The 56,176-nt window shown below is 64.5% G+C and carries 54 protein-coding genes and 1 tRNA gene (1 of these 55 only partly in view); 13 read left to right on the top strand and 42 right to left on the bottom strand.

Annotated features, from left to right (window positions below; all coding sequences use genetic code 11):
- On the bottom strand, positions 1–306 hold the beginning of the coding sequence (locus tag ACKVEX_RS12550) for a DUF4194 domain-containing protein (protein ID WP_473216075.1). It extends 402 nt beyond the left edge of the window; the window shows 306 of its 708 coding nt (coding positions 1–306); its start codon is at positions 304–306; its stop codon lies beyond the left edge, outside the window.
- Positions 293–1,753, bottom strand: coding sequence for a DUF3375 domain-containing protein (locus ACKVEX_RS12545; protein WP_473216074.1), 1,461 nt, complete (start codon positions 1,751–1,753; stop codon positions 293–295). The genes ACKVEX_RS12550 and ACKVEX_RS12545 overlap by 14 nt, the downstream gene beginning before the upstream one ends.
- A 157-nt stretch (positions 1,754–1,910) precedes the next feature.
- Between ACKVEX_RS12545 and ACKVEX_RS12540 the strand changes: the two genes are divergently transcribed.
- Positions 1,911–2,810 (top strand): helix-turn-helix transcriptional regulator, encoded by a 900-nt coding sequence (locus ACKVEX_RS12540; protein ID WP_473216073.1) that lies wholly within the window; start codon positions 1,911–1,913, stop codon positions 2,808–2,810.
- Positions 2,811–3,202: 392 nt separating this feature from the next.
- Here ACKVEX_RS12540 and ACKVEX_RS12535 read toward each other — a convergent pair whose 3' ends face one another.
- From ACKVEX_RS12535 to ACKVEX_RS12435, 21 genes are all read right to left on the bottom strand, one after another.
- Complete coding sequence (locus ACKVEX_RS12535; protein WP_473216072.1) at positions 3,203–3,532, bottom strand: type II toxin-antitoxin system RelE/ParE family toxin; 330 nt, start codon at positions 3,530–3,532, stop codon at positions 3,203–3,205.
- The gene (locus ACKVEX_RS12530) at positions 3,529–3,780 is read right to left on the bottom strand and encodes a type II toxin-antitoxin system ParD family antitoxin (RefSeq protein WP_473216071.1); all 252 of its coding nucleotides are present in this window, start codon (positions 3,778–3,780) and stop codon (positions 3,529–3,531) included. The genes ACKVEX_RS12535 and ACKVEX_RS12530 overlap by 4 nt, the downstream gene beginning before the upstream one ends.
- Before the next feature lie 186 nt (positions 3,781–3,966).
- Entirely contained in the window at positions 3,967–4,536 is a 570-nt protein-coding gene (locus ACKVEX_RS12525) for a Fic family protein (protein WP_473216070.1), read from the bottom strand.
- Positions 4,537–4,615: 79 nt separating this feature from the next.
- A complete protein-coding gene (locus tag ACKVEX_RS12520) occupies positions 4,616–5,116 on the bottom strand; it encodes a hypothetical protein (protein ID WP_473216069.1) in 501 nt (166 codons plus the stop codon).
- Complete coding sequence (locus ACKVEX_RS12515; RefSeq protein WP_473216068.1) at positions 5,113–5,397, bottom strand: hypothetical protein; 285 nt, start codon at positions 5,395–5,397, stop codon at positions 5,113–5,115. Before ACKVEX_RS12515 ends, ACKVEX_RS12520 begins: the two co-directional genes overlap by 4 nt.
- A 329-nt stretch (positions 5,398–5,726) precedes the next feature.
- The gene (locus ACKVEX_RS12510) at positions 5,727–7,817 is read right to left on the bottom strand and encodes a DUF927 domain-containing protein (RefSeq protein ID WP_473216067.1); all 2,091 of its coding nucleotides are present in this window, start codon (positions 7,815–7,817) and stop codon (positions 5,727–5,729) included.
- On the bottom strand, positions 7,807–8,658 hold the full coding sequence (locus tag ACKVEX_RS12505; RefSeq protein ID WP_473216066.1) for a toprim domain-containing protein: 852 nt from the start codon (positions 8,656–8,658) through the stop codon (positions 7,807–7,809). Before ACKVEX_RS12505 ends, ACKVEX_RS12510 begins: the two co-directional genes overlap by 11 nt.
- A 131-nt stretch (positions 8,659–8,789) precedes the next feature.
- Positions 8,790–9,002, bottom strand: a complete 213-nt coding sequence (locus ACKVEX_RS12500) for a helix-turn-helix transcriptional regulator (RefSeq protein WP_473216065.1) — start codon at positions 9,000–9,002, stop codon at positions 8,790–8,792.
- A gap of 79 nt (positions 9,003–9,081) precedes the next feature.
- The gene (locus ACKVEX_RS12495) at positions 9,082–9,486 is read right to left on the bottom strand and encodes a hypothetical protein (RefSeq protein ID WP_473216064.1); all 405 of its coding nucleotides are present in this window, start codon (positions 9,484–9,486) and stop codon (positions 9,082–9,084) included.
- Between the two features lie 115 nt (positions 9,487–9,601).
- Positions 9,602–9,757 carry a hypothetical protein gene (locus ACKVEX_RS12490; protein ID WP_473216063.1) on the bottom strand — a complete coding sequence of 52 codons (156 nt, stop codon included), beginning with the start codon at positions 9,755–9,757 and terminating at the stop codon, positions 9,602–9,604.
- The gene (locus ACKVEX_RS12485) at positions 9,754–10,983 is read right to left on the bottom strand and encodes a tyrosine-type recombinase/integrase (protein ID WP_473216062.1); all 1,230 of its coding nucleotides are present in this window, start codon (positions 10,981–10,983) and stop codon (positions 9,754–9,756) included. The genes ACKVEX_RS12490 and ACKVEX_RS12485 overlap by 4 nt, the downstream gene beginning before the upstream one ends.
- Positions 10,984–11,158: 175 nt before the next feature.
- Positions 11,159–11,234, bottom strand: a tRNA-Ala gene (locus ACKVEX_RS12480).
- A gap of 64 nt (positions 11,235–11,298) precedes the next feature.
- On the bottom strand, positions 11,299–12,363 hold the full coding sequence (locus ACKVEX_RS12475) for an L-threonylcarbamoyladenylate synthase (RefSeq protein WP_473216061.1): 1,065 nt from the start codon (positions 12,361–12,363) through the stop codon (positions 11,299–11,301).
- A complete protein-coding gene (locus tag ACKVEX_RS12470; RefSeq protein WP_473216060.1) occupies positions 12,360–13,502 on the bottom strand; it encodes a 5-(carboxyamino)imidazole ribonucleotide synthase in 1,143 nt (380 codons plus the stop codon). Before ACKVEX_RS12470 ends, ACKVEX_RS12475 begins: the two co-directional genes overlap by 4 nt.
- 8 nt (positions 13,503–13,510) lie before the next feature.
- Positions 13,511–14,029: a 5-(carboxyamino)imidazole ribonucleotide mutase gene (gene purE / locus ACKVEX_RS12465; RefSeq protein ID WP_473216059.1), complete on the bottom strand. Its 519-nt coding sequence runs from the start codon at positions 14,027–14,029 to the stop codon at positions 13,511–13,513.
- A gap of 1 nt (position 14,030) precedes the next feature.
- A complete protein-coding gene (gene folD, locus ACKVEX_RS12460) occupies positions 14,031–14,906 on the bottom strand; it encodes a bifunctional methylenetetrahydrofolate dehydrogenase/methenyltetrahydrofolate cyclohydrolase FolD (RefSeq protein WP_473216058.1) in 876 nt (291 codons plus the stop codon).
- 60 nt (positions 14,907–14,966) lie between these two features.
- The gene (locus tag ACKVEX_RS12455; protein WP_473216057.1) at positions 14,967–15,563 is read right to left on the bottom strand and encodes an indolepyruvate oxidoreductase subunit beta; all 597 of its coding nucleotides are present in this window, start codon (positions 15,561–15,563) and stop codon (positions 14,967–14,969) included.
- A 4-nt stretch (positions 15,564–15,567) separates the two neighbouring features.
- Positions 15,568–17,448, bottom strand: a complete 1,881-nt coding sequence (locus tag ACKVEX_RS12450; RefSeq protein ID WP_473216056.1) for a thiamine pyrophosphate-dependent enzyme — start codon at positions 17,446–17,448, stop codon at positions 15,568–15,570.
- 171 nt (positions 17,449–17,619) lie between these two features.
- The gene (locus tag ACKVEX_RS12445; protein ID WP_473216055.1) at positions 17,620–19,362 is read right to left on the bottom strand and encodes a potassium/proton antiporter; all 1,743 of its coding nucleotides are present in this window, start codon (positions 19,360–19,362) and stop codon (positions 17,620–17,622) included.
- Positions 19,363–19,437: 75 nt separating this feature from the next.
- Positions 19,438–20,070, bottom strand: a complete 633-nt coding sequence (locus tag ACKVEX_RS12440) for a response regulator transcription factor (RefSeq protein WP_473216054.1) — start codon at positions 20,068–20,070, stop codon at positions 19,438–19,440.
- Entirely contained in the window at positions 20,051–22,762 is a 2,712-nt protein-coding gene (locus ACKVEX_RS12435) for a PAS domain S-box protein (RefSeq protein WP_473216053.1), read from the bottom strand. Before ACKVEX_RS12435 ends, ACKVEX_RS12440 begins: the two co-directional genes overlap by 20 nt.
- Positions 22,763–23,139: 377 nt before the next feature.
- Here ACKVEX_RS12435 and ACKVEX_RS12430 point away from each other — a divergent pair, with 377 nt between their 5' ends.
- The 4 genes from ACKVEX_RS12430 (at position 23,140) to lpdA (ending at position 31,063) form a co-directional block, all read left to right on the top strand.
- Positions 23,140–24,327 (top strand): ABC transporter substrate-binding protein, encoded by a 1,188-nt coding sequence (locus tag ACKVEX_RS12430; RefSeq protein ID WP_473216052.1) that lies wholly within the window; start codon positions 23,140–23,142, stop codon positions 24,325–24,327.
- Positions 24,328–24,800: 473 nt separating this feature from the next.
- Entirely contained in the window at positions 24,801–27,482 is a 2,682-nt protein-coding gene (aceE, locus tag ACKVEX_RS12425; protein ID WP_473216051.1) for a pyruvate dehydrogenase (acetyl-transferring), homodimeric type, read from the top strand.
- Between the two features lie 20 nt (positions 27,483–27,502).
- Positions 27,503–29,218, top strand: coding sequence for a dihydrolipoyllysine-residue acetyltransferase (aceF, locus tag ACKVEX_RS12420; RefSeq protein WP_473216050.1), 1,716 nt, complete (start codon positions 27,503–27,505; stop codon positions 29,216–29,218).
- Positions 29,219–29,230: 12 nt separating this feature from the next.
- Positions 29,231–31,063 (top strand): dihydrolipoyl dehydrogenase, encoded by a 1,833-nt coding sequence (gene lpdA / locus ACKVEX_RS12415; protein ID WP_473216049.1) that lies wholly within the window; start codon positions 29,231–29,233, stop codon positions 31,061–31,063.
- Between the two features lie 64 nt (positions 31,064–31,127).
- Here the strand turns inward: lpdA and ACKVEX_RS12410 are convergent, their stop codons facing one another.
- Together ACKVEX_RS12410 and ACKVEX_RS12405 are read right to left on the bottom strand one after the other, a co-directional pair.
- Positions 31,128–32,555: a DUF3482 domain-containing protein gene (locus tag ACKVEX_RS12410; protein ID WP_473216048.1), complete on the bottom strand. Its 1,428-nt coding sequence runs from the start codon at positions 32,553–32,555 to the stop codon at positions 31,128–31,130.
- The gene (locus tag ACKVEX_RS12405) at positions 32,545–33,978 is read right to left on the bottom strand and encodes a DUF2868 domain-containing protein (RefSeq protein ID WP_473216047.1); all 1,434 of its coding nucleotides are present in this window, start codon (positions 33,976–33,978) and stop codon (positions 32,545–32,547) included. The genes ACKVEX_RS12410 and ACKVEX_RS12405 overlap by 11 nt, the downstream gene beginning before the upstream one ends.
- Before the next feature lie 208 nt (positions 33,979–34,186).
- Here ACKVEX_RS12405 and ACKVEX_RS12400 point away from each other — a divergent pair, with 208 nt between their 5' ends.
- The 5 genes from ACKVEX_RS12400 to ACKVEX_RS12380 all read left to right on the top strand — a co-directional run bounded on the left by ACKVEX_RS12400 (position 34,187) and on the right by ACKVEX_RS12380 (position 39,271).
- On the top strand, positions 34,187–34,519 hold the full coding sequence (locus ACKVEX_RS12400) for a hypothetical protein (protein ID WP_473216046.1): 333 nt from the start codon (positions 34,187–34,189) through the stop codon (positions 34,517–34,519).
- A gap of 132 nt (positions 34,520–34,651) precedes the next feature.
- On the top strand, positions 34,652–36,415 hold the full coding sequence (locus tag ACKVEX_RS12395) for a GGDEF domain-containing protein (RefSeq protein WP_473216045.1): 1,764 nt from the start codon (positions 34,652–34,654) through the stop codon (positions 36,413–36,415).
- Positions 36,416–36,445: 30 nt separating this feature from the next.
- Positions 36,446–36,832, top strand: coding sequence for a GGDEF domain-containing protein (locus ACKVEX_RS12390; protein WP_473216044.1), 387 nt, complete (start codon positions 36,446–36,448; stop codon positions 36,830–36,832).
- Between the two features lie 167 nt (positions 36,833–36,999).
- Positions 37,000–38,025 (top strand): hypothetical protein, encoded by a 1,026-nt coding sequence (locus ACKVEX_RS12385; protein WP_473216043.1) that lies wholly within the window; start codon positions 37,000–37,002, stop codon positions 38,023–38,025.
- Between the two features lie 196 nt (positions 38,026–38,221).
- Complete coding sequence (locus tag ACKVEX_RS12380; RefSeq protein WP_473216042.1) at positions 38,222–39,271, top strand: 2Fe-2S iron-sulfur cluster-binding protein; 1,050 nt, start codon at positions 38,222–38,224, stop codon at positions 39,269–39,271.
- Positions 39,272–39,329: 58 nt separating this feature from the next.
- On the opposite strand, the gene ACKVEX_RS12375 is transcribed toward ACKVEX_RS12380, so the two are convergent.
- From ACKVEX_RS12375 to ACKVEX_RS12350, 6 genes are all read right to left on the bottom strand, one after another.
- Positions 39,330–39,524, bottom strand: a complete 195-nt coding sequence (locus tag ACKVEX_RS12375) for a putative motility protein (RefSeq protein WP_473216041.1) — start codon at positions 39,522–39,524, stop codon at positions 39,330–39,332.
- A 9-nt stretch (positions 39,525–39,533) separates the two neighbouring features.
- Positions 39,534–40,019 (bottom strand): YajQ family cyclic di-GMP-binding protein, encoded by a 486-nt coding sequence (locus ACKVEX_RS12370; protein ID WP_473216040.1) that lies wholly within the window; start codon positions 40,017–40,019, stop codon positions 39,534–39,536.
- A gap of 27 nt (positions 40,020–40,046) precedes the next feature.
- Positions 40,047–40,274 (bottom strand): DUF2788 domain-containing protein, encoded by a 228-nt coding sequence (locus ACKVEX_RS12365; RefSeq protein ID WP_473216039.1) that lies wholly within the window; start codon positions 40,272–40,274, stop codon positions 40,047–40,049.
- Between the two features lie 39 nt (positions 40,275–40,313).
- The gene (locus tag ACKVEX_RS12360) at positions 40,314–41,543 is read right to left on the bottom strand and encodes an argininosuccinate synthase (protein WP_473216038.1); all 1,230 of its coding nucleotides are present in this window, start codon (positions 41,541–41,543) and stop codon (positions 40,314–40,316) included.
- 232 nt (positions 41,544–41,775) lie between these two features.
- Positions 41,776–42,702: an ornithine carbamoyltransferase gene (gene argF, locus ACKVEX_RS12355; RefSeq protein WP_473216037.1), complete on the bottom strand. Its 927-nt coding sequence runs from the start codon at positions 42,700–42,702 to the stop codon at positions 41,776–41,778.
- 10 nt (positions 42,703–42,712) lie between these two features.
- On the bottom strand, positions 42,713–43,885 hold the full coding sequence (locus ACKVEX_RS12350) for an acetylornithine/succinylornithine family transaminase (RefSeq protein ID WP_473216036.1): 1,173 nt from the start codon (positions 43,883–43,885) through the stop codon (positions 42,713–42,715).
- Positions 43,886–44,151: 266 nt separating this feature from the next.
- Here ACKVEX_RS12350 and ACKVEX_RS12345 point away from each other — a divergent pair, with 266 nt between their 5' ends.
- On the top strand, positions 44,152–44,442 hold the full coding sequence (locus ACKVEX_RS12345) for a DUF3579 domain-containing protein (RefSeq protein WP_473216035.1): 291 nt from the start codon (positions 44,152–44,154) through the stop codon (positions 44,440–44,442).
- A 186-nt stretch (positions 44,443–44,628) separates the two neighbouring features.
- Here the strand turns inward: ACKVEX_RS12345 and rpsT are convergent, their stop codons facing one another.
- On the bottom strand, positions 44,629–44,895 hold the full coding sequence (rpsT, locus tag ACKVEX_RS12340; RefSeq protein ID WP_473216080.1) for a 30S ribosomal protein S20: 267 nt from the start codon (positions 44,893–44,895) through the stop codon (positions 44,629–44,631).
- Positions 44,896–45,060: 165 nt separating this feature from the next.
- Between rpsT and murJ the strand changes: the two genes are divergently transcribed.
- Together murJ and ACKVEX_RS12330 are read left to right on the top strand one after the other, a co-directional pair.
- On the top strand, positions 45,061–46,599 hold the full coding sequence (gene murJ, locus ACKVEX_RS12335) for a murein biosynthesis integral membrane protein MurJ (protein WP_473216034.1): 1,539 nt from the start codon (positions 45,061–45,063) through the stop codon (positions 46,597–46,599).
- Between the two features lie 50 nt (positions 46,600–46,649).
- Positions 46,650–47,279, top strand: a complete 630-nt coding sequence (locus tag ACKVEX_RS12330; RefSeq protein WP_473216033.1) for a YbhB/YbcL family Raf kinase inhibitor-like protein — start codon at positions 46,650–46,652, stop codon at positions 47,277–47,279.
- 53 nt (positions 47,280–47,332) lie between these two features.
- Here ACKVEX_RS12330 and ACKVEX_RS12325 read toward each other — a convergent pair whose 3' ends face one another.
- The 10 genes from ACKVEX_RS12325 to ACKVEX_RS12280 form a co-directional block, all read right to left on the bottom strand.
- Positions 47,333–48,580: a 6-phosphofructokinase gene (locus ACKVEX_RS12325; RefSeq protein WP_473216032.1), complete on the bottom strand. Its 1,248-nt coding sequence runs from the start codon at positions 48,578–48,580 to the stop codon at positions 47,333–47,335.
- Positions 48,581–48,666: 86 nt separating this feature from the next.
- Positions 48,667–49,320 carry an adenylate kinase gene (gene adk / locus ACKVEX_RS12320; protein WP_473216031.1) on the bottom strand — a complete coding sequence of 218 codons (654 nt, stop codon included), beginning with the start codon at positions 49,318–49,320 and terminating at the stop codon, positions 48,667–48,669.
- A 62-nt stretch (positions 49,321–49,382) separates the two neighbouring features.
- Positions 49,383–50,159 (bottom strand): 3-deoxy-manno-octulosonate cytidylyltransferase, encoded by a 777-nt coding sequence (gene kdsB / locus ACKVEX_RS12315; RefSeq protein WP_473216030.1) that lies wholly within the window; start codon positions 50,157–50,159, stop codon positions 49,383–49,385.
- Positions 50,156–50,350, bottom strand: a complete 195-nt coding sequence (locus tag ACKVEX_RS12310) for a Trm112 family protein (protein WP_473216029.1) — start codon at positions 50,348–50,350, stop codon at positions 50,156–50,158. The genes kdsB and ACKVEX_RS12310 overlap by 4 nt, the downstream gene beginning before the upstream one ends.
- Positions 50,331–51,344, bottom strand: a complete 1,014-nt coding sequence (lpxK, locus tag ACKVEX_RS12305; RefSeq protein WP_473216028.1) for a tetraacyldisaccharide 4'-kinase — start codon at positions 51,342–51,344, stop codon at positions 50,331–50,333. The genes ACKVEX_RS12310 and lpxK overlap by 20 nt, the downstream gene beginning before the upstream one ends.
- Positions 51,345–51,386: 42 nt before the next feature.
- Positions 51,387–51,809: an ExbD/TolR family protein gene (locus ACKVEX_RS12300; protein WP_473216027.1), complete on the bottom strand. Its 423-nt coding sequence runs from the start codon at positions 51,807–51,809 to the stop codon at positions 51,387–51,389.
- A 9-nt stretch (positions 51,810–51,818) separates the two neighbouring features.
- Complete coding sequence (locus ACKVEX_RS12295; protein ID WP_473216026.1) at positions 51,819–52,427, bottom strand: MotA/TolQ/ExbB proton channel family protein; 609 nt, start codon at positions 52,425–52,427, stop codon at positions 51,819–51,821.
- Between the two features lie 145 nt (positions 52,428–52,572).
- Positions 52,573–54,570, bottom strand: coding sequence for a TRAP transporter permease (locus ACKVEX_RS12290; RefSeq protein ID WP_473216025.1), 1,998 nt, complete (start codon positions 54,568–54,570; stop codon positions 52,573–52,575).
- A complete protein-coding gene (locus ACKVEX_RS12285; RefSeq protein WP_473216024.1) occupies positions 54,567–55,070 on the bottom strand; it encodes a DUF1850 domain-containing protein in 504 nt (167 codons plus the stop codon). Before ACKVEX_RS12285 ends, ACKVEX_RS12290 begins: the two co-directional genes overlap by 4 nt.
- A gap of 12 nt (positions 55,071–55,082) precedes the next feature.
- Positions 55,083–56,045, bottom strand: coding sequence for a TAXI family TRAP transporter solute-binding subunit (locus ACKVEX_RS12280; RefSeq protein ID WP_473216023.1), 963 nt, complete (start codon positions 56,043–56,045; stop codon positions 55,083–55,085).
- Positions 56,046–56,176: the final 131 nt, after the last annotated feature.

Genomic DNA, 56,176 nt, shown 5'->3' with positions numbered 1-56,176 from the left:
GAGGTCGCCGGTATCTGCCTGGCGCGTGAAGGCGACTTGTACATCTCGGTCGATAACCAGTTCGAGAAACAGTTCGGCAAGCCGCCGACGTATCACCGCCTCGTCTCTCACTAATATCGGCCAGAGTTTTCGATGCCGACGTCCATCGAGCGACGGCCCTGCCAGCAGCTGCACCAGGGCGCGCCGGGTATCCAGTGCCAACTCGCCGCTGTCGCCCAGGAACAGGGTGTTGGCAGGTGCCTGAGCAGCATCTGGTTCTTGTGCTTCGACTGGCATTACCGCCTCAATGTTCTCAGACCAGTTCATTAGCCCGTTCCCTCAAAAAGAAGATCTTTGGAATTCGGGCGCGACGACGCTCGTCGTCGCCGCCAACCCAGCCTACGGTTTCACTGTGGTCCGCCTTGAACCCATGCCGACTACCCAACGCAAGCAGCCCGACGACGCTGCCCAGCCCCTGTGCAGCGGGGAACTGCTCCAGAACGTCGGCAATCGATGCCTGGGAGCGTTGCTCCAGGACTGCCAGCACGTTGGCCTTCAGGGTTCGGAAGTCGATCTCGGACTGTGCGACCAGTTCGCTCACAGACTCCAGGTCGATGGGTGGCGTGTCCCCTTCCGCCATCTGCCCGGGCAAAGCTTGCAGGGATGGGTCGTGCAGCACCCATTGGGACAAGGAGCGCAATCGACTGCTCGTGAGCTCAAGCGTGTACTGGAGGGTTTCTGTGGCCCTGACTTCGTCCTTCAGGGCCAGTGCTGCGCGCTGGGCGTCTTTCAGTAGGTGGTTGAGTCGGCGTTGCTCGAGGTATTCACGACTCTGGACGAAGTGCTTCAGGCTGCGCGCGAAGGTCTGGAGCACCTCGTGAACCATGCCGCCCTGCTCAAGAAGGGTGCGCGTTAGCCGCAGAAGGAATCGTCGCTCCTTGGCTTCGAGCTGCCCCACGAACTCCCGCGACATGACGCTATCCAGCGCCTGATCAAGCGTGGCCGCCTGTTCTGGGTCCGTAAGCAAGCGCCAGAAAGCGGAGAAAGTTCTTCCGGCGTCGCTCTCTGAAATCAGGTCGATTCCGGCGAACAGCGAATCCAGCACATCTCCACGATTGCCATCGTTGTCCATGATGCCTTCTCGAAGATCGCGATTGAGCTGGTCGAATTGATCGCGGACACGGCGGAAATCACCGGCCAAATCGTCGGCCAGCGTGATGATCTCCCGCGTTCGCTCAAGCGCCGTTGTATGGGGCAGCACGCGCATCTGCCCCTTCTGGATGGCGTCAATATCCTTGTCGATGCGGGCTTGCTCGGCCATGAGCCGGTCGATGCGACGGAACTTGTCGGTGTCAGTGTCCTCGGCAAGTCGGGCCAAGGCCTCGATGACGAGCGTCAGGCGGCTTTCGGTCGCGGCAGAGTACGGCTGTGCCAGGCCAGAGACAAACCGAATGGCTTCGACGGCCGCCGTGGAGAGTTCATATTCCTCTTCTGAAGCCCCAGCCGGGAAGCGTCGCTCCAGGTACCCATCGGCGAGCCAGCTGGCGACATACGCCTGTGCCGTTTGGGGAAAGTCCTCGCCCTGGGCGCGCAGCTCTTCCAGATCCCTTGCGATGCGTTCGTGAAAAATGGAGGCAGGGAGGCTTCGCTCGCTCTCATACAAGTGAGATTGAAGCAGGCCAATGACGGTAGGCCCGGTAGTCGAGGCAAGCAGACGCCACAGCGGCTGCGCCCGCATGCGCCGGTAGGTCGCGATGGCTTTGTCTGCTTTCACTCCCGTACTCCAAAGTGCGGGCATCGCCCGTCATGTGATAATCACAATGCAACGCATATAAGAATCATAACCATTGCATTGCCCCATTCTAGAGCAGCTTATATACTTCCCGCAATAACCCGCACAAGTATTCGTTAACCCGATAGAGCACTCAGGAATGCCCAAAGTCCAACTTGCAGAACTGACCCAGCCCCAGCGCGATCGGCTCGCGTTCATTGAGCTGCGTGTGCGCTTCGTGGGGGAGATCCGTCGCCAGGACTTGGTTGCGCGGTTTGGCATCCAATCCGCAGCGGCAACCCGGGATTTGGCGCTCTACAAGGAATTGTCTCCGGGCAACATCGACTATGACCCCAAAGGCAAGGCCTACGTCCTGGGGCCGGACTTCCGCCCCATCTTCGACTTTCCTCCGGAGCGGGTGCTGTCTTGGCTGACGCAGGGCTTTGGAGACGGCGAGCCGATGCGGCTCAAGGCTTGGGTAGCCAGCGAAAGCCCCTCACGGCTTACACACCCGGATCTGGATGTGCTGGCTAGCGTGACCCGGGCGATCCATCAGGGGTGTCCGCTTGGCGTTGAGTACTACTCAATATCCAGCGGCTGTACTGAGCGGGAAGTCGTCCCCTTTGCGCTCATCGACAATGGTCTGCGCTGGCATGTCCGCGCCTTCGACCGGAAGTCTCAGGAGTTCCGGGATTTCGTCATCACCCGGATCAAGAACCCTGTCGTGCTCAAGGGGCAACCAGTTGCAGCCCATGAGATGAGCGATCAAGACATCCAGTGGACGCGGATCGTCGAACTGGAGTTGGTGCCGCACCCGGATCAGCCCCGGCCGGAGATCACCGAAATGGATTACGGCATGCGCGACGGCGTGCTGCGGATGAAGCTGCGCGCTGCCACGGCTGGATACATCCTGCGCAAATGGAGTGTCGACTGCTCGCCCGATCATTGCCTGCGCGGACCGGAGTACCGGTTATGGCTAAACGATCATCTTGCGATTTACGGCGTGAAAAATGCCGTACTGGCACCAGGCTATAGCGCCACTGCGAAGGCGGACTCTTGATGGAACTGAACGACAACATCAACCGCCTGCTCGGCGACGACCTTAAGCAGACGCTCAAACCCGGTGTTCGCCTGAAGATCGCGGCCTTGGCCGGCGACAATTAGCCTGACCGGTCGTGTTGCCTCACGGAAGGATGCTACTCCGGCGTAATCGTCGCCTTGAGATTGTTTCGAGGTGGAATTCGTATTGCCCGAGTTCGTCTGGTGGCTCGGTGACGATGTTGTGCTGATGGTCGCTCATGGCTTGCTCCTGACGGCGGGCCCCGAGTCCCTTGACGGTGACGCTCGCTTTGGTGATGCCGTTCGCCCTCTGTGACAGTGGTGAGGGTCGTGACGGTCGCCGCTTCTTGTTTGCACCGGCGCGCACGCAGATATACCCTGGTGACCCGACCGTCACACGGCGACAGGCTCCTGCATCCAAGCTGGGATGTCCTGCTGGCCGTGCAACACACGCCAGACGTCAATGTACTCCGGATGCTCGATGTAGAACACGAGGTGCGGGTAGCGCGTCAGCGGCCAGGCGCGCAGGCCCGGCAGGTTCAGTTCGTGGGCGTAGCGTGGGGAGCCTGTGGCCGGGTGGCGACCGATGTGCCCGTAGGCCTTCTCCAGTGCGTCGATGAAGCCGACCGCGACGGCTTCGCTCACCTTACTCAGGTAGTAGGCGATAGCCTCGTCCACATCTCGGTTGGCCTGCTCGCGCGGGATGACTGGCTTGGCCTTCACGCCTTGGCAGCGGGTTTGACGGCCTTCCGCACCCGATCCCGCAGGCCATCGAAGTAGCGGGCATTGGCGGGTGCCGCCGGGGCCGAGGCTGCTCCGGCCAGCAGCAGGTTGCGCACTTGCAGGCGGTCTTGATCCTTTCGGATCAATTCGCGCACGTACTCGCTGCTGGTGCCGTAGCCGCGCTGGCTGACCTGTTCGTCCACGAAGGACTTCAGGGAGTCGGGCAGAGAGATGTTCATCGTGCTCATGTCTCAAGCGTAGGTTCTTTGGCAAAATTTGGCAAGACCCGTATTCCACCATGCCGAAAGAAGGCATCCATGCGCAACCCGAACAACGTAGCGGTCACGCCCGATGGCCGACAGTGCGTGGCCACTGCCGAACGAGTCACGATGTGGCTCCCAGCCACTGCCCGAAACGATCACATTAAACATCCATCAATCCCACCACTTGAGTTCATACCAAACACCACGCCCGCTGCCCTGCTGATTCAAATGACCGTGCTCGACCAGGTTGCGGAAATGTTGCTTCAGCGTGTTTCGGCTGACACCGGTCAATTTGATCGCATCGCCGATCGTGACGCGCCCGTGCGCGCGGGCAAATTCAACGATCTGCAGTGACAGCTCGGGCAAGACAGCCAGTACGATCTTCTCGCGCTGCACCTTCTTTTCCAGCCGCCGTACCTGCTCGGCCAGTGACCGCAGGAAGAACACCCGCCACGGTTGCCAGTTGGGAGCATCTGTCCGGATAGACCCCTGCGTCTGCCGCAAGGGAAGGTAGTACGCTTCTTTATTGAGCTCAATCACGCGCTCCAGTGAGCTGTGCGGCACGTAAGCGTAGCCTGCCTGAATGAGCAACAAAGTGGTCAAAACACGACTGAGGCGGCCATTGCCATCCTGGAACGGGCGAGGACCGGCACCATCGGGCAAGAAAAAACCCCAACCGAGAACGGTTGGGGTTTTGGTATTGGTGGCCGAATGGCTATCGACCTGTTGCTTTAACCCCACACCTGGCGGACCTTTCTAAACTTCGCCTTCCAGAGTTGCCCCCAAAGTTGCCCCCAGCCGTGCAATGTGCCCGGTGCGGTCAGCCCTTGGTCGGCAGCAGAGAAAGATACTCTGCCGCCAACTGTTGTCCGGCTGTTCCGATAGCTGTTGTGCCCTCGGTGCCAGACTCGATCCCGTAAAACCGCCGCACATCGTCCGCCCCGATCCCGACCGCGCTGCACACAGCTTCGAGCGCATCATCAAGCGCCGCCAGCCGGTCACGCAGCATGTACCACTCACACGCGAGAATTTCCGCATGGTCGCCACCTTGAGTATCCGGGCTCACTATCAGCACTTCCCGGTAGCGTGCCCGCGTCTGCCAGTAGTCGAGCGCCCAGGTTGAGAGCGTTTCCCGGATCATGGTGACAGGTTCCCAAAACTCAGGGTCGCGCCCCACCATGCCGACGTGAGAGACATTCGCCAGAATGCGCCGTGCCTCGTCATACTCCGCTCGCAGCATCGCACCTACGAGCAGCGCCGCGCGAACGGGTGCCGGTGACTTGGTTTGGAGTTGTTCGAGTCGGGTTCTCGGGTTTGTCATCGCTTCAGTTCTCCATGATGCGCTCGAAGTGCCGCTTCGAGCATTTCGATTCGCTTTTCGGTGTCGGCCGCCTCGCGAGCCTTCAGCAGCCGGTCGAGCACATAGGCTAGTCTGGTGCCGTCTTGCGTTTCAATCATGCCGCGCCGCATGTCCCGATACACCCGCGCCATCTCGGCCCGGATTTCATCGGCGCTGCAAAGCGGAATTTTTTGCGCGGACACGGTAGGGATAGGGTTGAGCAGTTCCGCAGACCCAGCAGCCACTTCACGAGAGTCCGTCATTCCGTACCTCAGCAGCTCGCCGAAGAAAGTAGGCGAGCGCGTCGCCGTCCCGCCTGCACGCGCCGAGTGTGCCCGCGATCAGATCAGGGTCGGTTTCCTCAATCCGCGCAAGCCAACTCCGAATCGCAGCCTCAGACTCAGCCGGTACGGGTGGCCCAGGTTCATCGGCAAGGGATACATCCACGTAAGCCCCAACGTTGTTCGTTTCTCCCGTTCCAGCCGTTCCAGCCGTTCTGCCCAGTGTTTGCAAGGGATTCGCCGGAACGTCTGCCAGAACGTCTGCCGTTCCAGCCGTTCCAGCGGCCCGTTCCAGTCTGGCGAGCAGGTCATCAAGCCCCATTGCTCACCCCATGCAGCACTTCGGCACGGACGGGATAGACGCGCACCTTCCGCCCGCCGACGTTCTCGGTTCTCGATCGTTCGCCCGTCGCGCTCGCTTTGGGGATCACGCCGCAGGATTCCAACACGTCGAGAGCGCGCTTGAAGTCGAAGCCCTTCAGGGCCTCGCGCAGTCCATCGGCGTTGAACAGGTACAGCCGCCCACCCGTCTCATCCGGCTTCCACCACCCCGCCCGGTCACGGATCGTCGCGCCGCCTGCCATCCAGTCGGAGAACCGGCTATCCCCATGCCGTTCGAGGAACCCGGCCAGCTTATCGAGGATTTGCCGCCGCTCGTCGTTGCCGCCGCCGCGCATGGATCGCCACGCCTGGAACCCGATCACCGCAGCGTCGAGCGCCGCACCTTCCGGCCAGTCGGTAATGCCGTACTCGGTCGCCAGCTCGCCCGCCAGCGCCAGCAGCGCAAAGCGGGATGCAGCGCGCTTGTCCTGCCCTTCGGCCTCTGGCGGGTTAAAAGCAGGCAGCGCCTTAAGGCGTTCGAGCCGCCCGGCCATGTCGCGCTCATCGTGCGTCAGCCTTTCGAGGAACGCCCGCCCGGCCCGACCATGATGTTGATTCGCCGCCCGCTTGATCGCGTCGGACAGTGCTGTGCCGGTCGCCATGCCGTGCAGTTCATCGAAGCAGCCGAAGCGCCGCGCAGCGGGAATGTCGAGCAGCCGCACCGCCTGCCCGGCCTTCGTGCGGTGCCCACCGTCCAGCATCGTTGTGCCGATGGTGCGCTCGCCCGTCGACATGATGAACGCCTGCCACCGCGTCACGGATCGCGCCGTGCCGGTGCGGCTCGCCCGCTGCTTTCCGCGCCCGTTGCCCAGGCTGTAGACGATGGCCCCCACCTCGCGGGGATCGCATTCGCTGATCTCGTCCAGCGCCAGCAGGCAGTCATTGAACAGCGCCGCCGCGCCTTCCATTCCGTTCGCCGTCGCCCGCCAGCTCCGCCGATACCCAGGCCCGCCCCACACGGAACACGCGGCCTCCAGAATCGTTGTCTTGCCGGTCGAGGAATCGCCCACGAAATGCAGCCCGCCGCCCTCGGTATTGGTGCGCTTGAGCAGCGGCCCCGCGAATGCTGCCGACAGCGCCAACAGGAACAGGGGATTGCCCACCGCCCGCGCTGCAATCTCGACCTGCCACCCGTCGAGCGTTCCGGCCTGCCCGTGCTCGTCGTGCGAGCGTTCGCCGCTCTGAAAGATCACGCCCGCCGCGCTCGGTCCGATCACGGCATCGGGCAGCACGAACACGTCACCGCACCAGCCGACTTGCAGCGCGCACCGGATGCGCTTCTTCGGCGTGCGCTCTTGCAGGTATCGGGCAAGCGTCTGGCGGGCGAAGGGGTCAAGCTCCAACCCCATCGCCAGCAGCTCGCCGCGCAGGTCGGAGCCATCGCCCTTGAGCAGTTCCATCGGCATCGCCCATGTGCGCCACCGGCCCGCCGAGTTCTTGAAGCGCAGCAGCCGTCCGAAGTTGCTCCCGGTGCCGTCGAAGGTCTGCGCCTCGATGTGCAGCGGCGCACATACCCAGGAATCGACCGGAACCGGATCGCCACCGCCCTTCGGTGCGCTCATGGTGTGATGCCACACGCCCGGCCGCAACTTGCGGCCGGAGTCGAACACGGTCCAGTTGTCATACACGCGGAAGCAGGGTCTTTCCGATGCCCGCACGGACGGAGCCGCCTTTTCCTCGGAGTCGTCGCCGTCGCCAGTGGTCGCGGCCTCGATCAGATCAGCCAGCGCCGGAACGCATGGAACGTCTGCCGTGCCGCCTGCCGTTCCGCTGGAACCATCGCCGTTATTGGGCGGAACGTCTGGAACGTCTGGAACGTCGCGAAACGGATGAGGCGATGCGGAATCAGCCTCAACGCCCCCATGCCCGGAATCATTTTGCAGAGAGCCATCGAGTTCATGTGCGTTCCGTTCCGCCGTTCCGGCGAGTATCGGCGCGGGATTCGCCTCGATCACCGAAGCGTCTGCCACGTCTGCGCAGAAAAGATCGGCGGTCACAGTGTCGAGCAGGTCATTCGCCACGTCGCGCCCCCTTCCGACGGATCGCCGCCAAGTCGTTGAAGTCGGAGCCCGCTCTCCCTTCCGGGAACTCGGGAACGATCAGCCGCGCCCCGGTCGCCTTCGCCGCAGCGGTCGCATACGTCAGGCCCGGATTACCTTCGGTCTGGCGGTCGTTGTCCGCGCAGATCACCAGTTCAGCGCCAACCCAGGCGGAACGCGCCGCCTTCGCCACCGGCAGCAGGTTGCCCGCATTCATCGCGCACAGCACCGCATGGCCGGTTTCCTCATGCAGCGTTGCGCCGGTTGCCCAGCCCTCACAGATCAGGGCCGTTGCCGGGTTGCTGAGGTCGCCAATCGGGCAGAACAGGCCACCGGCCCGCCCCGACTTGAACCGCTTGCCGCCGTCCGGCTGGATGCGCTGCACGTTCCACAACAGCCCGAAGGCATCGAACAGCGGGACGATCAGCAGCCCGCCGCGCTGGCGCAAGTCGTGCGGCTTCACCGCCTTGGCGATCAGGTACGGGTGCGCCGGTGTAGCCGGTGCCGCCGCTTCCCATTCGGTCCGTGCCTCGATAGCCCGCGCCTCATGTTCGGCCCGCCGATCGGCTCGCGCCTTGATGTTCGCCGCCTCGATCAGTTCGGCAAACGTCTTGCGCTCGGTGTCGCTCATGCGCTTACCATCCGCCGCCCAAGTCGAGCGCACGCCGGTCTTCCACGAACCGAAAATGCCAGCGGCCCGCCCGTCGAGGTGCAGTGCATACCAGCCATTGCGGGAACCGGCCTTGTCGCCGTCGATATGGAATCTGTGCAGAAGCCCGTCAGCCTCGATTGTCACTGGTGGCGAAATACCGGCCTCGCGCATGGCCGCTCTGAACTGTTCGGTCGGGCTAGACATTGGTCAGCCCCGTCCGTCGAATCAGCCAGGATGCAAGATTCGCAGGGATCACGCCCCAAACAGCCAGCCGCACAATCACGGTCTTCACGGTCCGCATGTCATTTACCGCTTTGAGCGGCCTCGATCCGCCCGGCAATCCAAGCGTCGATGTCGGCGGAAATCCACCCGACAGCACGTGGACCAAGCTGGATGGGTGCCGGGAAGGTGCCTTGCTTGACACGCTCGTAAATCGTTGAGCGTGCTATGCCGGTACGTGATTCAACTTCGTGACGGCGAATAATGCGAATCGGTGCTTCCGTCTTTGCGTCCATTTTGTTCCCCTAAGAGACTCCCGGAACCGGGCATGGATCGCATCGTGCGGGCGTGCCGCGTGCCGCACCATCCTACAAATCAGCGGTTTTTTCTGTAGGCGTCTCTCTGTAGCTCTGCAAACGTCCGTACATCGGGGTCGTAGTAGGCATCTCGAATCACACTCGATGATGTCGACAGCGTCCCCCCTACACGCTCGAACGCCGACTCCAATGTTTCATCCTTCGGCCTGCTCATCACTTGCATGACGGCATCGATTCCCTCTTGCCGGGACAGCTTTGGTTTCAACCCCCGAGTACTCAACCGGAAGGGGTCGCACTTGCCTTCGAACGCCGCACATATGCCTTCCTCGACCACTTTCAGAACGTCGGAACTGTAGATGGCGCGCAAACGTTCGTCATACTCTCCGTTTTGTAGTCGCATGCGTTGCAAGAAGATTTCCAGCAGCGCCCGTCGTGCATCAACGTAATGGTGTCGGTTGTTCATCTTCGTCACTTCGGCGTTACCCCAGCAGCTCATCGACCCTTCCCAAAACCTTACTGTCTGCCATCAGCTCATCAGCCCTTGATCGAACCTTGACGGTGGCGGCTGTTCATCTTCGTCACTTCGGCGTTACCCATGCACGGCGAATCGCAGCGCGTGCAGTGAGTTCTGCGGAAATTGAAACGATCATGGCTTCCCGGCGAATCCGTGCGATGAACTCCCGTGCAGCCTTGTCATCGCGTGCCTGTAATGCGTGCTTGGTCTTGCGCTTCATGCTGCCCCCTTCGTTGGAAGTTGGATCACCTCAGCGCCCGCCTTCAGTCGGTCGAGATGAGCGGCCCAGGCTTGCATCATGGTTCTACGGTCCTTCAGAAACTTGGTCCGGTTGTAGGCTTCACCAAGCACATCCGGGACGCGGTGTGCAAGTTGGTGTTCGATCACGTCCCGGTCGAATCCAAGTTCTTCATGCAGGATGGTCCGCGCCATCGCCCGGAAACCGTGCCCGGTGATTTCGGTCTTGGTGTCGTACCCCATGCGCCGCAGTGCCGCGTTGATCGCGGCCTCGCTCATCGGCTTCTTCGGATCGCGCCCGGCGAACACGTGCTGCCGGTGCCCGGTCAGCGGGTGCAGGTCCTTCAGGATCGCGACCGACTGCGGTGCCAGCGGAACGATGTGCTCGCGCCGCCGCTTCATCCGCTCCGCAGGGATGCGCCATTCGGCCCGCTCGAAGTCGATTTCCGACCACTCCGCCTTGCGCAGTTCGCCCGGTCGGACGAACACCAGCGGTGCAAGCCTGAGCGCTGATCGCACCACGAGCGTTCCCTTGAATCCGTCAATCGCCCGCAGCAGCGCCCCAACTTCGGCGGTATCGGTGATGGATGCGAAATGTGCCGCTCTCGGCTTCTTCATCACTCCGCGAAGGTCAGCGGTAGGGTCACGGTCAGTCCGCCCCGTGGCGACTGCGTATCGCATCACCTGGCCTATGTTCTGCTTGGCCCGATACGCAGTATCGTGCGCGCCTCGGTCCGCGATGCGCTGGCAGCAGGTCAGCACGTCCATAGGTTTCACGTTGGCAATCGGCTTCTTTCCCAGCCAGGGGAACACGTCGGCCTCCAAGCGTCGGATGATCTTGTCGGCGTGCCCCGGTGCCCAACTAGACGCGACCCGCTCTTTATCGAACCACTCGCGGGCGACCGCCTCGAACGTATGTTCCGTCTCCGCGATCCGCACGGCTTCGGCTTCCTTACGTGCTGCGCTGGGGTCGCTACCGGTAGCGATCAACTCCCGCGCCTCGTCGCGTCGAGCACGAGCCGCCTTCAGGGACACGTCCGGGTAGACACCAAGGCTCAGACGTTTCTCCTTCCCGCCGATGCGGTACTTGAGCCGCCACCACTTGCCACCGCTGGGGGCAACTTCCAGATACAGACCTTTCTCGTCGGCGTACTTACGCGCTTTGGCGCTGGGCTTGATCGCCTTTATTTGCGTGTCTGTCAGGGGCATTTGGGGGCAACTCCTTCGGCATTTGGGGGCAACTCGTGCAGTTGCCCCCAATGTTGCCCCCAGTTGCCCCCGGCTTTCAATAGTCTTTTTCGGACTACTCTGGACGTGAAAAAGGCCGGAACCCTTGATTTAACTGGGCTTTCCGGCCTTTCTCGGACTGCTTTGGAACAGAAAATGGTGGACCGAATGAGGATCGAACTCACGACCTCCGCATTGCGAACGCGGCGCTCTCCCAGCTGAGCTATCGGCCCTTCGAGGTCGAGAATTATAGGCTAGTGCAGCCGTCGATGAAAAGTTTTTTGTTGGTCTTTTTGCTCAGGTCTCGTCGAACATGTCGCTTGCGCCCGAACCGACCGCGGCGCGACCCAGGCGGTCGGCGATGGCGGACCAGCCAATCGCGTCCGGCGGGCGTTCGACCAGGATGAGATCGGCCCCGAGTTCATCCAGCGCACGAAGATTGGCGTACAGGTCGTGCGCATAGCCCATCGGCTCGGGATCGGCCTGTATCCAGATCACGCGGCCGTCGTTCGGTCCACGCACCATGTGCGCCAGCACCGCAACCCGGTTGCCGCTGCGCACGCAGTCCGTCGCCCTGTTCGCGAGTGCGGACGCATCGACCAGTTGCAGCGGTGTGCGGGGCGCGTAGTGGGCATCCAGCGTGCCGGACACGCGCGGCGGCGTCGGAGCTTCGGGCTGCGCTGGCGGAGTCGGTGTGGGAGTCGCGCCGGACGGTTGGGACAGGGCTTCGCCACGCACATGCGGCCGACGTCCGATGACGCGCGCGATGTCGTCGGCGGTGATCGCCCCGGGACGCAGGATTTCGGGCTCGCCCCGGGACAGGTCCAGAATCGTCGATTCGATGCCGACGGTGCAGGGACCGCCATCGAGGATCATCGCCACCCGGTCGCCCAGCTCCTGCTGCACATGTTCGGCCGTGGTCGGGCTGATCCGGCCGAAACGGTTCGCGCTCGGTGCGGCGATGCCGGAATCGAAGGCCCGCAGCAGCGCCAGCGCGACCGGATGATCGGGCACACGCAGGCCGACCGTGGCCTGGCCGCCGGTGACCGCGTCCGGCACGTCTTCCTCGCGTGACAGGATCAGCGTCAGGGGTCCGGGCCAGAAGGCCTTCGCCAGCGCGATCGCGTCCTTTGGGATGCGCGACGCCCAGCGCGGCAGGTGATCGGCGTCGGGCAGATGCACGATCAGCGGATGATCGGCGGGCCGGCCCTTGGCGGTGAAGATCCGGCCCACCGCGACCGGATCGAGCGCATCGGCGCCCAGGCCGTACACGGTCTCGGTCGGCAGCGCGACCAGCCGACCGGCGCGCAGCAGGGTCACCGCCTCGGCGATCGCGTCCGCGGTGGGCGAAACGATGCTCATTCGTCGCGGATGCCGATCGCGTCCCGCGCCTGCATCGCGCGCTCGAGCACGGTGGGCGCATCCTCGCCGATCACGGTGAAATGCCCCATCTTGCGCCCGGCGCGCGCATGGTGCTTGCCATACAGATGCAGCCGCAGGCCCGGAACCGCGTGCAGCACCGACCAGTCCGGTTCGTGCTGATGCTCGCCGCGAAACCACAACTCGCCGAGCAGATTGACCATGACCGCGGCCGAGTGCTGGCGCGGTTCGCCCAGCGGCAGACCGGTCAGCGCCCTGACCTGCTGCTCGTACTGACTGGTCATGCAGGCGTCCACGGTGTGATGGCCGCTGTTGTGCGGTCTGGGTGCCATCTCGTTGACCAGCAGTTCGCCGTTGCAGACGAAGAACTCGACGCCCAGCGTGCCGACATAGCCGAGCGCCTCCGCGATTCGGCACGCGATCTCCTGCGCGCGGTCGCGCTGGGCCGCGCTGGCGCGCGCCGGGGCGATGGTCACGTCCAGGATGCCGTTGCGGTGGCGATTCTCGCCGACCGGAAAGCAGCGTACCGCGCCCGACTCGGTCCGCGCGAGCACGACCGAGACCTCGAAATCCAGATGCAGCATCTTCTCCAGCACGCACGGCTCGCCGCCGAACTGGTGAAGTGCATGCAATGCCTCGTCGCGATCGGCCACGCGCGCCTGGCCCTTGCCGTCGTAGCCGAAGCGCGCCACCTTGAGTACCGCCGGAAACAGCGCATCCGGCGCGTTGCGCACGTCCTCGTCGGACTCGATCACTGCGAAAGGCCCATGCGGAATCCCGTTGTCGGCGAGAAAGCGCTTCTCGGCGATACGGTGCTGGCACACCGCGACCGCGCTGGCGGCCGGATGGACCGGGATGAACTTGGCCAGATACTCCAGGGTTCCGGCCGGCACGTTCTCGAACTCGGTGGTGACCGCGGCGCAGGCTTCACCAAACAGATCCAGCGCGGCGTAATCGTCATAGGCCGCGACCAGATGCCGATCGGCGATCAGGCCGGCGGGACTGTGCGGATCCGGGTCGAGCACCCACACGTGATAGCCCATCTCATGCGCGGCCGACACGAAGAAGCGGCCCAACTGGCCGCCACCGAGCATGCCGAGGGTTGCGGGCGGAAGGATCATCGGCGGGCTCAATCCAGCTTCATGTCGTAGACGGCCTGCGTCTGGCGGGCGCGGAATGCCTCCAGCGCCTGGGCCAGGGTGGCGTCCACACTGGCCAGCAGCGACACCGCGAACAGCCCGGCATTGGCCGCTCCGGCCTCGCCGATCGCGAAGGTCGCGACCGGCACACCCTTGGGCATCTGCACGATGGACAACAGCGAATCCTGGCCCGACAGCGCCCTGGACTGCACCGGCACGCCCAGCACCGGCAGCGTGGTCTTGGCCGCGACCATGCCCGGCAGATGAGCCGCACCCCCGGCGCCGGCGATGATCGCCCTGAGCCCGCGCTCGCGCGCCGAGGCGGCGTATTCGAACATCAGATCGGGGGTGCGATGCGCGGATACCACGCGCGCCTCGAACGGCACGCCGAAGGATTCGAGCATCGCGGCGGCGGCCTTCATCGTCGGCCAGTCGGAATTCGAACCCATGATGATGCCGACCAAGGGGTTCGGGCCATCGGCGGGAAAGCGCAGGATGTTGTCGGTCATGTCAGCGCCCCTTGCCACGCGCGGCGCGGTCGGCGGAAATGACGGTGTTCTCGAGCAGCATCGTGATCGTCATCGGCCCCACACCACCCGGCACCGGTGTGATCAGCGACGCTACCTCGCTGACCGAAGCGAAATCGACGTCGCCGCACAACTTGCCCGCATCCGGTCCGTCGGTGAGGCGGTTGATGCCGACGTCGACCACCACCGCACCCGGTTTGACCATGTCACCGGTGACGAAGCGCGGGCGCCCCACCGCCGCGACCAGTATGTCGGCACGGCGCGTGTGTGCAGCCAGATCGCGCGTCTTCGAATGACAGACGGTGACGGTGGCGCCGGCGTTGGTCAGCAGCATCGCCATCGGCTTGCCGACGATGTTGGAGCGGCCGATCACCACCGCCTCGGCGCCCTGAAGCGACACCTGCCCGGATTCGAGCATCTTCATCACGCCATGCGGCGTGCACGGAATGAAACCTTCCCGACCCTGCGACAGCCGGCCGACGTTCTCGGCATGGAAACCATCGACATCCTTGTCCACGCCGATCGCCTCCAGCACCTGGACCTCGTCGAACTGCGGCGGCAACGGCAGTTGCACCAGGATCCCGTGAACATCCGGGTCCGCGTTGAGTTCCGCCAGCCTGGTCATGACGCCGGGCTGTGCCACGTCGGCCGGGTAGTCGAAGCGCAGCGAACGGATACCGGCCTTCTCGCAGGCCGCGACCTTGTTGCGCACATACACACTCGAGGCCGGATCACTGCCGACCAGAATCACCGCCAGACAGGGCGGCTCGCCACGTGCCTTCAGCGACGCGACGCGCGCGGCAATGTCGCCGCGGACCTGCGCGGCCAGCGCGTTACCATCGATCACCCGTGCAGTCATCCGGATACCCTCGGAAAAAGTGCGGATTCTACCGCACGGGCGAGGATTTTTTCCGGCCGATCAGGGTGCAACGGCGGCGACCGCCTCGCGGCCGGTTTCGAAGGCACTGCGGTTGAGCTCGAGCAGTTCGGGTTTCTTGCGCGCGAAACGCGCCAGCACCGCGTCGCGCAGCACCTCGGCAGGGAACGGCAGCCTGTCGGACATCGCACCGAGCATGACGGTATTGCCGAGCCGGATATTGCCGAGGCCGGTCGCGATCGCGCTCGCGTCGAAGGCATGCACGTCCAGGCCCAGGGTCTGCATCTGCGCCACCGGGTCGTCCGGGTAGTCGAACAGCCCGATCGTGACCACCGGCGGCACGATACGCCCGACATTGACCAGCGCGGTGCCACCGGGACGCAGCATGTGCGACCAGCGCAGCGCCTCGGAGGCCTCGAAACCGACCAGCAGGTCCGCCTCGCCGGGTGCGATCTGCGGCGACAACACCTCGTCGCCGAAGCGCAGGTGGGAGGTGACCACCCCTCCGCGCTGGCTCATGCCTGCGACCTCGGTCTTCTTCACGTCGAAGCCGAGCGAAAGTGCCGCCTCGGCGAGGATCTCGGTGGCGGTCATGACGCCCTGACCACCGATGCCGCACACCAGAATATTGGTCGTCATCGGATCATTTCCGCGCGAAATTGATCGGAAACACCGGTTCGGCATGCACGATGGCCTCCGGCGCGCACGGCTGCACGCACAGGCCGCAGCCGGTGCAGGCGGAAGTCTCGATGCGGACGAAGGCCAGATCCACGCTCTTGCCCGAGGCCTTGACCACCTGGTCGCGCCGCGTGACGTGGATCGCCGGACACCCGACGTCGATGCAGTTGCCGCAACCGGTGCACAGGTCGTCGCGGACCAGGTAGGGGCGCGTGGGCTTGTAGTCGTCGATCAGCACACACGGCCGGTCGGTGATGATGACCGACGGCTCGTCGATCTTCGTCTCCTCGCGCAGCGCCTTGAACAGCACCGGCAACTGGTAGGGGTCGAGCACGCGGATGCGCTCGCGCCGGACGCCGAGCGCCTCGCACAGCTGCGCGAAATCCACCCGCGGCGTATCGTCGCCGTGGATGTTGCGGCCACTGCCCGGGTTGTCCTGCCCGCCGGTCATGCCAACGGTGCGGTTGTCGAGCAGCAGCACCGTCACGTTGCCGCGGTTCCACGTGATGTCGAGCAGACCCTGCATGCCCATGTGCATGAAGGTGGAGTCGCCGATGACTGCGAGGATCCTCTTGTTCTCGTCGGCAGGGCCGCGCCCCTTGTCCATGCCCAACGCCATGCCCAGCGACGCCCCCATCGAGATGCAGGTGTCGAGCGCATTCCACGGATGACCGGCGCCGAGCGTGTAGCAGCCGATGTCACCCGAGATGATCAGGTTGCGCATCTGCGACAGCGTGTAATAGACGCCCAGATGCGGACACGCGACACACAGCGTCGGCGGACGCGGGAAGACCGGCTGGGCCGGCACCGCGGCAGCCTGTGTGGCCTGTGCGGTTTCGGCCACGCTGCCGTCCGGGCCGGGCATGAGCGCGGACTTCAGCACGTCGGGCGACAGCTCCCCGGTGCGCGGCAGGCGGGCCTTGCCGGTGCAGACGATCCCGGCTGCGCGCAGTTCGGATTCGACCAGCGGCTCGGTCTCCTCGACCACGACGAGTTCTTCGACGCTCCGCGCGAAGCTGCGCAAGGCCTCCAGTGGCAGCGGATACGACAGGCCCAGCTTGAACACCGGCGCCTGCGGGAAGGCCTCGCGCACATGCATGAAGGCCGGGCCGGACGCGACGAAGCCCATCGTGCGCTCCGCGCCCCGATGCGTCCGATTGAGCGGCGAGGCCTCGGACTCGGCGCGCAGCGCAGCCTCGCGCTCGTACATCATCGGCACGCGCGGCTTGGCGTGGCCCGGCACCATGACCCAGCGGCGCGGATCCTTCTCGAAGCCGATCGGCTCGATCGCTTCGCGCTCGCCGGCCTGCACCACCGACTTGACATGACAGATGCGCGTGGTCATGCGCAGGATCACCGGCACGCAGAAGCGCTCGGACAGTTCGAACGCGGCGCGTGTCATGTCGAAGGCTTCCTGCGAGTCCGCGGGCTCGAGCACCGGCACATGCGCGAAGCGGCCCCAGAAGCGCGAGTCCTGCTCGTTCTGCGACGAGGACATGCCGACATCGTCTGCCACCGCGATCACCAGTCCGCCCTTGACGCCGGTCACCGTCATCGTCATCAACGCATCGGAGGCGACGTTCAGGCCGACATGTTTCATCGCGCACAGCGCCCGCGCACCGACCATCGACGCACCGAGCGCGACCTCGAGCGACACCTTCTCGTTGATCGACCACTCGGCATACACGTCGGGACAGGCTGCCAGTTCCTCAAGGATCTCGGTCGAGGGGGTGCCCGGATAGGCGGCCGCCACCCGCACGCCGGCTTCCCACGCGCTTCGGGCAACCGCCTCGTTGCCCGACATGAAGGACCGGCCCGTGGCCGGCATCTGCGCCGCTTTAGCCATTGCGTCTCCCGCTAGCTGAATTCGAAGCGCAGAACTTATCGCACGGTCGACGATAAACCGTTGACCCAGGTCAAGCGAACGCCGGTCGGGTCCGGTCGACACGCCTGGACAGACTCAGGGCGAACCGCGGTGCCAAATGACCGGATCGCTCGTGCTTGTCCAAGAATCGCCTCACGGCATGTGCGGGCGCGGGCATTTCAGACCGATCTGGTCGATACCGCCCCTGGCGTCCAGGTGCCTTACGGTCAGTTCGAACCCGCCGATGCCGACCCGATCGCCCTCGACCGCATGCCGTCCGAGCCGGTGCACCAGCAGCGTAGCCAGCGGCACGTCGGCCTCGCCCTCCTCCAGCGAGAGTCCGTAGGCCGCGGCCAGATCGCCCGCCATGCAGTTCGCGGACACGGTGAACTCGCCGAAGAAGCCCGCGTTGGCGATCAGTTCGTCCTCGCGTCCCGGCGCGAAGGCCGCAGCCAGACGCTCGGCCATCTCGTCTGGCGCGATGAGCCAGACCGAGTCGTTCTCGCGCAGGCGGGTGGCACGGGTCAGCGGTAACGCCTTGCCTGCGCGCAGCACCGCAGCACAGCGCACATCCGGCCCCGCCTCGCGCGAGACCAGCGTGTCCGGGTGCGATCCCTCCGCACGCGAGCCGTGGCCGACGTGATACTCCATCAGATCCAACGTCTCGTTCTCGCCGACCCACACCTCGAGCCGGTCGACCGGTTCGTCGCGGCGCGGGACGACGACCTTGAACAGGCGCGCGGCCACCGGTACCGTCGCGCCCTGCACCAGCAGCGACACCAGCACCACCGCGAAGGCGACGTCGAACAGCAGCAGCGATTGCGGCACACCCATCATCAGCGGATACATGGCCAGCACGATCGGCACCGCACCGCGCAGACCGACCCACGAGATGTACGCCATCTCGTTGACCGCGAAACGCTGCGGCCACAGGCAGGCGAACACCGCGACCGGCCGGGCCACCAGCATCAGGAACAGCGCCATCGCGAGTGACAGCGTCGCTTGCTCGAGCAGGTGCGACGGCGTGACCAGCAGGCCCAGCGCGAGAAACATGCCCGCCTGCGACAGCCAGGCCAGGCCGTCCATGACCCGCAACACGTGTTCTGTGGCATGGCAGCGACGGTTGCCGATCACGAGTCCGGCCAGGTAGATTGCCAGGAAGCCGCTGCCGCCGATCATGTTCGTGGCCGAGAAGACCATGAGCCCGCCCGATACGATCAGCAGCGCGTACAGGCCCTCGGCCAGACGCAGGCGCGCAAGCAGGTGGGCCAGCACGCGCCCGCCCACCCATCCGGCCAGGATGCCGAAAGCGAGCTGCTGCAACAGGATCACGCCGTAGGCCCAGCCGTCGCGTTCGCCCGGCGACATGATCAACTGCACCATGACGATGACCATCAGGATCGCCATCGGGTCGTTCGCGCCGGACTCGATCTCGAGCGTGGCCTTGACCCGATCGTTCAACCGCACCCCGCTGTTGCGCAGCAGCGAGAACACCGCGGCCGCATCGGTCGAACCGACGATCGCGGCAAGCAGGAGACCGATGCGCCAGTCGACATCGAACAGCCAGGTCGCAAATACGCCCAGCACCAAGGACGTGATGATCACACCGAAACTCGCCAGCGAGGCGGCCGGCTTGAACGCGACCCGGAAGGTCGAGGCGCGCGTGCGCAAGCCGCCGTCGAGCAGGATCACCGCGAGCGCGAGCTGGGCGACCAGCATCGTGGTCGAGAAGTCGTCGAAGTCGATGCCGCCCAGCCCCTCCTCGCCGGCGAGCATGCCGACGACCAGGAACAGCAGCAGCAGCGGCAGGCCGAGCCGTGCCGACACGGTACTCGCGAGAATGCTGATGAACAGCAGCACGCCGCCGAGAAGGAGCAAGCCGTTAATGGCGGACATTCGGTGGATCGGGGCCGGAAAAGCGTTCAAGATACCAGAGCGGCGCCGCGCACGGAGCCGGCCCGGCCCCGGAATTCAGCCGCGCGCCGCGCCGCTCTCGCCGCTGATCACGTGTTGCACCAGTTCGGCCAGCGAGTTCGCGCACATCTTCTCCATGACCCGGGCGCGATGGACTTCGACGGTCTTGATGCTGATGCCGAGCATGTCCGCGATCTGCTTGTTGAGCCTGCCGGCGATGATCAGATCGAGCACTTCGCGCTCGCGATGGGTCAGTTCGCTCAACCGGCGCGCGGTCTCAGCCTCGCGCTGGCGCTTCTGGCGACCGGCGCGCTCGCGCGCGAGGCTGTCTTCGATCAGGCCCAGCATGTCCCGATCGCCGAACGGCTTCTCGATGAAATCCACCGCGCCGCGCTTGACTGCGGAGACCGCCATCGGCACGTCTCCATGCCCGGTGATGAAGATCACCGGCAGCGTCGAGTGGCGCTCGCGCAAGGCCTCGAACAGTTCCAGCCCGCTCATGCCGGGCATGCGCACGTCCAGGACCAGGCAACCGGTCAGCGCGGTGGTGTAGTCTTCGAGAAACGCCTCCGACGACGCGTAGGCGCAGACCCGGTAACCGCTGGATTCGAGCAACCAGACCAGCGAATCACGCAGGGCATCGTCATCATCGACGATGAAGATGCACTGGTCAGGCTCTTCTGGCGACATGCTCACTTTCGGCCTCCGTGGGGAGCGTAAAGGTGAAGATGGTACCGCCTTCCGGGTTGTCCGCCACGGTCAATCTGCCGTCGTGGAACTCGACGATGGACCGGCAGATGTTCAGCCCCATGCCCATGCCTTCGGCCTTGGTGGTGTAGAACGGCGTGAACAGCAGTGGGCGCTCGTCCTCGCCGATACCGTTTCCCCGATCGATGACCGCGACCTCGACCAGACGGGCATTGAGCGCATGTGCCCTGAGCACCAGCACCCTGTCCTCGCGCGCAATCCCCGACATCGCATCGAGGCCGTTCTTGACCAGATTGATGACGACCTGCTCGATCATGATCCGGTCGGCATGCACCGGCGGGAGATCCGGTTCGACCTCCAGCACGATCCGGCCGCCGACACGTCTCACATCGATATCGGCAAAGCCGATCGCATCGTCGAGCACTTCCTCCAGCCTGACCGCGCTGCGACGCGGCTCGCTCTTCTTCACGAATTCCCGAACCCGCCGGATGATCTTGCCGGCCCGCTCGGCCTGGAAACTCGCCTTCTGCATCGCGGCCAGCAGGTCCTCTTCGCGGAACTTGCCCGACTGGATGCGGGTGACGCACCCCATGCAGTAGTTGGCGATGGCCGACAGCGGCTGGTTCAGTTCATGCGCGAGCGTGGAGGCCATTTCACCCATCGTGATCAGGCGCGACGTGTGCTGCAGGCGCTCGGCCTGGACACGCGAGGACTCAGCGATCTGCTTGCGGTCGGTGATATCGGTGGCGATGCCCATGCGCACCACCCGCCCATCCACCCAGCGGGTCGCATGCTCGCGCACGTGGTACCAGCGCCCCGACAGCGGATGCTGCACCTCGCCGTCGAACAGTTCCCGCGGCAACTGGTTGACGTCCAGTCCGCGCAGCTCCACCAGATAGTCACCGCGCTCGGGCTGCGGCACCGACACACCCCGCACGGTGCGCCCGACCGCGTCGTATCCGTAAATGTTCTTGAACGCGCGGTTCGCGAACAGGATCTCGTCCGACATCGCATCGGCGACGAACACCGCCGCCTCCAGCCCGTCCAGCACCGCCTCGAAGCGTTGCTGCGCGGCGACCAGGGCCTCCCTGACCCGGCGCGGCTCGGTGATGTCGGTCACCGAGGCCATCCAGCCGGTCTGCTTGCCGGCCAGATCGATCAGCGGTGACAGATAGAAACGCGCATCCAGTCGCACGCCGTCGCGTCGCCGGATGCGCATCTCGAACCCACTGGCCGGCGCCCTGCCCTCCAGGGTGATCGCGAGATTCTGCTTGCAGATCTCGAGGTCCTCCTCCGGCCAGTAGGGGAACGGGGGAGTCGCGCCGATCAGCTCCTCCTGGCTGAAGCCGACCATGCGGCAGAACGCGCTATTGACGTAGATGATCCGCCCGGACAGGTCGATCGCGCGCATGCCGGTGATGACCGACTCCTCCATCGCCTTGCGGAACGCCGACTCTGCGCGCAGCGCATCCTCGGCCGCCTTGCGCCCGGTGATGTCGTGCGCGACCGCATAGACGAGCTGCTCCTCCAGCACCGGATTGATGCTCCACGCGAGCCACTTGAAGGTGCCGTTGGCACCGCGGCAGCGGTTCTCGAAACTGACCGGCTCACCGGTGGCGAGCCGGCGCATCTGGGTCAGCGTCTCGGGAATGTCGTCACTGTGCACCACATCCAGCAAGGCCCGCCCGAGCAACTGCTCCGTGCGGTAGCCCAGGATGCGGGTGAAGGCCGGATTGCAGCGCCGGAACACGCCATCCAGACCGACGATGCACAGCAGGTCCAGCGACAGGTTGAACAGCCGGTCGCGTTCCTTCTCGACCTGGACCCGGCGTCGCACATGGGTGCGCAGCAGCCACAGACTCCACAGCACGATCACCGACAGCGCGAGGATCATCGCCATCGGCAGCGCCTGCGGCAACTGGCCTTCGGTACGAAAGGCGGTGGCGCGCAAGGTCAGTCCGTTGCCGGGCGGGTCCAGCGGGATCTCGTAGGATATGCTCTCGTCCAGGTCCAGCACGCTGGAATTGACCGCGAGAATCTCGCCGCGGACGCTGATCAGGGCGAGCCGATACTTTTCGGCGAACCAGCCCGGCACGAGATGGCGGACCATGCGGTCGATGGAATACACACCGACGATCGCGCCGAAAGGCTCGCGGCCCCGTCGCACGGGCACATAGACCTCCAGCACCATGCGGTCGCGCAGGTTCACGTAGGCCTCGCCATAGCTCGGGCGCCCCAACTCGCGTGCGCGGTAGAACGGCTGCGTCTGCAGCCCGGACAGCACGTCGCCCGACAACCACTCGGTGGTGTCGAATGGAGCCGACCAGCGCACGGCCTCCTCCGGCCCCACCCAGACGACGTTGATCAGTTCCGGATTGTTCGCAATATGCTGGTTTGCGCGCAGCTGGAAACCGTCGGAATCGATCGCATCGGCCGACAGATCGCGCGCAAGCTGCGTCAGAAACTCTTCGGTACCCTGCATGTGCATCCGTATCGTCTGCTCGGCCCACTGCACATCCCGCGCGACCGCGTTGCGCTGGTTCTCGATCTCGCGCGATTGCAGCAGCCACACCATGACCAGCATCGTGACCGCGAACACGCCGACCGCTACATAGGGTGCGGTCCAGTACCAACGCGCCAGCTGCGAACGGGCCTGTGTGGATGAATCAGACATCCCGGTGCCCCGAGGAGGCCATTGAACGCGGGCACGGCCCTGCTCTTCCGGTCCGGCTTTGCCATCCTACGCCTCGCCCGAGTGGGACACGGCTCCGGCTCGACCGATCGATCGGCCGTGAGGGCTTGTTCCTGACGATCTGCGGGCTCACGGATTCGGACATTGGGTCGGACGACGAGAGTGAAGCGGTGTAAGGCCGAGACCGGTGGTGCCCGATCGATTCGTTCCAGGCGATTGTCACAGAGCGGTGACAACAGGTTAATCCGGTGTTTCCCTTACGGGGCCCGCGATGACGCGCGGCCTTCGGGTTTTCGCCAATTATATTCGGGGGGTGCGGGCCGTACATTGTGTCACTCCCAACCGGATGTGAGCCCCGCATGTCTGCCAAGTCCCTTGCGGTTCTGTGCCTGACCGGCCTGCTGAGTCTGAGCACACTGGCGAGCGACACGATACGCATCGGCGTGTCGGGCCCCTTCACCGGGGGTTCCAGTCCGATGGGGCTGTCGATGCGCGATGGCATCCGCATTGCCGCGTCCGAGGTGAACGCCGCGGGCGGCGTCCTCGGCCGGCCGATCGAACTGGTCGAACGCGACGATGAGGCGCGCAACGAACGCGGTGCGCAGGTCGTGCAGGAACTGATCGACGAACAGAACATCGTGGCGGGATTGGGCATCGTCAACACCGGCGTGGCGTTGGCCAGTCAACGCTATTATCAGCAAGCCCGCATACCGGTCATCACGTCGGTGGCAACCGGCAGCCTGGTCACCCGACAGTTCCTGCCGCCGGAACATCCCGACAATTTCGTGTTCAGGGTGTCGGCCAACGACAGCATCCAGGCGGCGATGATCGTGGTCGAGGCGATCGATCGACGCCGCCTGAACCGGGTGGCGATCTTCCACGACGCAACCAATTACGGCCAGCTCGGACGCGAGAACCTGGAGGCGGCGCTGTCGGCACGTGGCATCACGCCGGTGGCGATCGAACTTTTTCAGCTGAAGCAGGCCGACATGACGCCGCACCTGCGCCGCGCCCGCGACGCAAATGCGCAGGCGATCCTGACCTACGGGATCGGGCCCGAGCTCGCACAGATCGCGAACGGCATGGCGCGCCTGGGCTGGCGCGTGCCGCTAATCGGAAGCTGGACACTGGCGATGTCGAACTTCATCGACGATGCCGGACCGAATGCAGAGGGCGCGCGCATGCCGCAGACCTTCATCCCCGAACCGACGACCGAACGGCGCAGGGCATTCCTGGAATCCTGGCGGGCGCGCACCGGAAATGAACGAATCCCTGTTCCGCCTGCGGCCGCACAAGGCTATGATTCACTGCTACTGCTCGCGGCGGCGATCGGACAGGCGGGCAGCACCGATGGTGATCGCATTCGTGAAGCGCTCGAAGACCTGCGGCAGACGGTCGAAGGAGTGGTGATGACATACCGGCGTCCCTTCACCCGGGATCAGCACGAAGCGATTACCAGCGCGCACGACGTATTCATGGGCGAAGTGAAGAACGGGGTCGTCGTATTCGCAAATGAATCCGATCGACATCGAGCCTCGGCACAATGACCGCTCCGGGATCTTTGCCCTTTTTGTCAAACCGGTCGGGGATGCTCTCCCTCCCTCCCTCATGCCCTGACAGGTTCTTTTTCGTGTCCGTTGCTCGCACCGCACGGGCGCATCAATCCCGGTACCTCGACGCGCGCGGATGCGCCCAAAGGGTACTTGTGTGCATTTCCGGACCGCAGGCCCTTCGGCTCAGGCCTCCACCCGTTTCGCCACCCCTGGATGGAGGTCTGCACCAGTCGTGCAATGCGCGATCGGACCTGATCACCCGCGCTCGCCAAGTGTTTCGGCTATGTCCGGACCCGCAGGCAGATCCCTGAACTGGAGCAAAACCGACTTTTCTATTGCGCCTAACGAGATAACGTTTTATATTACGAAACAAGCGGGGCTTGCGGGAGGCTCACGCGCGTGCTTTCAGGAAGCGTCCCGTCCATTCGGGCGGGTTTTGCAAACGGCATGTCATGAGGAGACAAACCATGACCGGGAAACAAGACGTATCGCTGCAATCCGATCCGGATGCGCAGGAAACCACCGAATGGCTCGAAGCGCTGCAAGGGGTGATCGAGCATGAAGGCGCACAACGCGCGCACCATCTGATCGAAAAGCTGATCGAGACCGCACGCGAGGACGGGATCGACATTCCGTACTCGGCCACGACGCAGTACATCAACACCATTCCGGCCGACCAGCAGCCCGCCTACCCGGGTGACGCGGACATGGAGATCAAGCTGCACTCCTACATCCGCTGGAACGCGATGGCGATGGTGGTGCGGGCCAACAAGGGCACCAACGTGGGCGGCCATATCGCGTCGTTCGCGTCGGCCGCCGCGCTCTACGATGTGGGCTTCTCGCACTTCTGGAAAAGCGTCGAGCACGACACCGGCGGCGATCTGATCTTCTTCCAGGGCCATTCGGTGCCCGGCGTGTATGCGCGCGCCTTCATGCTCGGTCGTCTGACCGAGGAGCAGATGGACCACTTCCGCCAGGAGGTCGACGGCAAGGGGATCTCGTCCTACCCGCACCCGTGGCTGATGCCCGACTTCTGGCAGTTTCCGACCGTGTCGATGGGCCTGGGACCCTTGTGCGCGATCTACTCGGCACGCTTCATGAAGTACATGGCCAGCCGCGGCCTGATCGATGCAGCCAAGGCCGAACAGCGCAAGGTGTGGGCCTTCCTCGGCGACGGCGAGACCGACGAGGTCGAGTCGCTCGGCGCGATCGGCATGGCCGGGCGCGAGAAGCTCGACAATCTGGTGTTCGTGATCAACTGCAACCTGCAGCGCCTCGACGGGCCGGTGCGCGGCAACGGCAAGATCATCCAGGAGCTCGAGGCGGAGTTCCGCGGCGCGGGCTGGAACGTGATCAAGCTGGTGTGGGGCACCCAGTGGGACACGCTGTTCGCGCGCGACAAGGCGGGCATTCTGAAGAAGCGCATGATGGAGCTGTGCGACGGCGAGTACCAGACCTTCAAGGCCAAGGATGGCGCCTATGTGCGCGAGCACTTCTTCAACACGCCCGAACTGCGCGCGCTGGTGGCCGACTGGACCGACGACCAGGTGTGGCAGCTCAATCGCGGTGGCCACGACCTGTTCAAGATCTTCGCCGCCTATGACGCGGCGGTTAAGCACAAGGGCGCGCCCACGCTGATCCTGGCCAAGACCATCAAGGGCTTCGGCATGGGCCAGGCCGGCGAGGCGATGAACATCAGCCACCAGCAGAAGAAGATGGACGTCGAGGCGATCCGCCGCTTCCGTGACCGCTTCGGCCTGCCGGTACCCGACGACAAACTCGCCGAACTGCCCTACCTCACATTCCCGGAGGATTCCGCGGAATACGCGTACATGCGCGACCGGCGCTTGGCCCTCGGTGGCTTCCTGCCGCAGCGTCGCCAGAAGGCCGAGCCGCTGGCCGTGCCCGGACTCGATGCGTTCGCCGCGCTGCTCAAGGCCTCGGGCGAAGGGCGCGAGCTCTCCACGACGATGGCGATCGTGCGCATCATGAACACGCTGCTGAAGGACAAGCAGATCGGCAAGCAGATCGTGCCGATCGTGCCCGACGAATCGCGCACCTTCGGTATGGAAGGCATGTTCCGCCAGTACGGCATCTGGAACCAGGAAGGGCAGAAGTACCTCCCCGAAGACCATGACCAACTGATGTTCTACAAGGAAAGCCAGACCGGTCAGGTGCTGCAGGAAGGCATCAACGAGGCCGGCGCGATGGCCGACTGGATCGCCGCCGGCACCGCTTACAGCGTGCACGGGGTGCAGATGGTGCCCTTCTACATCTTCTACTCGATGTTCGGCCTGCAGCGCACGATGGACCTGTGCTGGGCCGCGGCCGACCAGCGTACCCGCGGCTTCCTGATCGGAGGCACCGCCGGGCGCACCACCCTGAATGGTGAGGGCCTGCAGCACGAGGACGGGCACAGCCTGGTGATGGCCAACATGATCCCGAACTGCGTCAGCTACGATCCGACGTTCCAGTACGAGGTCGCGGTCATCGTGCAGGACGGCATGCGCCGCATGTTTGCCGAGCAGCAGGACATCTACTACTACATCACCGTGATGAACGAAAACTACGAGCATCCGGAGATGCCTGTCGGGGCCGAAGCCGACATCATCAAGGGCATGTATGCGTTCAGACAGGGCGGCGACGCCAAGGGGCCCCGCGTGCAGCTGCTCGGCTCCGGCACGATCTTCAACGAGGTCATCGCCGCGGCCGACCTGCTCAAGGCCGACTGGGGGGTCGAAGCCGACCTGTGGGGCTGCCCGAGCTTCAACCAGCTGGTCCGTGACGGTCACGAGATCGAGCGCTGGAACATGCTCCACCCGATGGAAGCGCCCCGGCAGTCGCATGTCGAGGCAAAGCTCGCCGCCACCGAAGGCCCGGTCATCGCTGCGACCGACTACATCAAGATGTATGCCGAGCAGATCCGTCCCTTCGTCAAGCGCACCTATGTGACGCTAGGCACCGACGGCTTCGGTCGATCGGACACGCGCGAGAAGCTGCGTCACTTCTTCGAGGTCGATCGCTACTGGGTCACGCTGGCCGCACTGAAAGCACTGGCCGACGACGGCAAGATCGCGCGCGAGAAGGTCGCCGCGGCCATGGTCAAGTACCAGCTCGACCCCAACAAGCCGAACCCGGTGAGCGTCTGAGCGCGCAAGGAGACAAGACAATGAGCCAACTCATCGAAGTGAAGGTACCGGACATCGGCGATTTCTCCGACGTGCCGGTGATCGAACTGTTCGTCAAGGTCGGTGACACGATCAACGTGGAGGATTCGATCGCGACCCTGGAGTCGGACAAGGCCACGATGGACGTGCCCTCCTCCGCCAGTGGTGTCGTAAAGGAGGTGCTGGTCGGACTCGGCGACAAGGTGTCCGAGGGCAATGTGCTGATCAAGGTCGAGGCCGCCGGCGCGGCGGCCACTCTCCCTCCCCTTCAAGGGGAGGGCCGGGGTGGGGATGGGTCACAAACTGCAGCAAGCGCAACCCATCCCCCTGCCAGCCCCCCCCTTGAAGGGGGAGGAGCACAGGCCGCCGCCCCGGCCAGCGCCGGCGGCGGGGTCGTCGACGTGAAGGTCCCGGACATCGGCGATTTTGATGCCGTGCCGGTGATCGAGCTGTTCGTGAAGGTCGGCGACACGATCAAGGAAGAAGACGCGATCGCGACCCTGGAATCGGACAAGGCCACGATGGACGTGCCCTCTTCGGCCAGTGGCGTGATCAAGGAGGTGCTGGTCGGCATCGGCGACAAGGTGTCCGAGGGTTCGGTGCTGATCCGGGTCGAGACGGCCGGCGCACCCGCAGGAGCGGCGCCCGCTGCGAACAACGCCGAACCGGGCGGGAACGCCGAAATCGCGACTCGCGCCGCTCCCACAGCGGCCCCTGCCGCTCCAGCCCCGGCCCCTGCCCCGGCTGCCCCATCTGCCGCGGCCGCCCCGTCCGCGGTCAAGCTCGGCGGCAAGGTCCACGCCAGCCCGTCGGTGCGTGCCTATGCGCGCGAACTCGGCGCCGATCTGGCGCAGGTGAAAGGCAGCGGTCCGAAGAACCGCATCCTGAAGGATGACGTCACCGCTTTCGTGAAGGGCGCGATGAGCTCAGGCGTCGTGCCGGGCAGAACGCCCGCCGCAGCCGCGGGCGCCGGCCTGGGGGGCGGTCTGGATCTGCTGCCGTGGCCCAAGGTCGATTTCGCGAAGTTCGGCGAGGTCGAAGTCAAGCCGTTGAGCCGGATCAAGAAGATCTCCGGCCAGAACCTCGCGCGCAACTGGGTGATGATCCCGGCGGTGACCTATCACGAGGACGCCGACATCACCGACCTGGAGGCCTTCCGCGTCCAGATGAACAAGGAGTTCGAGAAGTCCGGCAAGAAGCTCACGATGCTGGCCTTCATCATCAAGGCCTCGGTGCGCGCTCTGCAGGAGTTCCCGGAGTTCAATACCAGCCTCGATGGCGACAATCTGGTCTACAAGAAGTACTTCAACATCGCGTTCGCCGCCGACACGCCGAACGGCCTGGTGGTGCCGGTGATCAAAAACGCAGACCAGAAGAGCGTGTTCGACATCGCCGCCGAATCGGGGGCACTCGCCAAGAAGGCGCGCGATGGCAAGATCGGCCCGGCCGACATGTCGGGGGCCTGCTTCACGATCTCGAGCCTCGGGGGGATCGGCGGCACCTACTTCGCGCCTATCGTCAATGCGCCCGAGGTCGCGATCCTCGGGGTCAACAAGTCCGTGATGAAGCCGGTGTGGGATGGCAAGGCGTTCGTGCCACGCCTGACGCTGCCGCTTTCGCTGACCGCGGATCACCGCGTCATCGACGGGGCGCTGGCGACGCGCTTCAACGTCTATCTCGCACAACTGCTGGCCGACTTCCGTCGGGTCATGCTGTAAGGAGGCCGCATCATGAGTGAGTTAGTGGAAGTCAAGGTCCCGGACATCGGGGATTTCGATGCGGTGCCGGTGATCGAACTGTTCGTGAAGCCGGGCGACACGATCGCGATCGATGACGCGATCTGCACTCTCGAGTCCGACAAGGCGACGATGGACGTGCCCTCCTCGGCAGCCGGCGTGGTCAAGGAAGTGCTGGTCGCGATCGGCGACAAGGTTGCCGAAGGCAGCGCGCTGATCAAGGTCGAGGCCGGTGCGGCGGCTGCGGCTTCGCCCCCTCCCCTTCAAGGGGAGGGTCGGGGTGGGGATGGGACACAACCTGCAGCAAGCGCAACCAATCCCCCTCCCAGCCGCCCTCTTGAAGGGGGAGGACCGACAGCGGCGCCGGCGGCTGCGTCGCACGGCGGCAGCGCCGATGCCGAATACGACCTGGTCGTGCTCGGCGCGGGCCCCGGTGGCTACTCGGCCGCGTTTCGCGCGGCCGATCTGGGGCTCAAGGCCGCGGTGATCGAACGGTACGCCACGCTCGGCGGCGTGTGCCTGAATGTAGGCTGCATTCCGTCCAAGGCCTTGCTGCATGTGGCCGCGGTAATGGACGAGGCCCGGCACATGGGCTCGGTCGGCATCGGCTTCGAGAAGCCCTCGGTCGATATCGATGCGCTCAGAAAGCACAAGGATGGCGTGGTCGGCAAGCTCACCGGCGGGCTCTCGGGCATGGCCAAGGGGCGCAAGGTGGACGTGATCCGCGGCTACGGTCATTTTCTCGATCCGCATCACCTCGAGGTCGAGGAGACGTCCGGCAACGCGCAGGACAAGACCGGCGCGAAGAAGGTGGTGAAGTTCAAGCAGTGCATCATCGCCGCCGGCAGCGCCGCGGTGCATCTGCCCTTCATCCCGAAGGATCCGCGAATCGTCGATTCGACCGGCGCGCTGGAACTGCGTCAGGTGCCGGAGAAGATGCTGGTGATCGGCGGCGGCATCATCGGGCTTGAGATGGCCACGGTGTATTCGTCGCTGGGCACGCGCATCGATGTGGTCGAGATGCTCGACGGGCTCATGCAGGGCCCGGACCGCGACGCGGTCAAGGTGTGGGAGAAGCAGAACGCCCACCGCTTCGACAAGGTCATGTTAAAGACCAGGACGGTCGCGGTCGAGGCCAGGGACGATGGGCTGTGGGTCAAGTTCGAAGGTGAAGGCGTGCCGGCCGAGCCAGTCCGGTACGACATGATCCTGCAGTCGGTCGGTCGGTCGCCGAACGGCAAGAAGATCGGTGCGGACAAGGCCGGCGTGATCGTCGATGAGCGCGGTTTCATCCCGGCCGACGCGCAGATGCGCACCAACGTGGCGCACATCTTTGCGATCGGCGACATCGTCGGCCAACCCATGCTCGCCCACAAGGCGGTACATGAGGGCCATGTCGCGGCCGAAGTGGCTGCCGGTCACAAGGCGGCCTTCGATGCCACCGTGATCCCGGGCGTGGCCTACACCGATCCGGAGGTGGCCTGGGTCGGCTACACCGAGGCGCAGGCCAAGGCCGAGGGCAGGAAGGTCGACACCGCCAAGTTCCCATGGGCCGCTTCGGGGCGCGCGATCGCCAACGGCGCTGAATACGGCTTCACCAAGCTGATCTTCGATGCGGAGACGCATCGGATCATCGGCGGCACCATCGTCGGCCCATCGGCCGGCGACATGATCGGCGAAGTCTGCCTCGCGATCGAGATGGGCGCGGATGCGGTCGATATCGGCAAGACCATCCACCCCCACCCGACCTTGGGCGAGACAGTCGGTCTGGCTGCCGAGGTCGCACACGGCAGCTGCACCGACCTGCCGCCGCAGCGCAAGAAGTAAGAAACATCCCGCTGAAAACACATCGGGGCGCTTCGGCGCCCCGATGTTTTGGTGCGACAGGCTGCTACTCGACAGCGGCTGAATCGAAGGCGTCGCCGAGCAGATCGGCCAGGCGTTCGATCGCGTCGGTCCGCGCCACGCTGTCCTCGACGCGACCATCCATGGCCGACCATTCGCGATGTGCACGCGCCAGCTCGACCGGGGCCGGCAGCGCGCCCTGCTGCCATTTGCGCGCTTCGTCCGCAAACCCGTGGATGGGCTTCATCGCAGCGTGCCCCCGCGACTCCAGCGCATGCAACAGGTGCAATTGTCGCAACACCAGCAAGCGCAGAATCGGATCGCCGACCGATAATTCCCGCTGTCCGGTGATCGCGCCGACGACCCGACCACCGAAGTGCCGCATCGCCTGCCAGCCTCCGCCTGCAAGCGCACCGAGGGCCGCGGCCGCCCCCAGCGTCAGGCCGCCCACCATCAGGTCGATGCCGGCACCTGCGGCAGCGCCCGCCGCCGCACCGGTACCGAGCTTGACCCCCATTTGACGCAGCGTCTCCGGGTGAAACAGATCGTTCTCCCAGCGCCCGTCGATCAGGGGCAGCTGATCCGCATCGACATCGTGGGGCCCGAAGCGATACAGGTCCAGCAAGGCCTCGACACAGCGCTGTTCGCGCTCGCGCACCCGTGTGTTGAGACTTTCGATCCCTTCGGCAATCCGTGCGGGATCACTGCCCGGCAGCGCCATGCCGCAGGCCGCCGCATCGATGAGCATTTCCGCGATCAGGCGCAGCGCAGCCCGATGGCGCAGACCGGCCTCCCGCTCGCGACAGGCCACCAATTTTTCCAGCGCCGGCCGGAATCCGTCGAGCAGCGTGGCGAGCTTTTCATACAGCCTGCGCTCGCCGTCGCGCTCGGGCGCGACCGTATCGAAACGCACGACCGCGTGCAGGCCGAGACGCGACAAGGCCTCGCGCCACGCTGGCTCGTTGGCCTCGGCGGCGCGCACGAAGTTGAGCACGGGCAGCAGCGGCACCGCACAACTGCCCAGCACCGCAAGCTCGTCCCTGTGCTTGGCCAGCACCGGATCGCGCGCGTCGATCACGTACAGGCCCGCGTCACTCGCGAGCAACTGCCTGAGTACCTTCGCCTCCTGCTCGAAGCGGCCGTGCGCGGCAGGCGACGCGAGAAAGCGCTCGACCCGTGCCGGCCCGTCGAGGCGTTGCCGGCCCTGCGCTTGCTGCGTGGCCGCGATGTCCTCCAGCAGTTCCAGCAACGCGATCGGGTCTTCCATGCCCGGTGTGTCGAACAGTTCCACCAGCACCTCGCCATCGGCCATCAGGCGCGCACCTTCGACATGACGGGTCGTACTGGGCCGGCTGGAGACCTCCCCGAAACCGGCGTCCCGCGTCAGCGTGCGCAGCAGTGAGGTCTTGCCGGTGTTGGTATGCCCGACCACGGCCAGGTGCAGTGGCCGACGGATGCCGGATTCAGCTCGCATCGTCGACCCCGTGCGTGTCGAGGCCTTGCAGCCAGGCCAGCGCATCATGCTCGGTCTCGACCACGGCACGCCGATCGAAACCGGTTTCAGCCAGGCCGGCACGCCAGTGCGCGAGGCGCTCGCTGTCGGCGCGTTCGGCGGCGAACAGCCAGATCCGCGCGGCATCCGCATGATCGGCCAGTTCGGCAAGCAGCGCGAGGCTGCCGCGATCCGGAGACAGGCGTGGGTCGCACACGATCAACAGGCGCGCCGGCGGATTCCGGGCAAAATCGGCCAGCACGCGACGACGCTGCTCGCGCGACTCGATCACGCCTTCGCTCCGCACGCCCGGCAGGGACAGTGGCGATGCGCCCAGGTCGTCGCGCAATTCGACGCCGACCATGACTGCGCCCTGCCCGGCCGCCGCGTGCGGATCGGCGACATGCGCCCCCGCGATCCGGGCCGGCGCAGAATCGGTGACACCGATCCGTTCGCTTGCCGGCGTGAGGCGTGCGAGCAGTTGCGCATAGCCGGGCTGACCGAGGTCGAGCCGGGTGCGCGAGCGCCGCTGCACGACCTGAGCGGCGCAGGCCGCCCACAGCAGCCCCCGGGGAACGATGCCATACACGACCACACAGCCGAGCAGCCATGAGGCCCATGCACGGCGCGCCAGCTCGTCCCCTGCCACCGACAGGCCGCTCGCACGCACCATATCAGTATCCGGAACCGCGAAGCCGACCTGCGACGGCAGCCACCCCAACGCAGCGACGAGGCGCTCGAACAGGGCGACCGGCAGAATCGTGGTCTCCCACACGAAACCGTAGGCGCGCAATGCAAAGCTCAGCAGCAGGCCCAGCACCACGCCGCCAAGCGCCGCGGTCCACAGCCCATGCGTGACCGTGCCCAGCCACCACCGCAGCAGCCGCTCACGCCGATACAGCGCCAGCAGCGCGACCGGTACGTGACGACTCGTCGCGACCGATGCAAACCGGGTCGACAGCCACAACCAAAGCCGCCCCAGCGCGCCGCCTCCATCGCCGGCCGATACAATAAAACTCGCGCACCACAGCAGCAGCATCAGCACATGCACGCCGAGCAGCGCACCCAACGACCACACCACATTCACCGGGCGATTGCCGTCACCCACGGCCGCCACGGCTGCACCGAACCCGCCGATCAGCGCAATCGCGGCCAGCACCATGAACACGATGCGGGTTCGTCCACGCCATGCCTCGATCTGCGCGGCGAGCCCGTCCGTTTCGCCGAGCAGGGCGGCACGCATCAGCACCCTGGACTCCGCGTCGCCGCGATGCTCGCGCGCAGCGGCGACCGCGTGCGCATCCCGCACCCGTCCGTCTGCAGCCTCGCGCAGGCGCAGGGCCTCGGCGAGCCAGCGCACATCGAAGCGGTCAGGAGACGGTGAAGGCGATTTCGTCAAGGCCAAGGCGGTAATCGACACAAAGCGCGTAGCATAACGGATACGACCGCAGCGCGAGACGGTGGCGATCGACGACGTCGATCGATCGCCTCTGCGGAGATCGTGAAACACCGTTGCGGACGCCTCGACGGAACTGGCGGACCCCCGCGACACTCTCAGGTGAACAATGTCGCCGACGCCGAGCGTCGTCGATCCGAAATCCTGGAGGCATGCCATGAAACTGTTGCAGAAACTGCCCGGATCCCGGCGCGAGCCACACGGGCTGGAATGGAAGGTCCTGCGCAGGATGCCCATGGTCCTGCTGGCCGGTACCGTATTGCCAGCGCTCTATGCGCTGGCGGCCCGATGGTTCATCACCGGCGACGTGCCCCTCGAGGTCGCCCGGCAGATCCAGATGAACGATTATCTGGCGATCGGCATTATCATCTTTCACTGGACGCTGGTGCTGACCGTCACCATTTTCTGCGTCATCGTGACCTTGATGAAGGGTCACGCCTACGTCGCCGACCGCTACGATCTGCCGGACAGCCCGACGCCGAAGGATTGAATCCGGCGCAAGCTGGTCGCACCGTCCTGCGCAGGTCCCGAGCGCATAAAGTCTGACCTCGGCGGCGCGCGTCGCAGTTATACTTGCGCCCGTCAACCTTTTCACTGTCTGTCATAGAGTCCAAGCCAGTCGATGGCCGAAAACAGTCTGCGACCGCCCGAGATCGCCCGTGAAGCCCTGCGACGACTCGCCCTTCAGCGTGTTGCACCGACGCCCGACAACTATCGGGCCTTCTACCATCAGATCGCTGGCAACGGCGACGACGAAGCATTCCCCGAACAGCCCTTCAAACTGATCGCGTCGGCCCTGCCGCGCAATACTGCGGAACGCCTGCGCCTGGCCCGGCAGTTCGAACAGGCCGTGTTCTCCCGGCAATGGGCGGCGGTCAAGGAGGCGATCGTCGCGCTGTGCGGCACCCAGACCATAGACAGGAATCCATGGGGTACGCTGGTACGCGATCTGTGCAGGGAATTCGACCGCCCCCACGCCACGCTGACGCGCGCCGACAAGTTCGCGATGCTCGATCAGGTGCTGGTGCTCTCTGCCAGCGATCCCGAGCTGAGTTTCAGCCGGCTGCAGTCCATGCTCGGCCGCTGGGCGGCCCTCGAGGATCGCGGCAGTCCGGCCGATGCGAAATCGTCGGGGACCGCCACGGCGGGCAGCGCCGAGACGACCTCCGACGCAGTGGGCGAGCTGCCCGCCACTGCGGGCCAGTTGCTAGCACTCCTGTTGCAGAAGGCCATTCTTCCGATCGTGTCGGAGAACGCGGCGCTTTCAGCCGAGGCACGCGCGATCGCCGAGGTCGTCGCAGGCATGGAGGTGGATTGCCCCTGCAGTCAGGAACTGAGCGCACGCCTGCACGCGCTGACCGACAAGATCGAGTGGGCGGAGGAAGACCAGCGCGCCATCCGACAGGGTCTGCTCAGCCTGCTTCGCCTGATCGTGGACAACATCAGTGAACTGGTGGTCGACGACAACTGGCTGCGCGGCCAGCTCGGCCTGGTTGCCGAAGTGTTCGGCAACCCGCTGGACATCCGCATGCTGGATGAGGTCGAACGACGCCTGCGTGCGGTGATCGACAAGCAGACGCACCTCAAGCGTCAGCTCACCGACGCCCAGGCGCGTCTGAAAGACATGCTGGCCGGCTTCGTGGACCGGCTCGCCCGGTTCAGCACCTCGACCGATCAATATCACGACACACTGGTGCGTTGCGCGCGCGACATCGAGCAGGCCGACAACATCAGCGATCTCGCCAACGTGGTCGAGTTGATGCTCAGCGAAACGCAGGAGGTGCAGGAGACCGCGAAGCGTTCGAGCGAGGAACTCAAGACGCTGCGCCAGGAAGTCGAATCGGCCAACCACCGAATCATCCGACTGCAGCGCGAACTCGATGAAACCAGCGAAATGGTGCGCCTTGATCCGCTGACCGGCACGCTCAATCGCAAGGGGCTGGATGAAGCGATCGAGCGGGAGATCGCGGTGGCGCGGCGCCGGGCGACCCCGCTTTGCATCGCGCTGCTCGATATCGACAACTTCAAGCAACTCAACGATACCTTCGGTCACCGCACCGGCGACGAGGCGCTGCGTCATCTCGCCACCGTGATGCGCGAAAGCCTGCGTCCGCAGGATCTGGTCGGGCGTTACGGCGGGGAGGAATTCGTGATTCTGCTGCCGGACACCGATGAGCATCATGCGCTGTCGGCCATCGGGCGGTTGCAGCGCGAACTGACCAAGCGTTTCTTCCTTGCCGAGAACAGGCGGCTGCTGATCACATTCAGCGCCGGGCTGGCGCGGCTCGGCGCGGATGAGAACCCCTGCGGGGCCATCGACCGTGCGGACAAGGCCATGTACGCAGCCAAACGCGCAGGCAAGAACCGTGTCCTGCTGGCTGCCTGACCCCCTGATCCGACCGCCTTCCCCAGACCCTTGAATCCGTCCGGGCTCGATGATGAATGGCTGCACGGCCAGGTCGACATGGAGCACGATATCCTGGACAGACCGGCGAACCTGCGCCTGCTCGACATCGACAATTTCAAGCGGCCGAACGACACCGTGGTCCGCATCGGTGGCGAGGAATTCATCATCCTGTACCCCGAGTCGGACCTGAACCAGGCAAGCGCGGTCCTGGTGCGCCTGCAACGTGCGCTGACCCGGACCTTCTTCCTTGCCGACGAGAGCAAGATCCTGATCACCTTCAGTGCGGGCGCGAGCGCCTGGCTGCCGGGCGAATCGATGGATGCCGTGATCGAACGCGCCGACGCGGCGATGTACGAAGCCAAGCAGACCGGAAAGAACAAGGTCGTGGTGGGATAGGGCTCCGTTGGAAGCCCGACGCGTACCGACGTATCCGTATTCTTGACCGACCGGTCGGCTTATTTTGCTGTTTCTTGATCCAGGTCAACTTTTATTTTCGCCCATGGCCTCATCGTAACGTCTGTACGGGCACACCCGTCGACAGACCCTGAATCGAGGAGACATGAATGGCCAAGAACGAAAAACTGGCGCTGGAACAGGAATTCCCGCCCGCAACCGCGCAACCGAACATCTACCCGCTGTCGTGGAACGCGCAGACGACCAAGATGGAGGAAGTCTGGGACGCGGCGCAGCGCGAGAACTGGGACCCGAAGAAGCTGCCCTGGGATACGCTGGACGTGGAGTCGTACTCATGGGAGGAGCGCGAGGCGATCGCCTATTGGTGGACGCTGCTGTCGGTGTTCGACGCGTCCGCGCCACCGGTGTTCGCGGCTGCCTTCATCAAGACCTACGAAGACCACGAGGAGGATCCGGTGCGGCGCTGCTTCTTCTCGGTGACGCGCGACGAGCAGAATCACGAGCAGATGTGCGGTCTGGCGATCACCAGGTTCCTCGGACATCCGGATCCGATCACCTACGCGCCCAAGACCGAGCTCGGCAAGCGTCTGCAGAAGAATGCGAAGTGGCTGTACTACAACGGCGGCCGCTACTGGAACGGCTACAAGCAGGCGGTCCCCAAGTACTCGCTGGCGGTGCTGTTCTCGTCCTTCCTGATGGGCGAGATCGCGGCCGCGACGATCTTCAAGCAGATGTACGACAACTCGCGCGAACTCGTGTTCAAGGAGGCCTTCCGCAACATCGGACGCGACGAGGGCCGCCACATGGCGATCTGCATGGCGCTGATGGAGCGCGACTATCCTAGGCTGGCCGCCGAAGACAAGGCGACCGTCACCAAGCAGATCCGTGCCGGCTACCTGTTCCTGTCCGCCGTGCTGTTCGAACCACCGATGGAGTTCTGGGACCTGCCCGAGGATTTCATCGACAATCAGCGCGAAGGCGAGGAAGTGGCGCGCGGGGCCGGTTTCGGTATCCCGACCTACGAAGCCAAGAAGGAAAACTGGCGCAATGCGATGCTGAACCTGAAGGGCGTGCTCGACCGGTACGAGATTCCGTTCCCGGCGATCCCGGAAGTCGGCATCACGGGCCAGGAAATGTCCGACTCCGACATGGAAGACATCATCCCGGTGTTCTGAATGTCCTTTCGCGGCTTGCGCCGCTCCCACAAGCGGTCGACGCCAAGACGGGTATTGCTGTGGGAGCGCCGCGAGGCACGAAGCGGCGTGTGGGGTTCAGGATCCGCTGTATTCGCGGCTTGCGCCGCTTATACGGGGTTCGGGAAAGCACCGACCGCTCCGACCGTTTTGTCACGCCTCCCCCAACAGGTTAGCCATGCAAAAGATACGCCTTCATCCGTCCGGCCGCGAAGTGGAATGCCTTGGCGGCGATACCGTCCTGGCCGCCCTCGAGAAGGCCGGCTATGCACTGCCCAACAATTGCCGCGCAGGCGCCTGCGGGGAGTGCAAAGTCAAGGTATTGTCCGGCCACTTCGACCAGGGCATGGTGCTCGACATGGCCCTGTCGCAGGAAGAGCGCAAACAGGGCTTCGGTCTGATGTGCATGGCCAAGCCGCTGTCCGAGGAACTGGTGATCGAATGGGGCACCGACGACGCCAAGCCCAAGCTCTTTCCGCCGCGCGAGGACCAGCGCTACGTGGTCACCGACCGCATCCAGCGTACGCCCCGCATCGTCGAGATTCATTTTCGCCCGGTCGGACCGGTGATGCGCTACTGGCCGGGTCAGTACGTGACGATCGGTGACGAACGTTCGGGCGCCCCGGCCCGCTGCTACTCGATCGCGAACGCGCCGCGGCCCGACGGCGAGATCATGGTGCAGGTCACCCGCATGGACGACGGTGTCACCAGCAAATGGATGCACGAACAGGTCGGGATCGGGGAACTGGTGAAGATCTCCGGCCCCTATGGCACGTTCATCGGCGATCCTTCAGTGGAGACGCCGGTCCTGTGCATCGCCGCCGGTTCCGGACTCGCGCCCATCCTGTCACTGGCCGAAGCGGCCCTGCGGCGCGGGTATCGCAAACCGGTCACGTTGCTGTTCTCGGCCCGCATCGCAGACGACCTGTACGACTTCGGTCTGATGAAATACTGGGAAACCAAACACCGCAACTTCACTTACAAACCGACGCTGACCCGCGAACGGCGCGACGGCATGTTGCAGGGCCGGATTCCGGACGTGCTTCCGAGCCAGTTTCCGGACCTGTCCAAGCACAGTCTGTTCATCGCCGGAAGTCCCGAATTCGTCGCGGACTGCGTGGCGGCGGCGAAGAAGCTCGGCGCCCGGGACGAACTGATCCATACCGAGGGTTATTTCGGTCAGGCCCAGCCGCAAACGGCACCGGAGAGCCACCTGGTGAGCAGCTGACGCGTCGAACATCGCCGGACAGGCCGGCATCCGGCCGGAACGGTTTTGCGCCGAACGCTCACGCCCAGATGTCGATGCGGGTGCCGACCGTACCTGACGGCGCCTGAACCGGGGCGGGCAAGGCCTGCAGCAACTGCAGCGCCTGGGCCTGCTGCAAGTCCAGCGTCTTGCGCAGAATCGACAGCGACGCCTGCGCCTGAACGTTGGCGAGCTTCAGCGTCGATATCGCGGCGGCGGCGCTGGAGACCTCCATGGATTGAGGTCAATCCCTGAAGTTGCCGTATTGCAGCGGGAAGTCGGTGATCTCCTTCTTGACCAGAGCAATCGCGTCCTGCAACACGTCGCGCTTGGCGCCGGATACCCGCACCGCATCACCCTGTATCGCGGCCTGCACCTTGAGCTTGCTGTCCTTGAGCAATTTGACGATCTGTTTGGCCAGATCCTGCTCGACGCCGACCCGCACCTTGAGTTCCTGCTTGACCTTGTTGCCGCCGACCTTCTGCAGATCGCCGTAATCGAGGCAGCGCACGTCGACCTTCTTGCCGGTCATCTCGGGCAACAGGATCGCTTTCATCTGGTCGAGTTGAAAGTCGCTGTCCCCGAACAGCGTCAGCACCTTCTCGTTCTGCTCGATACGCGCATCGGTGCCCTTGAAGTCATACCGGTTCGTGATCTTGCGATTGGCCACATCGACCGCATTGCGCAACGCAACCAGATCGACTTCGGACATCACGTCGAATGAAGGCATGGTTCCCTCCCCGGCTCAGCCGTAATATCAGATACCCAGAAAACGCTCGATCAGCGCCTTGGACACGAAGCCCAGAAAGCCGAGACCGAGCGCGAGAAACATCCACACCGTACCGTACTTGCCGGCCTTGGATTTCCAGGCCAGGTTGCCGATGATGAAGATCATGTAGAGGATCAGCGCGGTCAGCAGCACCTTCAGCGAGATCGACTCGAACTGGGCGACCGTCAGGCCGAAGATGATCGGTTCATTCCCCATCGACGCATTCCTCAGGACATGGTATTGGCTGCGACGTGATCAACCCCTTTTCAGCCTGGCGTTCGCTTCGATCCTCATGCGCAGCGCATTGAGGCGAATGAAACCGTGCGCATCCTTCTGGTCGTATGCACCGGCGTCGTCCTCGAAGGTCGCGATGGTCGGATCGAACAGCGAATCGGTCTTGGAGTCGCGCCCGGTGACGATGACGTTGCCCTTGTACAGCTTGAGCCGGACCCAACCGTTTACGGTCTGCTGCGTGGTGTCGATCAGCGCCTGCAGTGCGCGGCGCTCCGGGCTCCACCAGTAACCGTTGTAGATCAACGACGCGTAACGCGGCATCAGATCGTCCTTCAGGTGCGCGACCTCGCGGTCCAGCGTGATCGATTCGATCGCACGATGGGCCTTGAGCAGGATGGTCCCGCCCGGCGTCTCGTAGCAGCCACGGCTCTTCATGCCGACGTAGCGGTTCTCGACCAGATCGAGACGGCCGATACCGTGCTTGCCGCCGAGCTGGTTCAGCTTCGCGAGCAACTCATGCGCCGCCATGCGGGTGCCGTCGATCGCGACCAGGTCACCCTTCTCGAACTCGAGGTCGATGTATTCGGCCGCATCGGGTGCGGCCTCCGGCGACACCGTCCAGCGCCACATGTCCTCTTCGGCTTCCGCGGCCGGATTCTCGAGATGACGGCCTTCGAACGAGATGTGCAGCAGGTTCGCATCCATCGAGTAGGGCGACCCGCCCTGCTTGTGCTTCATCTCGATCGGGATGCCGGCCTTCTCGGCATAGGCGAGCAGCTTCTCGCGCGACAGCAGATCCCATTCGCGCCACGGCGCGATGACCTTCACACCCGGCATCAGCGCGTAATAGCCGAGTTCGAAGCGCACCTGATCGTTACCCTTGCCGGTCGCACCATGCGAGACCGCATCGGCCCCGGTCGAACGCGCGATGTCGATCTGGCGCTTGGAGATCAGCGGCCGCGCGATCGACGTGCCGAGCAGATACTCGCCCTCGTACACCGTGTTGCCTCGGAACATCGGGAACACGAAGTCGCGCACGAACTCCTCGCGCAGATCGTCGATGAAGATGTTCTCCGGCTTGATGCCGAACTGTAGCGCCTTCTGGCGCGCCGGCTCGAGTTCCTCACCCTGACCGAGATCGGCGGTAAAGGTGACGACCTCGCAGTGATAGGTATCCTGCAGCCACTTCAGGATCACCGAGGTATCCAGACCGCCCGAATAGGCGAGTACGACTTTGTTGACTTCACTCATTGTGCTTTCCGATCGATTGACGGCCCGCGAATACGAGCCCCTGTTGCTGTCAGATACTCGCGCTCAGTTGTGAACTCGGCCCAGTACCAGGTATTCCATCAGTGCTTTCTGCGCATGCAAGCGGTTTTGGCTGCGCCGAAACTGGGTCACTTTGCCTCCACCTTGCCCAGTACCAGGTATTCCATCAGTGCTTTCTGCGCATGCAAGCGGTTTTGGCTGCGCCGAAACTGGGTCACTTTGCCTCCACCTTGCCCAATACCAGGTATTCCATCAGTGCTTTCTGCGCATGCAAGCGGTTTTCAGCCTCGTTCCAGACGACTGACTGGGGGCCGTCGATGACGTCGGCGGTGACCTCCTCGCCCCGGTGGGCGGGCAGGCAATGCATGAACAACGCATCGGCCTTGGCCTGGGCCATCATGTCGGCATCGACGCACCAGTCGGCGAAGGCCTTGCAGCGCGCTTCGTTCTCCGCCTCGAAACCCATCGACGTCCACACGTCGGTGGTGACCAGGTCGGCACCCTTGCACGCCTCCATCGGGTCGCTGAACTGCTCGAAATGGTCGGTTCCATACAAGCCCGCCCGTTCCGGTTCCACCTCGTAACCGGGCGGGGTCGACACATGCACATTGAAGTCCAGCACCTCGGCGGCCTGCAGCCAGGTGTTGCACATGTTGTTCGAGTCACCGATCCAGGCGACGGTCCTGCCCTGGATCGGACCACGATGTTCGATATACGTGAAGATGTCGGCCAGGATCTGGCACGGATGGTATTCGTTGGTCAGCCCGTTGATGACCGGCACGCGCGAGTTCTGAGCGAATCGCTCGATGATGTGCTGCTCGAAGGTACGGATCATCACCAGGTCGCTCATGCGCGACATGACCTGCGCCGCGTCCTCGACCGGTTCGCCGCGTCCGAGTTGGGAGTCACGCGTGTTCAGGTAGATGGCCGAGCCGCCGAGCTGATGCATGCCCGCCTCGAAGGACAGGCGTGTGCGTGTGCTCGCCTTTTCGAAGATCATCACCAGCGTGCGATCGAACATCGGATGATAGGGTTCATAACGCTTGAACTTGTCCTTGATCCAGTGCGCGCGCGCAAACAGGTGTTCATACTCGTCGCGGCTGAAATCCTTGAACTGCAGATAGTGTCTGAGCGAAGTCATCGCGCAGTCCTCACTTTTCGAGAAGCGTCCGGATCAGCGGCGCAAGCAATGACACCAGTTTTTGCGCGTCCTGCTCGCTGAAGGTCAGCGGCGGGAGCAGACGAATCACGCGCTCGGCTGTCACGTTGATCAGAAGGCCCGCGTCGAGTGCCTGCCTGACCAGGTCGCCACACGGCCGATCGAGCTCGATTCCGATCATCAGGCCGCGTCCGCGAATATCGACGATGCCCTTCACACCGGACAAGGCCTCGTGCAGGCCCGAGCGGATCGATTCGCCTACGGCCACCGCATTGACCATCAGGCCTTCGTCCTCGATTGTGGCCAGGGTCTCAAGGCCGGCGGCGCATGCGAGCGGATTGCCGCCGAACGTGGACCCGTGGTTACCAGGACCGAACAGACCGACTGCTCGACCGGATGTCATGCAGGCTCCGATTGGCACGCCCGAGCCCAGACCCTTGGCCAGCGTCACCACGTCAGGCCTGACACCGGCCTGCTGGAAGCCGAACCAGTGTCCGGTCCGCCCGACCCCGCACTGGACCTCGTCGCACATCATCAGCCAGCCGCGCTCGTCGCAGACCCCGCGCAACTGACGCTGAAAGTTTTCGTCCGCAATGTGGATGCCGCCCTCGCCCTGGATCATCTCCAGCATCACCGCGACCACGTTGCCGTTGTGCTCACCCACCCTGCGGATCGCGTCGATATCCTTGTATGGCACGCGCAAGAAACCCGCCACCAGCGGTTCGAAACCAGCCTGCGTCTTGCGGTTGCCCGTAGCCGACAGTGTAGCCATGGTGCGGCCGTGGAAGGCATTCTCCATCACGATGATGGTCGGCAGTTCGATGCCCTTGCGGTGGCCATACATGCGTGCAAGCTTGATGGCTGCCTCGTTGGCCTCACAACCGGAGTTGCAAAAGAACACCTCATCCATGCCGGACAATCCGGCCAGGCGGTCGGAGAGTTCCTCCTGCAACGGAATCCGATACAGGTTGGACGTATGCAACACACAGGCGGCCTGTTGCGCGATCGCACGCACGAGGCGCGGGTGATTGTGACCCAGCGTGGACACCGCAATGCCCGAGAGCCCGTCCAGGTAGCGCCTGCCTGTTTCATCGAAGAGCCAGGAGCCTTCGCCGTGCGTGAATGCAACCGGCAACCGTGCATAGGTGTTCATGATGTGCGACATGAAGGGCCCCGATCCGTATGTTCCAGAAACGCACACGGCGGCTGGCGCCGCCGTAGATGTTCAAGGCTCTGATATTAAGCGAAACCACCCCGAAAGTATAGATTCCGGGCCTTTCGCAGCCGATCGCCGCCGTTCGCACGAGACCATGGCCGACACGAAGGTCATTGCGTTTTCTGGTAGAATTGCGCCCTGTTGTGCGGTGCGGCATCCCCGACGCGCGGGCTCCAAGCCGACCGGTACTGCAGCTGCGATCAACGGCGTGGGATATGAACCAGAACATTCAGAGCTTCGTCATCGTCGGGGTCACGCGCGAAGGCAAGAGATTCCGTCCGAGCGATTGGGCGGACCGGCTCTGCGGCATCATGTCGGCCTTCGGGGCGGACCATCGCATGACCTACTCGCCCTTTGTGCGCCCGGGCGGCAATCTTCGCGGCGACAAGACGGTCGTGGTCGACGCCCGCCTCTATGAGGTCGAGCCGCTCGCGTACAAGTTTCTGGTCAATTTCGCGAACGACAACAATCTTCAGATGGAGCCGCTGGACGAAGCGCAGATCTGAAAAGCACCGCAGATCCCGAGGCGGTGCGCCCTGGCTTACGAACCGAATCCCATTCACCCACCCACGTGCGCCGAGCGTGCCGGACGCAGCCCCGGGGCACCGCGGCGGGAGCCGACCGTGGAACGGACAGGAACGGCGAAAAGAAACGGCGACCGAAGTCGCCGTTGTTGTTCCATACCGGATCGATCAGGCAGACATGGCCTTGATTGCGGCGGACAGGCGGCTCTTGTGGCGCGAGGCCTTGTTCTTGTGAATGATCTTCTTGTCCGCGATGCTGTCGATGGTGCTCATCGAGCTGCGAAAAACCGCTTGAGCGGCTTCCTTGTCGCCACCCAGAACGGCCTTTTGCACAGCCTTCACTGCAGTGCGCAGACGCGAACGCAGGCTGCCATTGTGGGCGCGGGCTTTCACTGCCTGACGTGCGCGCTTGCGGGCTTGTGCCGAATTGGCCATAAGTATTCTTCCGTTCGTTGATTCGGTAAAGCACGTGATTTTAAACTGCTCCCGCATCGAACGCAACCGTTGTCGATATGACGCGACGACCCGTCCGCGATGCTGCAGCAACATGCCCCATTCGATGGCTAACCGTTATGATGACGCTTTTTTTCGATCGCCTGAATGAATCTGCTGCGCGCTCTGGTCACCGTCAGCGGCATGACCCTGATCTCCCGCATTCTGGGCTTCGTGCGCGACTTCGTGATCGCACGCAGCTTCGGCGCGGGCATGGCGACCGATGCCTTCTTCGTCGCGTTCCGCCTGCCCAACCTGCTGCGCCGGATGTTCGCCGAGGGCGCGTTTTCACAGGCCTTCGTGCCGATCCTGGCCGAATACCGCAACCGGCGCGGCGAAGCGGATGCACATCAGCTGATCAACCGGGTCGCGACCGTGCTCGGCCTCGTGGTTGCGCTGATCTCGCTGCTCGGCATCGTCGCCGCACCAATCATCATCTACGTGACCGCGCCCGGTTTCTCGAGCGAACCGGACAAGTTCGCACTGACGGTCGAACTGACCCGCATCACCTTCCCTTACATCCTGTTCATGTCGCTGGTCGCGCTGGCCGGCGGCGTGCTGAACACCTGGAGCCGCTTCGCGATTCCGGCCTTCACGCCCGTGCTGCTCAATCTGAGCTTCATCGTGATGGCCTTGTTTGCCGCCCCCTTGTTCGACCCGCCAGTTTTGGCGCTGGCGTGGGCGGTCTTCATCGGCGGCGTGTTGCAGCTGCTGCTGCAGTTGCGCCCCCTGGCGCGCATCGGCATGCTGCCGCGCTTCGACCTCAAGTTGTCCGACCCCGGCGTGAGACGCGTCGTCACGCTGATGCTGCCGGCCATGCTCGGCGTGTCGGTGGCGCAGGTGTCGCTCGTGATCAACACCATCTTCGCGTCTTTTCTGCAGAGCGGCAGCGTGTCGTGGCTCTACTACGCCGACCGCCTGATGGAGTTTCCGGCCGGCTTGCTGGGCGTGGCGCTCGGGACCATCCTGCTGCCCAGCCTGTCGAAACTGCACGCGGACAACCAGCCCGAAGCCTTTTCCTCCATGCTCGACTGGGGCCTGCGTCTGACGCTGATGCTGACCCTGCCGGCAGCGCTGGCGCTGGCGATGCTGGCCGTACCATTGATCTCCACGCTGTTCCACCACGGCGCATTCTCCGCCGATGACGTGATGCAGACCCGGCTCGCGCTGGTCGCCTACAGCGTGGGGCTGACCGGTCTGATCATGGTGAAGATTCTCGCCCCGGGCTTCTACGCACGCCAGGACATCCGCACCCCGGTCAAGTTCGCGGTAATCACGCTGATCGCGACCCAGTTGATGAATCTCGCCTTCATCCTTCCGCTGCAACACGCCGGGCTCGCGCTGTCCATCGGTCTGGCCTCACTGCTCAATGCCGGCCTGCTGCTGCGCGGCCTGCTCAGGCGTGGGGTGTTCCGGCCACAGCCTGGCTGGATCGGATTCGGTGCGCGGATCGCGCTCGCGCTGGTGGCGCTCGGGGCCGTGCTGTGGTTCGGGATGGGCACTGAAGCCTCGTGGCTGGACCAGGGTGCGCTGGAGCGCGCGCTACGGCTCGCGTTACTGGTCGGCGGCGGCATCGTGACGTATTTCGCGAGCCTGTTCGCGTTTGGATTCCGGCTTCGCGATTTCAGGAAGCGCGCGGCCGGGTAGAATCCCGATGGACGTCCCGAAGAACATCCAAAACGCAGGAGACACTGAGCATGAAACTGACCAGCAGCAGCTTTGCCGATGATGCGCGCATTCCGGGCGAATTCGCGTTCTGCATCCCGGCCCAGGAAGGGCACGTGTGCCTCGGCAAGAACCTGAACCCGCAACTCGCCTGGCACGACGTGCCGGCCAGCACCCGTTCCTTCGTGCTGAGCTGTCACGACCCGGATGTGCCCAGCAAGGGCGACGACGTCAACCAGGAAAGTCGCAGCGTGCCGGCCAGCCTGCCGCGTGTCGACTTCTTCCACTGGGTCCTGGTCGACATCGCCGCGCACACCCGCGAGATCGCGCAGGGCAGCTTTTCGGCCGAAGTCACCCCCGGCGGCAAGTCGGGCCCCGGCGCGGCAAACGGCACGCGGCAAGGTATCAACGACTACACCGCATGGTTTGCCGGGGATGACGCGATGAAGGGCGATTACCATGGCTATGACGGCCCCTGTCCGCCGTGGAACGACGAACTGCTGCATCACTATGTGTTTACGCTGTACGCGCTGGACGTGGAGCGCTGCCCGGTCGAAGGCCGCTTCGGCGGGGCCGATGTGCGCCAGGCGATCGAGGGTCATGTGCTCGCTCAGGCCACGCTGACCGGCACGTACAGTCTGAACCCCGCCGTATCGGGCTGATCCGGCGATCCCCGCGCGGTCACACTGCGCGGCCGACCGCCCGCATACCGGCATCACGCCAGAAATCGGCGCTCGAGCGATTCAAAGCGAAAGCGCCGGTAGTCCGGCATGCCTTCCGAGAACGGCGGCATGCGCTCACCGGCGATCAGCGGACGCAGATACGCGCGTGCGGCGTCGGTGACATGCAGCCCGTCCGCTCGAATGTATTGCGCCGGCACCAGTCGCTCGAGATTGGCCACGCGTGACACCGGGACCGGCTCGACACTCCACGCGTAAGGCTGGTTGGATTCGCGCCGGATGGCGACCATCACGCCATCCAGACCGGCCAGTGCATACTCGACCGCAGCCTCGCCGACCGCGCAGGCGTGGGCATGATCGTTCGCCGACACGAGGTGGCCTGCCGAACGCTGCAGGTAATCCGGGATCGACCAATGGTCCTTGTAGCCGAACGCGGCATGAATGGATCGCGCGATGCACTGCCCGGCGCCACCGAGCTGGACGTGGCCCTTGCGGTCGTGAGACTGCTCCATGACCAGCGAACCGTCGGCGCGGCGAATGCCCTCGGATACCGTGATCGCACAATAGCCGAGCCGCTCGACCGTCTCCCCGACCCGGGCCAGGAACGCGGATTCATCGAACGGTACCTCCGGCATCAGGATGATGTGCGGTGGCTCGTCCCGGTCGCGCGAGGCCAGTGCGGTCGCGGCCGCGAGCCAGCCCGCATTGCGGCCCATCACCTCGAGCACGAAGGCGCGACCGACCCTGCTGGCCATGGCCTGCAGATCGCGACCGGCTTCGAGCATGGACGTCGCGACATACTTGGCGGCCGAGCCGAAACCCGGACAACAGTCGGTGCCCTCCAGATCGTTGTCGACCGTCTTCGGCACACCGACGCAAACCAGCGGGTAGCCCCGCGCGCGAGCCTCGCCCGACAGTTGGGCCACTGTATCCATCGAACCGTTGCCGCCGTTGTAAAGGAAGTAACCGATGTCGTGGGCGGCGAACACGCCGAAGAGCCGGTCGTACTGCTCCGGATTGTCGGCTGGCGCATCGAGATCGAAACGGCAGGAACCGAACACCCCGCCCGGCAGGTGAAGCAGCGCGTCGAGGTCGTCCTCGCTGAGCGCCGCGGTGTCGATCAGGTCTTCGTCGAGTGCGCCGAGGATTCCGTTCCGTCCGGCCAGCACGGTGCCGACCGCATCCGGACGGGCGCGTGCCGCCCGGATCACGCTTGCCGCCGTGGCATTGATCACGGCGGTGACGCCACCCGACTGACCGTAGAACAGGTTTCGTGTCTTCATGGCTCCCAATGGACAGGGCGCGGCGAACGACGGAGGTCCCGTCGATCACCGCGCCCTGAGCGTAAGGCCCCAGTCTCGGGCGGCGCTTACTTCAATGCGTCGAACGCGCGGGCGGTGATGTCCTCGACCGCACCGAGACCGGCGATCTTGCGAACCTTGGGCGCGGTCGCGTCACCGGACTCCGCCCACTTGGAGTAGTACTCGACCAGCGGCTTGGTCTGCGCGTGATAGACCTCCAGACGCTTCTTGACCGTGGCTTCCGTGTCGTCGTCGCGCTGAATCAGCGGTTCGCCGGTCACGTCGTCCTTGCCTTCGACCTTGGGCGGGTTGTACTTGACATGGTAGGTGCGTCCGGACGCGAGATGCACCCGGCGGCCACTCATGCGCTCCACGATCTCGGCATCGGGCACGTCGATCTCGAGCACGAAATCGAGCGGCACGCCCGACTCCTTCATCGCATCGGCCTGCGGAAGGGTCCGCGGGAAACCGTCGAACATGTAGCCGGCCTTGCAGTCGTCCTGCTGCAGCCTGTCCTTGACCAGCCCGATGATGATGTCGTCGGAAACCAGGCCGCCCGAATCCATGACCTTCTTGGCGGCGATACCGAGCGGTGTGCCGGCCTTGACCGCCGCGCGCAGCATGTCACCGGTGGAGATCTGCGGAATGCCGAATTTCTCCTTGATGAAGTTGGCTTGCGTGCCCTTGCCGGCCCCCGGCGGTCCCAAAAGAATCAGTCGCATCCTTACCCTCCCGTGTCGTGGCTCACGTCAGGCGGCCACTTGTTCATGTTGAACTGCGAAACTTACTTCAGACCCTGCACCGGGTCAAACGCCCGCCTGACCCGCTCCAGATCTTCCTGGGTGTCGACTCCGGCTACCGGTGCGTGTTCGATGCGCGAAACCGCGATCCGGTGGCCATGCCAAAGCACCCGCAACTGCTCCAGCGCCTCCCAGTGCTCGAGTGGCGATGGCGCGAGATCGGCGTAACGGCGCAGGAATGCGACCCGGTATGCATAGATGCCGACATGCCTGAGCACCGGCAATCCGTCGGGCAATTGGGCACGGTTCAGCGCGAACGCGTCACGTGCCCACGGAATCGGCGCCCGCGAGAAATAGAGCGCGAAGCCGGCCGCATCGCACACCACCTTCACCACGTTGGGATTGAACAGGGCGTCGGCATCTGCCAACGGGTGCGCGGCGGTCGCCACCGCGGCCTGCGGCGCGGCATCGAGCGCAGCCGCCACGCCGCGGATCAGCGCCGGTTCGATCAAGGGTTCATCGCCCTGAACGTTGACCACGATATCGTCATCCGCCCACGCACGCGCCTCGACGACTTCGGCGAGCCGGTCGGTGCCACTGGCATGATCGGCGCGCGTCATCAGCACGTCGCCCCCGCAGGCGCGCACCGCATCGAACACATCCGCGTGATCGGTAGCCACACAGACCGAACGCGCACCGGCACGGCTGGCGCGCTCGAGGACCCTCACCACCATGGGCCGGCCGTGGATGTCTGCCAGCGGCTTGCCGGGAAGTCGGGTCGACGCGTGACGCGCCGGGATCACGACATGAAAGCCGTTCATCGCTTGCGCAATGCGTCTACATCTTCGGCACTCATGTGCCTCGCCTCCTCCTCGAGCATGACCGGGATACCGTCGCGAATCGGGAAGGCGAGACGATCCGCCTTGCACACGAGTTCCTGCCTGTTCTTCAGAAAGTCGAGCGGACCCTTGCAGATCGGGCACACCAGGATTTCAAGCAGCCTCGCGTCCATGCTTCAGTTTCTCCAGTATTGTGTCTTGCATGCCCGGCTCGATGCGAGCGGCCACCGGTAGAACCCAGGCATCGGCCAGCGCAAAGATTACGCATTTTACCGCATCCTTGGCCGTCATGATGCGCGGAGCATCCTCGTCGAACGCGAGATCCGCAGCCTCGAAGCGATGATGATCCGGGAAGGCATGCGGCACGACGTCCAGCCCCGCTGCGGCCAGCTGCGCAAAGAAGCGCTCGGGCCGTCCGATTCCGGCGATCGCGTGCACCCGGCGACCCGCGAAGGACGACAGCGGCACGCTATCGTCCGGTGCGCCCAGCCGCTGCAGCTGCTCGCCGGCCAGGCGCATGCGTTTGACCGGCGTCGTCCCGCAACGGGACACCAGCGCGGGATCGAGCACCCCGTGTGCGACCACCACATCGCAATCGGCCAGCCGGGACAGGCCTTCGCGCAGCGGTCCGGACGGCAACAGCCAGCGGTTGGCGAGCGTATCCGGATCGACCACGACGACCTCGATGTCGCGCTGCAGCCGATAGTGTTGCAGGCCGTCGTCGGACACAAGTACATCGCATTCCGGATGATCGGCAAGCAATCGGGCCGCGGCGGCCGGCCGATCGGCACCGACCGCGACCGGACAGCCACAGGTGCGCGCAAGCAGCACCGGTTCATCCCCGTAGCGCGCCGGGTCGGCGTCGGCATCCACCATCGTGACGCCTTCGAACGCACCGCCGTAGCCCCGACTGACGATACCCGGACGATAACCGGCGCCGCGCAGCGCATCGATCAGCCATTGCACCACCGGCGTCTTGCCGCTTCCGCCGACGGCGATGTTGCCGACCACGATCACCGGGACGGGCAGTCTCACCGAGGCGAGAACGCCGTGACGGAACAGGCTGCGCCGGACAGACACAAGGAGCCAGAAAAGCGCGGCCAGCGGCAGCAGACACATGGCCGCCAGCGAGCGAGACTTCCAGAAGGCGGGCGGCTTCTGCGGCATGGTTGGACGCGTCCGATGCGGACCGAAAACCGGATCGGGTCTTCAGTCCTGTGGCGACTGTATCGCGAAGGTGATCTGCGGCAGACCGGCCTGCTGCGCCGCCTGCATCACATCGATCACGCTCTGGTGGGAAGCCTGTGCATCCGCATTGATCACGATGACCGGATCGCCGGCGCCGGGCGTCACGGCCCGGCCGAGCGCGGCCGCGACCGCCGGGATCCCGCGCGACCCGACCGGCGTGCCGTCGATGATGACGTCCCCGGCAGCGGTCACCGCGACCGTGATCTCATTGGCCGGGGCCTCGGTCGCTTCCGCATCCGCGGTCGGCAGATTGATCTCCAGGCCCGACACCTTGGAGAAAGTGGTCGTCAGCATCAGAAAGATGATGATGACCAGCACCACGTCGATCAGCGGTATCAGATTGACCTCGGGCGCCTCCTGGCGGCTGCCGCGCTGGAAGTTCATCGCGCCGGCCTACGCTCTGCGCTCGCCATGCACGACCTCGACCAGCTTGATCGCCTGCTGCTCCATGTCGATCACCAGGCTGTCGACCTGCGCGCGGAAATGACGCCAGAAGATGGTGGCCGGGATCGCGATGATCAGCCCCAGGCCGGTCGTGTTGAGCGCGATCGAGATGCCCTGGGCAAGCTGCTGCGGGTTCGCTCCGCTGACACCCTGCGACGCGAAGATGTCGATCATGCCGATGATGGTGCCGAACAGCCCGAGCAGCGGACTGATGGCGGCGATGGTGCCGAGTGAGGTGAGGTAGCGCTCCAGCTCGTGCGCCACCGCGCGACCGGTCTCCTCGATCGACTCCTTCATGATCTCGCGCGAGCTGCTGACGTTGCGCAGGCCCGCGGCGAGCACCTTGCCGAGCGGGGAATGGGCCGCGACCTCTTTCGTCATCTGCGTGGTCACGCCATGCATGCGCAGATCGGCCAGCACGTCGTCGAGCAGACCCTGCGGACAGACCTTGACCTGTCTAAGGCTGATCGAGCGTTCGATGATCAGTGCGACCGCGATGACCGATGCCAGCAGCAGGGGCCAGATCGGCCATCCGGATGCTTCAATGATTGCGAACACGCACCCGTTCTCCCCAATCCGAAAGCCGGAACTCTAGCGCTCGACCGGGCTAAGGGCAAGCTCCGTCCCGATCCGGCGTGCCCGCGCACACGCATCACCGGTGGCGAGCATCGGCATCGGGCGTCGATGCGCGGTGGCTGCCAAGTCAGGCCGGAGCGGCTTCGCGTCGGGACGCGATCCAGTTCAGACCGAGCAGGGCGATGATCGTGCCGAGCCCGGACGCCTCGAACATGAAGCTGGGGTAGAAGATCGCGATCGTCGCCGGCACGATCAGCAGGCGCGACAGCAGGCCCATCCGCGTAAACAGGTAGCCTTCGAGCGCGGCCGCGAAAGCCGCCAGCGCACAGACCGCGATCACCACGTTCCAGATGACCACCAGCAGCGGACCGCCCATGATCAGTTCCTGATTGAACACCATGAACAGCGGAATCAGGTACAGGCCCTTGGCAAACTTCCAGGCCTGGAAGCTGGTTTCCATCGGTTTACTGCCCGCGATCGCAGCGCCGGCGAAACCCGCCAGCGCGACAGGCGGGGTCACGTTGGAGTCCTGCGAATACCAGAACACCACCAGGTGCGCGATCAGCAACGGGATGCCGAACTCGTTCGACAGTGCCGGCCCCACCAGCACGATCAGCACGATATAGGCCGCGGTCACCGGCAGTCCCATGCCCAGGATCAGGCTCGCGATGATCACCATCAGCAGTGCGAGCACGATGTTGCCGCCCGAGAAGGCCATCATCATCGACGAGAACTTGAGGCCGAGCCCGGTCAGACCGACCACGCCGACGATGATCCCGGCGATCGCACAGGCCATGCTGACCGGCACCGCATTGCGCGCGCCCAACGACAGCCCCTCGATCAGCAGGCGCAGGCCGTTGACCATCATCGCCCGGATGCGCGCCCAGTCCACCGGATGTCCATGACGCGGACCGATGACGAAGAACCACACCAGATAGCGCAGCACGGCGACCCCGACCACCGACACCACCGCGTAGTAACCGACCCGCATCGGCGACATGTGCATCGCCAGCAGATAGACCAGCACCACCAGCGGCACGACGAAATGCCAGCCGTCGCGCATCACCTGCCGCACCGACGGCAACTCGTCGGCGGTCATGCCCTTCATGCCCTGCTTGAGCGCAATGATGTGCACGAACAGATACACGGTGCCGAAATACAGGATCGCCGGAATGATGCTGACCTTGACGATCTCCAGATAGGGCACGCGCGTGTATTCGGCCATCAGGAAGGCCCCCGCGCCCATCAGCGGCGGCATGATCTGCCCGCCGGTACTGGCCGCGGCCTCGATGCCGCCGGCCTGTGCGGGCCGGTAGCCGAGGCGCTTCATCAACGGAATGGTGAAGGCGCCGGTCGTGACCACGTTCGCGATCGCGCTACCCGAGATCGAACCCATGCCGGCCGAAGCGAGCACTGCCGCCTTGGCCGGCCCACCGCGCTGACGTCCGGTGGCCGCATAGGCCAGATCGATGAAGAATTTGCCGGCACCTGTCACCTCCAGAAAGGCGCCGAACAGCACGAACACGAAGATGAAGGTGGCGGCGACGCCGAGCGGCAGGCCGAACAGGCCCTCCTGGCCCAGATACAGTTGTCCGATCAGACGTTCCACCGAGTTGCCGCGATGCGACAGGATCCCCGGAAGGTAATCCGCGAGCCATGGCAGTGCACCGCGCGGACCGGCCAGTGCATAGACGATGAACACGACCGCGATGATGGTCAGCCCGATGCCGACCGCGCGACGACAGGCCTCGAGCACGGTCACGATCGCGATGCAGCCTACGATGATGTCGGTCTGGTTCCAGAACCCGGCGCGCGCGATGATCGCGTCGAGGTTGTAGGACAGGTAGAAGCCGGTGAGGATGGCACCGGCGAAGAACGCGATATCGATGATCCCGCCGAGGATGCCGCGCTTGCGCCCCGAGCCGAAGACCGGGTACATCAGGAACACCAGCATCATGATCAGCGCGATATGGATGCTGCGCTGATAGAACAGACCCATTTGCTGGATGCCGGCCGAGTAGAGCTGGAACAGCGACAAACCCACCGCGACCACCGTGATCAGCAGGAAGATCGGCCGGAAATGGCTGCCGCTCGGCCCGAGCAGTGAATGTTCTTGCTGGCTCATGGTGTCCTCATGGGCACAGGCCCTTCACTCGAATCGAAGAGGCTGATCTGCACCCGCCGATGTTCCGCGACCGCGCTCAGACTGAACTGCCCGGCGGCGTGTTCGATGCGATGATCGACCGCCGCACTGCCCACGCGCAGGCGAAGACGGTTGTCCGGCACCGGTTCGTCGATCGCCTCGATCCGGTAGCCGCCGCGCGCGTCCGCGACCATCGTGCCACGGCCTTCGTAATGACCGAGACCGGCAGCGAAATCGGGCTGATGACTGGAATCGAGCACCAGCGTGGTTGACCGGCGAACGAAACAGTCGCGAACCGGAAAGCCGGCCACCGAGTGGTTCCAGACCAGGCACCACTGTTCACCGTCGCGGACCTCGAAGGCGGTCAGCAGGGTGCCCGTCTCGTCCGTCACGACGATGCGCGCATCGGCCGTCGCCTGCCCTGAAATCGAAAACGCGAGCGCGAGCACCAACCCGCACCCGCGCATCGCGCACGAAACCATGCGCCCTGTCGGTCAGGGCTTCAGGCGGTCAGGCACCGCTGCGCCGATCTCCTCGTAGTAGCGCAGCGCGCCGGGGTGAAGCGGCACCGGCGTGGAGGTCAGGCTGAACTCGACCGTGGTGTCGTTGGCCGCCGGATGGATCGCGATCAGCTCTGCGGTCTTCTCGAACAGGACCTTGGTGATTGCATAGGCCGTATCGTCGGACATGTCGGCACTGACCACCAGCACATTGGGGATACTGATCGTATTCACCGGCTGGTCCACCTTGTCATAGATGCCGGCGCGCAGCGTGTAGGGCGCGAACACCGGCTCCGCCTTCTGCGCATTCGCAATCTCCTCTGCGCTGAGCGGGACGAGTGCGATGTCGCGGGTCGCGGCGAGGTTCATGATCGAACTGGTCGGAGGCCCGACGCTCCAGAACCCGGCATCGATGTCACCGTCGCGCAACGCATCGGCCGTCTCGTTGAAGTTCAGCCGCTGAATCGCCTTGTCCTCGTAGCTCAGGCCGTTGGACTCGAGCAGCGTCTTGGCGTTGACCTCCGTGCCGCTGCCCGGGGCGCCGACCGACACCCGCTTGCCGCGCAGGTCCTGCAGACTGGTAATGCCCGAGTTGGCCAGCGTGACGATCTGGACCGCGTTCGGATAGATCGAACCGATCGCGCGGGCAGCGCTGATCTGGCGACCCTCGAAGCGTCCGGTACCGGTGTAGGCCTGATAGGCCGTGTCGGCCAGCACCAGCGCCAGGTCGGAGTCACCGCGGGCGATCAGCCCCATGTTCTCGACAGACGCGCCGGTGACCTCCGCAACCGCAGAGTGACCTTCGATGTGCCGATTGATCAGTTCCGCGATGCCGCCCCCGATCGGGTAGTACACGCCGCCGGTTCCGCCGGTCGCGATGGACAATTGCTGCTGGGCTCCGACCAGCGGTGCCGCCAGCGCGAGCGCGGACGCGCACAGAAATCGCTTCACTCTCATTCGAATGTCTCCTTCTTCAGTTATGAATATCGCTCGGCGCCGCCCGGCAATCCTGCCAGCCATCGTCCTGAGGGAGCGTATCGTTTCGACGCCCGCGGCCATGATGTGTGTTCAGCACCGTTGATTGGCCA

The sequence above is a fragment of the Denitraticella aggregata genome (genome assembly GCF_048158365.1).
GTDB lineage: Bacteria > Pseudomonadota > Gammaproteobacteria > Burkholderiales > Rhodocyclaceae > Azoarcus_F.
The sequence above is the reverse complement of the archived record's forward strand: the minus strand, read 5'-3'. Positions and strand labels throughout refer to the sequence as shown.

What these genes read in the sequence shown, in the direction of transcription:
- rpsT (WP_473216080.1), bottom strand. Translation starts at nt 44,895, where the DNA reads ATGGCCAATTCGGCACAAGCCCGCAAGCGCGCACGTCAGGCAGTGAAA.
- ACKVEX_RS12375 (WP_473216041.1), bottom strand. Translation starts at nt 39,524, where the DNA reads ATGGAGGTCTCCAGCGCCGCCGCCGCGATATCGACGCTGAAGCTCGCC.
- ACKVEX_RS12300 (WP_473216027.1), bottom strand. Translation starts at nt 51,809, where the DNA reads ATGAACTTCCAGCGCGGCAGCCGCCAGGAGGCGCCCGAGGTCAATCTG.
- ACKVEX_RS12330 (WP_473216033.1), top strand. Translation starts at nt 46,650, where the DNA reads ATGAAACTGACCAGCAGCAGCTTTGCCGATGATGCGCGCATTCCGGGC.
- ACKVEX_RS12350 (WP_473216036.1), bottom strand. Translation starts at nt 43,885, where the DNA reads ATGTCGCACATCATGAACACCTATGCACGGTTGCCGGTTGCATTCACG.
- folD (WP_473216058.1), bottom strand. Translation starts at nt 14,906, where the DNA reads ATGACTGCACGGGTGATCGATGGTAACGCGCTGGCCGCGCAGGTCCGC.
- ACKVEX_RS12385 (WP_473216043.1), top strand. Translation starts at nt 37,000, where the DNA reads ATGGCCAAGAACGAAAAACTGGCGCTGGAACAGGAATTCCCGCCCGCA.
- ACKVEX_RS12380 (WP_473216042.1), top strand. Translation starts at nt 38,222, where the DNA reads ATGCAAAAGATACGCCTTCATCCGTCCGGCCGCGAAGTGGAATGCCTT.
- ACKVEX_RS12455 (WP_473216057.1), bottom strand. Translation starts at nt 15,563, where the DNA reads ATGACGACCAATATTCTGGTGTGCGGCATCGGTGGTCAGGGCGTCATG.
- ACKVEX_RS12285 (WP_473216024.1), bottom strand. Translation starts at nt 55,070, where the DNA reads ATGGTTTCGTGCGCGATGCGCGGGTGCGGGTTGGTGCTCGCGCTCGCG.
- ACKVEX_RS12505 (WP_473216066.1), bottom strand. Translation starts at nt 8,658, where the DNA reads ATGCGCGAGGCCGGTATTTCGCCACCAGTGACAATCGAGGCTGACGGG.
- ACKVEX_RS12325 (WP_473216032.1), bottom strand. Translation starts at nt 48,580, where the DNA reads ATGAAGACACGAAACCTGTTCTACGGTCAGTCGGGTGGCGTCACCGCC.
- ACKVEX_RS12450 (WP_473216056.1), bottom strand. Translation starts at nt 17,448, where the DNA reads ATGGCTAAAGCGGCGCAGATGCCGGCCACGGGCCGGTCCTTCATGTCG.
- ACKVEX_RS12345 (WP_473216035.1), top strand. Translation starts at nt 44,152, where the DNA reads ATGAACCAGAACATTCAGAGCTTCGTCATCGTCGGGGTCACGCGCGAA.
- ACKVEX_RS12370 (WP_473216040.1), bottom strand. Translation starts at nt 40,019, where the DNA reads ATGCCTTCATTCGACGTGATGTCCGAAGTCGATCTGGTTGCGTTGCGC.
- ACKVEX_RS12280 (WP_473216023.1), bottom strand. Translation starts at nt 56,045, where the DNA reads ATGAGAGTGAAGCGATTTCTGTGCGCGTCCGCGCTCGCGCTGGCGGCA.
- ACKVEX_RS12485 (WP_473216062.1), bottom strand. Translation starts at nt 10,983, where the DNA reads ATGCCCCTGACAGACACGCAAATAAAGGCGATCAAGCCCAGCGCCAAA.
- ACKVEX_RS12360 (WP_473216038.1), bottom strand. Translation starts at nt 41,543, where the DNA reads ATGAGTGAAGTCAACAAAGTCGTACTCGCCTATTCGGGCGGTCTGGAT.
- ACKVEX_RS12520 (WP_473216069.1), bottom strand. Translation starts at nt 5,116, where the DNA reads ATGACAAACCCGAGAACCCGACTCGAACAACTCCAAACCAAGTCACCG.
- ACKVEX_RS12410 (WP_473216048.1), bottom strand. Translation starts at nt 32,555, where the DNA reads ATGCGAGCTGAATCCGGCATCCGTCGGCCACTGCACCTGGCCGTGGTC.
- lpxK (WP_473216028.1), bottom strand. Translation starts at nt 51,344, where the DNA reads ATGCCGCAGAAGCCGCCCGCCTTCTGGAAGTCTCGCTCGCTGGCGGCC.
- ACKVEX_RS12540 (WP_473216073.1), top strand. Translation starts at nt 1,911, where the DNA reads ATGCCCAAAGTCCAACTTGCAGAACTGACCCAGCCCCAGCGCGATCGG.
- ACKVEX_RS12400 (WP_473216046.1), top strand. Translation starts at nt 34,187, where the DNA reads ATGAAACTGTTGCAGAAACTGCCCGGATCCCGGCGCGAGCCACACGGG.
- kdsB (WP_473216030.1), bottom strand. Translation starts at nt 50,159, where the DNA reads ATGAACGGCTTTCATGTCGTGATCCCGGCGCGTCACGCGTCGACCCGA.
- aceE (WP_473216051.1), top strand. Translation starts at nt 24,801, where the DNA reads ATGACCGGGAAACAAGACGTATCGCTGCAATCCGATCCGGATGCGCAG.
- ACKVEX_RS12310 (WP_473216029.1), bottom strand. Translation starts at nt 50,350, where the DNA reads ATGGACGCGAGGCTGCTTGAAATCCTGGTGTGCCCGATCTGCAAGGGT.
- ACKVEX_RS12495 (WP_473216064.1), bottom strand. Translation starts at nt 9,486, where the DNA reads ATGAACAACCGACACCATTACGTTGATGCACGACGGGCGCTGCTGGAA.
- lpdA (WP_473216049.1), top strand. Translation starts at nt 29,231, where the DNA reads ATGAGTGAGTTAGTGGAAGTCAAGGTCCCGGACATCGGGGATTTCGAT.
- ACKVEX_RS12475 (WP_473216061.1), bottom strand. Translation starts at nt 12,363, where the DNA reads ATGAGCATCGTTTCGCCCACCGCGGACGCGATCGCCGAGGCGGTGACC.
- murJ (WP_473216034.1), top strand. Translation starts at nt 45,061, where the DNA reads ATGAATCTGCTGCGCGCTCTGGTCACCGTCAGCGGCATGACCCTGATC.
- ACKVEX_RS12445 (WP_473216055.1), bottom strand. Translation starts at nt 19,362, where the DNA reads ATGTCCGCCATTAACGGCTTGCTCCTTCTCGGCGGCGTGCTGCTGTTC.
- ACKVEX_RS12365 (WP_473216039.1), bottom strand. Translation starts at nt 40,274, where the DNA reads ATGGGGAATGAACCGATCATCTTCGGCCTGACGGTCGCCCAGTTCGAG.
- ACKVEX_RS12530 (WP_473216071.1), bottom strand. Translation starts at nt 3,780, where the DNA reads ATGAGCACGATGAACATCTCTCTGCCCGACTCCCTGAAGTCCTTCGTG.
- argF (WP_473216037.1), bottom strand. Translation starts at nt 42,702, where the DNA reads ATGACTTCGCTCAGACACTATCTGCAGTTCAAGGATTTCAGCCGCGAC.
- ACKVEX_RS12440 (WP_473216054.1), bottom strand. Translation starts at nt 20,070, where the DNA reads ATGTCGCCAGAAGAGCCTGACCAGTGCATCTTCATCGTCGATGATGAC.
- purE (WP_473216059.1), bottom strand. Translation starts at nt 14,029, where the DNA reads ATGACCGACAACATCCTGCGCTTTCCCGCCGATGGCCCGAACCCCTTG.
- aceF (WP_473216050.1), top strand. Translation starts at nt 27,503, where the DNA reads ATGAGCCAACTCATCGAAGTGAAGGTACCGGACATCGGCGATTTCTCC.
- ACKVEX_RS12515 (WP_473216068.1), bottom strand. Translation starts at nt 5,397, where the DNA reads ATGACGGACTCTCGTGAAGTGGCTGCTGGGTCTGCGGAACTGCTCAAC.
- ACKVEX_RS12430 (WP_473216052.1), top strand. Translation starts at nt 23,140, where the DNA reads ATGTCTGCCAAGTCCCTTGCGGTTCTGTGCCTGACCGGCCTGCTGAGT.
- ACKVEX_RS12500 (WP_473216065.1), bottom strand. Translation starts at nt 9,002, where the DNA reads ATGGACGCAAAGACGGAAGCACCGATTCGCATTATTCGCCGTCACGAA.
- adk (WP_473216031.1), bottom strand. Translation starts at nt 49,320, where the DNA reads ATGCGACTGATTCTTTTGGGACCGCCGGGGGCCGGCAAGGGCACGCAA.
- ACKVEX_RS12435 (WP_473216053.1), bottom strand. Translation starts at nt 22,762, where the DNA reads ATGTCTGATTCATCCACACAGGCCCGTTCGCAGCTGGCGCGTTGGTAC.
- ACKVEX_RS12395 (WP_473216045.1), top strand. Translation starts at nt 34,652, where the DNA reads ATGGCCGAAAACAGTCTGCGACCGCCCGAGATCGCCCGTGAAGCCCTG.
- ACKVEX_RS12490 (WP_473216063.1), bottom strand. Translation starts at nt 9,757, where the DNA reads ATGAAGCGCAAGACCAAGCACGCATTACAGGCACGCGATGACAAGGCT.
- ACKVEX_RS12290 (WP_473216025.1), bottom strand. Translation starts at nt 54,570, where the DNA reads ATGAGCCAGCAAGAACATTCACTGCTCGGGCCGAGCGGCAGCCATTTC.
- ACKVEX_RS12470 (WP_473216060.1), bottom strand. Translation starts at nt 13,502, where the DNA reads ATGATCCTTCCGCCCGCAACCCTCGGCATGCTCGGTGGCGGCCAGTTG.